This window comes from Roseitalea sp. MMSF_3546 (assembly GCF_030732865.1).
Lineage (GTDB): Bacteria > Pseudomonadota > Alphaproteobacteria > Rhizobiales > Rhizobiaceae > Roseitalea.
Genome location: NZ_JASHKB010000008.1, coordinates 54,936 through 109,474, shown reverse-complemented (window position 1 = coordinate 109,474; position 54,539 = coordinate 54,936). Strand labels below are relative to the sequence as shown.

Annotated in this window: 58 protein-coding genes, 1 other RNA gene and 1 pseudogene (2 of these 60 cut by a window edge); 16 read left to right on the top strand and 44 right to left on the bottom strand. The window is 66.2% G+C overall.

Annotated features, from left to right (window positions below; translation table 11 throughout):
- Both RBB34_RS08780 and RBB34_RS08775 read right to left on the bottom strand, forming a co-directional pair.
- On the bottom strand, positions 1-460 hold the 5' portion of the coding sequence (locus tag RBB34_RS08780; RefSeq protein ID WP_306118828.1) for an outer membrane beta-barrel protein. 95 nt of this gene lie to the left of the window's left edge; only the first 460 of its 555 coding nucleotides appear in the window; its start codon is at positions 458-460; its stop codon lies off the left edge, out of view.
- Positions 461-636: 176 nt separating this feature from the next.
- On the bottom strand, positions 637-3,024 hold the full coding sequence (locus RBB34_RS08775; protein WP_306118827.1) for an EAL domain-containing protein: 2,388 nt from the start codon (positions 3,022-3,024) through the stop codon (positions 637-639).
- A 208-nt stretch (positions 3,025-3,232) separates the two neighbouring features.
- Between RBB34_RS08775 and RBB34_RS08770 the strand changes: the two genes are divergently transcribed.
- Both RBB34_RS08770 and RBB34_RS08765 read left to right on the top strand, forming a co-directional pair.
- Positions 3,233-4,624 carry an aminotransferase class I/II-fold pyridoxal phosphate-dependent enzyme gene (locus tag RBB34_RS08770; protein ID WP_306118826.1) on the top strand — a complete coding sequence of 464 codons (1,392 nt, stop codon included), beginning with the start codon at positions 3,233-3,235 and terminating at the stop codon, positions 4,622-4,624.
- A 2-nt stretch (positions 4,625-4,626) separates the two neighbouring features.
- Entirely contained in the window at positions 4,627-5,022 is a 396-nt protein-coding gene (locus tag RBB34_RS08765) for a response regulator (RefSeq protein ID WP_306118825.1), read from the top strand.
- Positions 5,023-5,197: 175 nt separating this feature from the next.
- Here RBB34_RS08765 and RBB34_RS08760 read toward each other — a convergent pair whose 3' ends face one another.
- Positions 5,198-5,566, bottom strand: coding sequence for a response regulator (locus tag RBB34_RS08760; protein WP_306118824.1), 369 nt, complete (start codon positions 5,564-5,566; stop codon positions 5,198-5,200).
- Between the two features lie 22 nt (positions 5,567-5,588).
- On the bottom strand, positions 5,589-7,481 hold the full coding sequence (locus RBB34_RS08755; protein WP_306118823.1) for an ATP-binding protein: 1,893 nt from the start codon (positions 7,479-7,481) through the stop codon (positions 5,589-5,591).
- 150 nt (positions 7,482-7,631) lie between these two features.
- Between RBB34_RS08755 and RBB34_RS08750 the strand changes: the two genes are divergently transcribed.
- Positions 7,632-8,366, top strand: coding sequence for a hypothetical protein (locus RBB34_RS08750; protein WP_306118822.1), 735 nt, complete (start codon positions 7,632-7,634; stop codon positions 8,364-8,366).
- A 223-nt stretch (positions 8,367-8,589) separates the two neighbouring features.
- Here RBB34_RS08750 and RBB34_RS08745 read toward each other — a convergent pair.
- Positions 8,590-8,706 (bottom strand): annotated as a pseudogene (locus RBB34_RS08745) (fimbrial protein); the annotation flags it as partial.
- Positions 8,707-8,775: 69 nt separating this feature from the next.
- Here RBB34_RS08745 and RBB34_RS08740 point away from each other — a divergent pair.
- On the top strand, positions 8,776-9,816 hold the full coding sequence (locus RBB34_RS08740; RefSeq protein WP_306118821.1) for an RluA family pseudouridine synthase: 1,041 nt from the start codon (positions 8,776-8,778) through the stop codon (positions 9,814-9,816).
- Between the two features lie 147 nt (positions 9,817-9,963).
- A complete protein-coding gene (gene rpoH / locus RBB34_RS08735) occupies positions 9,964-10,875 on the top strand; it encodes an RNA polymerase sigma factor RpoH (RefSeq protein ID WP_306118820.1) in 912 nt (303 codons plus the stop codon).
- Positions 10,876-10,986: 111 nt separating this feature from the next.
- Here the strand turns inward: rpoH and RBB34_RS08730 are convergent, their stop codons facing one another.
- Positions 10,987-12,372: a hypothetical protein gene (locus RBB34_RS08730; RefSeq protein ID WP_306118819.1), complete on the bottom strand. Its 1,386-nt coding sequence runs from the start codon at positions 12,370-12,372 to the stop codon at positions 10,987-10,989.
- A gap of 39 nt (positions 12,373-12,411) precedes the next feature.
- Positions 12,412-13,710: an adenylosuccinate synthase gene (locus tag RBB34_RS08725; protein ID WP_306118818.1), complete on the bottom strand. Its 1,299-nt coding sequence runs from the start codon at positions 13,708-13,710 to the stop codon at positions 12,412-12,414.
- 171 nt (positions 13,711-13,881) lie between these two features.
- Here RBB34_RS08725 and RBB34_RS08720 point away from each other — a divergent pair, with 171 nt between their 5' ends.
- The gene (locus RBB34_RS08720) at positions 13,882-14,811 is read left to right on the top strand and encodes a DMT family transporter (RefSeq protein ID WP_306118817.1); all 930 of its coding nucleotides are present in this window, start codon (positions 13,882-13,884) and stop codon (positions 14,809-14,811) included.
- Between the two features lie 30 nt (positions 14,812-14,841).
- Here the strand turns inward: RBB34_RS08720 and RBB34_RS08715 are convergent, their stop codons facing one another.
- From RBB34_RS08715 to RBB34_RS08680, 8 genes are all read right to left on the bottom strand, one after another.
- Positions 14,842-15,126, bottom strand: coding sequence for an addiction module antidote protein (locus RBB34_RS08715; RefSeq protein ID WP_306118816.1), 285 nt, complete (start codon positions 15,124-15,126; stop codon positions 14,842-14,844).
- Positions 15,127-15,417: a type II toxin-antitoxin system RelE/ParE family toxin gene (locus RBB34_RS08710; RefSeq protein ID WP_306118815.1), complete on the bottom strand. Its 291-nt coding sequence runs from the start codon at positions 15,415-15,417 to the stop codon at positions 15,127-15,129.
- 79 nt (positions 15,418-15,496) lie between these two features.
- Positions 15,497-17,092, bottom strand: coding sequence for a phosphoglycerate dehydrogenase (serA, locus tag RBB34_RS08705; RefSeq protein ID WP_306118814.1), 1,596 nt, complete (start codon positions 17,090-17,092; stop codon positions 15,497-15,499).
- Positions 17,093-17,288: 196 nt separating this feature from the next.
- Positions 17,289-18,467: a phosphoserine transaminase gene (locus tag RBB34_RS08700; protein WP_306118813.1), complete on the bottom strand. Its 1,179-nt coding sequence runs from the start codon at positions 18,465-18,467 to the stop codon at positions 17,289-17,291.
- A gap of 151 nt (positions 18,468-18,618) precedes the next feature.
- Positions 18,619-19,491 carry an outer membrane protein gene (locus RBB34_RS08695; protein WP_306118812.1) on the bottom strand — a complete coding sequence of 291 codons (873 nt, stop codon included), beginning with the start codon at positions 19,489-19,491 and terminating at the stop codon, positions 18,619-18,621.
- Between the two features lie 143 nt (positions 19,492-19,634).
- Entirely contained in the window at positions 19,635-20,987 is a 1,353-nt protein-coding gene (glmM, locus tag RBB34_RS08690; RefSeq protein ID WP_306118811.1) for a phosphoglucosamine mutase, read from the bottom strand.
- Positions 20,988-21,117: 130 nt separating this feature from the next.
- Positions 21,118-21,633: a DUF1465 family protein gene (locus RBB34_RS08685; RefSeq protein ID WP_306118810.1), complete on the bottom strand. Its 516-nt coding sequence runs from the start codon at positions 21,631-21,633 to the stop codon at positions 21,118-21,120.
- Positions 21,634-21,974: 341 nt separating this feature from the next.
- Complete coding sequence (locus tag RBB34_RS08680) at positions 21,975-22,163, bottom strand: DUF1192 domain-containing protein (RefSeq protein WP_306118809.1); 189 nt, start codon at positions 22,161-22,163, stop codon at positions 21,975-21,977.
- 87 nt (positions 22,164-22,250) lie between these two features.
- Between RBB34_RS08680 and RBB34_RS08675 the strand changes: the two genes are divergently transcribed.
- Positions 22,251-23,240, top strand: a complete 990-nt coding sequence (locus RBB34_RS08675) for an NAD(P)H-quinone oxidoreductase (RefSeq protein WP_306118808.1) — start codon at positions 22,251-22,253, stop codon at positions 23,238-23,240.
- Positions 23,241-23,316: 76 nt separating this feature from the next.
- Here the strand turns inward: RBB34_RS08675 and RBB34_RS08670 are convergent, their stop codons facing one another.
- Entirely contained in the window at positions 23,317-25,509 is a 2,193-nt protein-coding gene (locus tag RBB34_RS08670) for an esterase-like activity of phytase family protein (RefSeq protein ID WP_306118807.1), read from the bottom strand.
- Positions 25,510-25,739: 230 nt separating this feature from the next.
- Here RBB34_RS08670 and RBB34_RS08665 point away from each other — a divergent pair, with 230 nt between their 5' ends.
- The gene (locus RBB34_RS08665; protein WP_306118806.1) at positions 25,740-26,459 is read left to right on the top strand and encodes a DUF1013 domain-containing protein; all 720 of its coding nucleotides are present in this window, start codon (positions 25,740-25,742) and stop codon (positions 26,457-26,459) included.
- A gap of 263 nt (positions 26,460-26,722) precedes the next feature.
- On the opposite strand, the gene RBB34_RS08660 is transcribed toward RBB34_RS08665, so the two are convergent.
- The 15 genes from RBB34_RS08660 to RBB34_RS08590 all read right to left on the bottom strand — a co-directional run bounded on the left by RBB34_RS08660 (position 26,723) and on the right by RBB34_RS08590 (position 41,356).
- On the bottom strand, positions 26,723-27,442 hold the full coding sequence (locus RBB34_RS08660) for a YafY family protein (protein ID WP_306118805.1): 720 nt from the start codon (positions 27,440-27,442) through the stop codon (positions 26,723-26,725).
- 4 nt (positions 27,443-27,446) lie between these two features.
- Positions 27,447-27,599, bottom strand: coding sequence for a hypothetical protein (locus RBB34_RS08655; protein WP_306118804.1), 153 nt, complete (start codon positions 27,597-27,599; stop codon positions 27,447-27,449).
- Entirely contained in the window at positions 27,592-27,969 is a 378-nt protein-coding gene (locus tag RBB34_RS08650; RefSeq protein ID WP_306118803.1) for a VOC family protein, read from the bottom strand. The genes RBB34_RS08655 and RBB34_RS08650 overlap by 8 nt, the downstream gene beginning before the upstream one ends.
- Before the next feature lie 93 nt (positions 27,970-28,062).
- Positions 28,063-28,854, bottom strand: a complete 792-nt coding sequence (locus RBB34_RS08645) for an SDR family oxidoreductase (protein ID WP_306118802.1) — start codon at positions 28,852-28,854, stop codon at positions 28,063-28,065.
- Positions 28,855-28,970: 116 nt separating this feature from the next.
- A complete protein-coding gene (locus RBB34_RS08640; protein WP_306118801.1) occupies positions 28,971-30,905 on the bottom strand; it encodes a propionyl-CoA synthetase in 1,935 nt (644 codons plus the stop codon).
- A gap of 124 nt (positions 30,906-31,029) precedes the next feature.
- Positions 31,030-31,818 (bottom strand): SGNH/GDSL hydrolase family protein, encoded by a 789-nt coding sequence (locus RBB34_RS08635; protein WP_306118800.1) that lies wholly within the window; start codon positions 31,816-31,818, stop codon positions 31,030-31,032.
- A gap of 156 nt (positions 31,819-31,974) precedes the next feature.
- Complete coding sequence (gene ftsH, locus RBB34_RS08630; RefSeq protein ID WP_306118799.1) at positions 31,975-33,918, bottom strand: ATP-dependent zinc metalloprotease FtsH; 1,944 nt, start codon at positions 33,916-33,918, stop codon at positions 31,975-31,977.
- A gap of 64 nt (positions 33,919-33,982) precedes the next feature.
- Positions 33,983-35,170 carry a tRNA lysidine(34) synthetase TilS gene (gene tilS / locus RBB34_RS08625; RefSeq protein ID WP_306118798.1) on the bottom strand — a complete coding sequence of 396 codons (1,188 nt, stop codon included), beginning with the start codon at positions 35,168-35,170 and terminating at the stop codon, positions 33,983-33,985.
- Entirely contained in the window at positions 35,145-36,083 is a 939-nt protein-coding gene (ybgF, locus tag RBB34_RS08620) for a tol-pal system protein YbgF (protein ID WP_306118797.1), read from the bottom strand. The genes tilS and ybgF overlap by 26 nt, the downstream gene beginning before the upstream one ends.
- A 142-nt stretch (positions 36,084-36,225) precedes the next feature.
- A complete protein-coding gene (gene pal, locus RBB34_RS08615; RefSeq protein WP_306118881.1) occupies positions 36,226-36,735 on the bottom strand; it encodes a peptidoglycan-associated lipoprotein Pal in 510 nt (169 codons plus the stop codon).
- Positions 36,736-36,919: 184 nt separating this feature from the next.
- Positions 36,920-38,239, bottom strand: coding sequence for a Tol-Pal system beta propeller repeat protein TolB (gene tolB, locus RBB34_RS08610; RefSeq protein WP_306118796.1), 1,320 nt, complete (start codon positions 38,237-38,239; stop codon positions 36,920-36,922).
- Positions 38,240-38,328: 89 nt separating this feature from the next.
- Positions 38,329-39,369, bottom strand: a complete 1,041-nt coding sequence (locus tag RBB34_RS08605; RefSeq protein WP_306118795.1) for a TonB C-terminal domain-containing protein — start codon at positions 39,367-39,369, stop codon at positions 38,329-38,331.
- 5 nt (positions 39,370-39,374) lie between these two features.
- Positions 39,375-39,830 (bottom strand): protein TolR, encoded by a 456-nt coding sequence (tolR, locus tag RBB34_RS08600; RefSeq protein ID WP_306118794.1) that lies wholly within the window; start codon positions 39,828-39,830, stop codon positions 39,375-39,377.
- A gap of 23 nt (positions 39,831-39,853) precedes the next feature.
- On the bottom strand, positions 39,854-40,588 hold the full coding sequence (gene tolQ, locus RBB34_RS08595; protein WP_306118793.1) for a protein TolQ: 735 nt from the start codon (positions 40,586-40,588) through the stop codon (positions 39,854-39,856).
- Between the two features lie 252 nt (positions 40,589-40,840).
- Positions 40,841-41,356: a YbgC/FadM family acyl-CoA thioesterase gene (locus RBB34_RS08590; RefSeq protein WP_306118792.1), complete on the bottom strand. Its 516-nt coding sequence runs from the start codon at positions 41,354-41,356 to the stop codon at positions 40,841-40,843.
- Positions 41,357-41,443: 87 nt separating this feature from the next.
- Here RBB34_RS08590 and RBB34_RS08585 point away from each other — a divergent pair, with 87 nt between their 5' ends.
- Together RBB34_RS08585 and RBB34_RS08580 are read left to right on the top strand one after the other, a co-directional pair.
- Positions 41,444-42,691 (top strand): cellulase family glycosylhydrolase, encoded by a 1,248-nt coding sequence (locus RBB34_RS08585; protein WP_306118791.1) that lies wholly within the window; start codon positions 41,444-41,446, stop codon positions 42,689-42,691.
- Positions 42,692-42,840: 149 nt separating this feature from the next.
- The gene (locus RBB34_RS08580; protein ID WP_306118790.1) at positions 42,841-43,533 is read left to right on the top strand and encodes an NAD(P)H-binding protein; all 693 of its coding nucleotides are present in this window, start codon (positions 42,841-42,843) and stop codon (positions 43,531-43,533) included.
- A 127-nt stretch (positions 43,534-43,660) separates the two neighbouring features.
- On the opposite strand, the gene ruvB is transcribed toward RBB34_RS08580, so the two are convergent.
- The 7 genes from ruvB to ruvC form a co-directional block, all read right to left on the bottom strand.
- Complete coding sequence (ruvB, locus tag RBB34_RS08575; RefSeq protein WP_306118789.1) at positions 43,661-44,701, bottom strand: Holliday junction branch migration DNA helicase RuvB; 1,041 nt, start codon at positions 44,699-44,701, stop codon at positions 43,661-43,663.
- Positions 44,698-45,102 (bottom strand): type II toxin-antitoxin system VapC family toxin, encoded by a 405-nt coding sequence (locus RBB34_RS08570; RefSeq protein ID WP_306118788.1) that lies wholly within the window; start codon positions 45,100-45,102, stop codon positions 44,698-44,700. Before RBB34_RS08570 ends, ruvB begins: the two co-directional genes overlap by 4 nt.
- Positions 45,099-45,383 (bottom strand): AbrB/MazE/SpoVT family DNA-binding domain-containing protein, encoded by a 285-nt coding sequence (locus RBB34_RS08565; RefSeq protein WP_306118787.1) that lies wholly within the window; start codon positions 45,381-45,383, stop codon positions 45,099-45,101. Before RBB34_RS08565 ends, RBB34_RS08570 begins: the two co-directional genes overlap by 4 nt.
- Before the next feature lie 61 nt (positions 45,384-45,444).
- Complete coding sequence (ruvA, locus tag RBB34_RS08560) at positions 45,445-46,059, bottom strand: Holliday junction branch migration protein RuvA (protein WP_306118786.1); 615 nt, start codon at positions 46,057-46,059, stop codon at positions 45,445-45,447.
- Positions 46,056-46,466, bottom strand: a complete 411-nt coding sequence (locus RBB34_RS08555; protein WP_306118785.1) for a type II toxin-antitoxin system VapC family toxin — start codon at positions 46,464-46,466, stop codon at positions 46,056-46,058. Before RBB34_RS08555 ends, ruvA begins: the two co-directional genes overlap by 4 nt.
- Positions 46,466-46,720: an AbrB/MazE/SpoVT family DNA-binding domain-containing protein gene (locus RBB34_RS08550; RefSeq protein WP_306118784.1), complete on the bottom strand. Its 255-nt coding sequence runs from the start codon at positions 46,718-46,720 to the stop codon at positions 46,466-46,468. Before RBB34_RS08550 ends, RBB34_RS08555 begins: the two co-directional genes overlap by 1 nt.
- Before the next feature lie 92 nt (positions 46,721-46,812).
- Entirely contained in the window at positions 46,813-47,325 is a 513-nt protein-coding gene (gene ruvC, locus RBB34_RS08545; RefSeq protein ID WP_306118783.1) for a crossover junction endodeoxyribonuclease RuvC, read from the bottom strand.
- 181 nt (positions 47,326-47,506) lie between these two features.
- On the opposite strand from ruvC, the gene RBB34_RS08540 reads away from it, so the two are divergent.
- Positions 47,507-48,265: a sulfite exporter TauE/SafE family protein gene (locus tag RBB34_RS08540; RefSeq protein WP_306118782.1), complete on the top strand. Its 759-nt coding sequence runs from the start codon at positions 47,507-47,509 to the stop codon at positions 48,263-48,265.
- A gap of 142 nt (positions 48,266-48,407) precedes the next feature.
- On the opposite strand, the gene RBB34_RS08535 is transcribed toward RBB34_RS08540, so the two are convergent.
- Entirely contained in the window at positions 48,408-49,160 is a 753-nt protein-coding gene (locus RBB34_RS08535; protein ID WP_306118781.1) for a YebC/PmpR family DNA-binding transcriptional regulator, read from the bottom strand.
- On the opposite strand from RBB34_RS08535, the gene RBB34_RS08530 reads away from it, so the two are divergent.
- From RBB34_RS08530 to RBB34_RS08515, 4 genes are all read left to right on the top strand, one after another.
- Positions 49,125-49,535 (top strand): hypothetical protein, encoded by a 411-nt coding sequence (locus tag RBB34_RS08530; protein ID WP_306118882.1) that lies wholly within the window; start codon positions 49,125-49,127, stop codon positions 49,533-49,535. The two genes, RBB34_RS08535 and RBB34_RS08530, sit on opposite strands and share 36 nt — an antisense overlap.
- Before the next feature lies 1 nt (position 49,536).
- Entirely contained in the window at positions 49,537-49,989 is a 453-nt protein-coding gene (locus tag RBB34_RS08525) for a GFA family protein (protein ID WP_306118780.1), read from the top strand.
- Positions 49,990-50,071: 82 nt separating this feature from the next.
- A complete protein-coding gene (locus RBB34_RS08520; RefSeq protein WP_306118779.1) occupies positions 50,072-50,920 on the top strand; it encodes an MBL fold metallo-hydrolase in 849 nt (282 codons plus the stop codon).
- A 92-nt stretch (positions 50,921-51,012) separates the two neighbouring features.
- Complete coding sequence (locus tag RBB34_RS08515; RefSeq protein ID WP_306118778.1) at positions 51,013-51,348, top strand: hypothetical protein; 336 nt, start codon at positions 51,013-51,015, stop codon at positions 51,346-51,348.
- A gap of 11 nt (positions 51,349-51,359) precedes the next feature.
- On the opposite strand, the gene RBB34_RS08510 is transcribed toward RBB34_RS08515, so the two are convergent.
- The 5 genes from RBB34_RS08510 to RBB34_RS08490 all read right to left on the bottom strand — a co-directional run bounded on the left by RBB34_RS08510 (position 51,360) and on the right by RBB34_RS08490 (position 53,759).
- Positions 51,360-52,181 (bottom strand): TIGR00282 family metallophosphoesterase, encoded by an 822-nt coding sequence (locus RBB34_RS08510; protein ID WP_306118777.1) that lies wholly within the window; start codon positions 52,179-52,181, stop codon positions 51,360-51,362.
- Positions 52,178-52,807 carry a 5-formyltetrahydrofolate cyclo-ligase gene (locus tag RBB34_RS08505; protein ID WP_346432533.1) on the bottom strand — a complete coding sequence of 210 codons (630 nt, stop codon included), beginning with the start codon at positions 52,805-52,807 and terminating at the stop codon, positions 52,178-52,180. The genes RBB34_RS08510 and RBB34_RS08505 overlap by 4 nt, the downstream gene beginning before the upstream one ends.
- Before the next feature lie 64 nt (positions 52,808-52,871).
- Positions 52,872-53,027: non-coding RNA, 6S RNA (gene ssrS / locus RBB34_RS08500), on the bottom strand.
- A 78-nt stretch (positions 53,028-53,105) separates the two neighbouring features.
- Positions 53,106-53,459 (bottom strand): cell division protein ZapA, encoded by a 354-nt coding sequence (locus tag RBB34_RS08495; protein ID WP_306118775.1) that lies wholly within the window; start codon positions 53,457-53,459, stop codon positions 53,106-53,108.
- Between the two features lie 27 nt (positions 53,460-53,486).
- Positions 53,487-53,759, bottom strand: coding sequence for a DUF4164 domain-containing protein (locus RBB34_RS08490; protein ID WP_306118774.1), 273 nt, complete (start codon positions 53,757-53,759; stop codon positions 53,487-53,489).
- Positions 53,760-54,066: 307 nt separating this feature from the next.
- Here RBB34_RS08490 and tkt point away from each other — a divergent pair, with 307 nt between their 5' ends.
- Positions 54,067-54,539: the 5' portion of a transketolase gene (tkt, locus tag RBB34_RS08485; RefSeq protein ID WP_306118773.1), read on the top strand. 1,531 nt of this gene lie beyond the right edge of the window; the window shows 473 of its 2,004 coding nt (coding positions 1-473); it begins with the start codon at positions 54,067-54,069; its stop codon lies off the right edge, out of view.

Below are 54,539 nucleotides of genomic sequence, written 5' to 3'. Positions count from 1 at the left end.
CGCCCGCCACGATGCTCCGCGTCAGCAGGACATCGAGGCCGAAGCCGAACACCGCGCCCCAGTCATCGCCCGCCAGATTGGTGGTGCCGTGGGTCAGCCCGGCCGTACCGTAGATGTGGACCCGATCCCGGGCGACGCCGGCGCGCAGCTTGGCGGCGAAGACGTTCTCGACGACCACGCCCGAGCCGTCGGTGAACATGTTGTCGTGCCTGGCATAGGAGACCTCGACGCCGCCCACGAGCGCGCCGAACTGCTTGTTGGCCGCCGCATACACGCCCATCACATCGCCATCGCCCTCGGCATGCAGGCGCAGCGTGTTGTTGTAGTCCTGCATCCAGCTATAGCCGTAAAGAACGCCGAGCTGGACGCCTGTCCAGTCCGCATCCTGCTTGTCCTCGCTGGCAAGCGCCGGACCGGCCGCGACACACAGCGCAAGCACGCTGACCGCCAATAAACGCATCTGTTGGTCTCCGCCTCAAGGGCTTCCGGCCAACCGCGGAACCCGCGCCCGATCCGAAGCCGTGACACATGCAATCGTCGGTGCGCGGCTCGCTGTCGAACGAACCGCATTTGCGCCCGATGGTTAACGGCGATGGTAAGCCGATGTGGTTGCCATAGCGTAAACGCGCGCGGAAGTTATCCGGCGGCGACCCGCTCGGCCTCACCCGCCGGCGGGGGAGCGACGATCGACGCGCCGGCCAGGCGCCTGAGGATGAAGGAGTTGACCTGCTCGCCATGCAATGGCCGCGAGAAGTAAAACCCCTGCACCTGGTCACACGCGATGGCTGTGACGAAATCGAGCTGATCGGTCGTCTCGACGCCTTCGACGGTGATGTTGATGCCCAGATTGTCGCCGAGCGCCGCGATGGCGCGCAGGATCTCCCTGGCGCCCTCGTTGTCGCTGAGATCGCGCACGAAGGACCGGTCGATCTTGAGCCGGTCGAAGGGAAACTTCATCAGGTATGACAGGCTCGAATAGCCGGTTCCGAAATCGTCCATGACCACGGCGCAGCCGAATTCCTTCAGCGCCATGAGCTTGGAGAAGACATCGTCCGTTTCCTCGATCAGGAGGCTTTCGGTGATTTCGATCGACAGCCGGCCCGGATCGAAGCCGGTCTCGCCGACGATCGTCTTGACGTCCGCCACGATGTCCGAACGCATGAAGTGGGTCGCGGCGATATTCACCGAAACGCTGACCTCGTCGGGCCAGCTCATTGCCGCGCGGCACGACTCGCGCAGGGTCCATTTTCCGATCTCGACGATCAGGTTGGATTGCTCGGCGATATGGATGAACTCGTCCGGCGGGATCTCGCCGCGGATCGGATGCTCCCAGCGGATCAGCGCCTCGACCGACGACACCCGCCCGGTCTGCGTGTCGATCATCGGCTGGTAGCGCAGCCGGAATTCGCTTTCGTCCAGCGCCTGGTGCATCTCCTGTTCGAGGATGCGCCGTTCGCGCTGCTCGAAATCCATCTGCGCCTCGAAATAGCGGAACACGCCGCGGCCGTCTTCCTTGGCGCGATAAAGGGCCAGGTCGGCATTGCGCAGGATCTGCTCGGGCTGGGTACCGTGCATCGGTGTCAGCGCGATGCCGATGCTGACGCCGATCCACAGCGTGTGCCCGTCAATGCGGTAGGGTTCGAGCACGCTGGCGATCAGCCGCGAGGCGAGCTTCGCGGCGAGAACCGCATCGTTCTGGTTGTGCAGGATGATGGCGAATTCGTCGCCGCCCAGCCGTGCAACGCAGTCCTGCTCGCGCACCTGGCCGCGAATCCGGTTCGCGACCTCGATGAGCAGCTTGTCACCGACCGGGTGACCATAGGTGTCGTTGACCAGCTTGAACTTGTCCAGATCGAGAAACAGCAGCGTGAATGCGGTGCCGTAGCGCTCCAGAGTGCGCACCGACGCATCGAGCCGTTGGGTGAAGCTGCCGCGGTTGAAGAGGCCGGTGAGCGTGTCGGTGTGGGCCAGTTCGTTGATCTGCCGCTCGGCCCGTTTTTCGGCGGTGATGTCCGAACACGTGCCGATGAAGCCGGTCGCCTCTTCGTCGACATGACGGGGCTTGCCCGAAAGGCGCCACCAGCGCTGCCGGCCATCGAGATTGACGACGATCTCGACGCCGCGAAAGGCGCGGTTCGCCGCCATGGCCTGCGAGAGCCTGGCAAGCCCGGTATCCTGGTCGTCGGCCTTGCCGCCGATCACGGTAACGAATTGACTGCCGACGATCGCCTCGCGGCTCGTCCCCAGCGCATCGCACAAACGCGGCGAGATGCGGCTGGTTGCACCGGCGGCATCGCTCTCCCAGTACCATTCCGACGCCGTCTCCTGGTAGTCGTCCAGAAGATGATTGATGATTCGCGCCTGCTGCTGGTTGCGCGCATGCGTGGCCAGCCGCGAGGCGAAGGCGGCCGCGAACTGCCGGCTCATCCAGGGCAGGAACACGACGTACAGGCCAACCAGCGCCAGGAACATCGGTCGCGCCTCCGGCGAGGCTGCCTGCAACAGGCCCGCCCCGGCAAGCAGGCCGCTGGTCGTCACGAAGACCACCATGGCCGGGGTCAGCGTGGACAGGTGGAACGTCGTCACCAGCACCCCGCCGGTCAGCACCACGCCGAAGGCAAATGTGGTCTCCGCATCGCGCATCGGAAAGATGGCTATCGTCAGCAGGCCCCAGAAGCAGCCGAGCAGCGCGGCCAGCAAGACCAGGCTTCGTATCACGCGGTCATCGTCCGGTGCGGCGCGACCATCCTGCCGACGATTGAGCCACCAGATGAATGTGGAGGCATGCGCGATCGAAAATCCGGCAATCAGCGCGCAGACCCTTGCAAAGCCCGGCTCGCCCGCCGTCTGGTAAAGCAACAGCCCGGCGGCGAAAAACGACAGCGCGACCATGGCCGGCGTGCGCCGGCCGATCTCCTCGATCTGTGCGGCGACCAGCTTGTCGTGCTCAAGTCCGGTTGCACAATGGCCATCGCCCAGCACGCGCTTGAGCCGGTCGATCGGTCCGATTTTCGATACGTTCATGAATTCCGCCCCCAATGCCCCTAGGGTAGCGGCGAGCGGTTAAGCATTGGTTGCCCGATTGCATCGGCACCCGAAGACAACCGTGCACTAGCGTGATTGGTGGCCATTCCACGCAATTGCGTAACCTTCGCTTTACCCTTGATCTTAAACGGCTTTTCATCCGCCGCGTGCTATTGGCCTTTCGTTACAACCAAACGGGGCGACAACAATGCATGACTTCACCGACCACCCTGGCGAAGCGATTCCGCTCGATGCGCTGACCGGCAGCCTGCGCGATTACCGCGCCATGCGCGGCACCGACATGCTCGGGCGCACCGACGGGTTCTACCACTGGCAGGACGTTCGCCGCCGCGCCGATCTCTGGCCCTACGCCAAGTCGACCGCGACCGCGCCGCGCACGCACTGCTCTGCCAAGTCCGATGCGGGCCATCCGATCAAGGGCGTCAACTTCGCGTCGCAGGACTATCTGAGCCTGTCGTCCCATCCCGACGTCAAGCATGCCGCGATGGAGGCGATCCAGGAATATGGCGTGCACAGCGCCGGCTCGGCGGCGCTTCTGGGCAATACGCGCCACTCGCTGCGGCTCGAACAGCGCATCAGCGAATTCCTCAACGGTCGCCCGACCGTGCTTTATCCGACGGGCTGGTCCGCCGGCTTTGCCGCCATTCAGGGCTTCGTTCGGCCCGACGACCATGTCGTCATGGACGTGCTGGCCCATTCGTGCCTGCAGGAAGGCGCGCGGGCGGCGACCCGCAACATCCACTTCCACGGCCACCTCAATGTCCGCGCCATGGAACGTCGATTGCAGAAGATCCGGGCAAACGACACCGACAACGGCATCCTGCTGGTCACCGAGAGCCTGTTCTCGATGCATTCCGATACGCCGGACATAGCGGCCATGCGCGCCCTGTGCGACGAGTACGACGCGGTGCTGCTGGTCGACTGCGCCCATGACTTCGGCGCCATGGCCGATGACGGCCGCGGTCACATGAGCCTGCAGAACGTGCTCGACGATGTCGACATCATCATCGGCAGCTTTTCCAAGACATTTGCCTCCAATGGCGGCTTCATCTCGGTCAAGGACCGCGCCTCGGCCGAATACCTCAAATACTATTCGGCCACGCAGACCTTCTCCAACGCCCTGTCGCCCGTTCAGGCGGCGGCCGTGCTCGCGGCGTTCGAGATCGTCGACTCCGAGGAGGGCTGTCGCCGCCGGCGCAAGCTGATGGACAACATCCTGTACATGCGCGCGGAAATGACCAAGGTCGGCCTTGAAACGCTTGGCGACCCGTCCGCGATCGTGCCGGTGCGCGTGGGCGCCGAGGGCCTGGCCCGCATCGCCTCGCGCGAATTGTCCAACCTGGGCGCCATCGCCAATCTCGTCGAATATCCGGCCGTGCCGCAGGGCGGCGCACGCTTCCGCGTGCAGGTAATGTCCGATCACAGCTTCGACGATGTCGACCGGCTCGTCGAATTGATGCTGAAGGCCATGCGCAGCGCGGAAAAGCAGTATCTGACGCTTTGCGACGCCCATCCCTCGCTGATGAAGAACCAGCGCAGTGCGGCCATGGCAGCCGACCTGGTTCGGGATGCGGCCTGATGATGGCGGATCGGCCCCGCCGGCTGCTGGCCATCGACGATGACGTGTCGTCGGCGGAACTGATCGTGCGCATCGCCGAGCGCTGTCGCTACGAGGCGTTCGCGACATCGGACTCGCGCGGGGTCATGAATCTGGCCTCCGCGCTCAAGCCCGACATCCTGGCGATCGACATCTGCATGCCGAACCTCGATGCCTGCGACCTGTTCGAGCTTCTGTCGTCGGCCGGCTATTGCGGCCGGATCCTGATCGTCAGCGGGCAGCGGCCCGAAGTGCTCGAGCAGACGCGCCGGCGCGCGCTGAGCCTGGGGCTGGACGCCCCGCACGCCATCCGCAAGCCGATCGACATTCCTGTGCTGCGCAATCTGCTTCTGACCACCGAGATCAGGACCGCCGCCTGACAGGCGGCGGCGCGTCACCGGCCTTGCCGAATTGTCCCGTTGTGCCCCGCTGCGGCATCGCGGGCCCATGCATGCGTGACGATGCCGGCCATCGCCGATCCGGGCGCACCGGCGCGCCGGCTCGACCATGGCGCATGAATACCGACGCGATGGGCGGTGGCGCGTTGAACGGATTTCAGCTGTGCAGCGCCTGGTTCATCTTGCCCAGAAGGCGCGGCAGGTCGACCGGCTTGGTGTCGAAGTCGGCGCACCCGGCGGCAAGCGCGTTCTGGCGATCGGTCTCGAACGCGCTGGCGGTCAGCGCGATCACCGGAATGCCGGCCATGTCCGGGATCGCCTTGATCTGACGCGTGGCTTCGCAGCCGTCGATGCCCTCGCCGAGCCCGATATCCATCAAGATGATGTCGGGCTTGACCTCCCTGGCACATTCCACGGCGGTTTCCCCGTCGACGGCGAAGCGGATCGTGAAGCCGCGCTTGCCGAGCCGGCGACCGATAATGTCGCGATTGACCGGATGGTCTTCGACGATGAGCACCGTCGTCATGGGTTCTTGCCTCCAGTCCTTGCTATGCCGCGACGTCGCTGAGATGGGCCCGCAGGATCCTGCGCAGCTTGGCCGTATCGACCGGCTTGCTGATGAAGCCGTCCACGCTTTGCGGTGCATCGGCCTTCGGATCGTCCATGATGCTGACCATGACGACCGGCACATGGGCGGTCGAGGGATCCGATTTCAGCGAGCGGACCACCTCCCAACCGTCAACATCGGGCATCAGCACGTCGATCAGCATGAGCATCGGCTTGATCGTGCGCGCGAGCTGCAGCGCCGATCCCGGATCGGTGGTCAACACCGGCACGAAATCCTCCTTGCGCAGCAACCGGTCCATCAGCTCCAGATATTCCGGATCGTCATCGACGACGAGCACGGTGCCCTTGCTGGTCACCGGTATCGGCGCGCTGGCCGCAAGCCCGCTCTCGGCGTCCCGCAGCCGGCGCAGATCGGAGGCGGCCTCGCGAAGTGTCTCGTCCACCTGCTCGTGATCCATTTCGGCCGACGCCTGGGTCACCATGACAGGCACGGTGATGGTGAAGGTCGATCCCTCGCCCAGCGTGCTTTCGGCCTGGATGTCGCCGCCCATCAGGCGGCAGAGGTTCTTCGACAGCGACAAGCCCAGTCCCGTGCCTCCGAACTTGGCATTGATGGAAGCATGCGCCTGGGTGAAGCTCTGGAACAGGCTGCCCAGCGCCTCCTCGGAGATGCCCACGCCGGTATCGTGCACGGCGATCGACAGCATCTGCCGGCCGCCCTGATCTTCGAACCGGGCGACCTCCACGGTGATCTTGCCGTTCTGGCAGAACTTGGCGGCATTGCTCAGAAGATTGAAGATCGCCTGGCGCAGCTTGGTCAGGTCGAGATGCGCCTCGCCGATCCGCTCGGGCTTGATGACCTCGAACACATTGGTGTTCTTGGCCGCCAGCGGCCGCGCCGTGATCTCGATCTCGCTGATCAGATCGTCGATGTTGACGTCCTCGAGATAGAGTTCGGTCTTTCCCGCCTCGATCTTGGAGATGTCCAGAATGTCGTTGACCATGGACAGCAGGTGCTTGCCCGCCGCGCTGATCTTTTCGAGGTCGGCGATCTGCTCGCCATTGCCGTCCAGTTCGGCGTCCTCCAGAAGGATCTCGCTGTAGCCGAGCACCGCGTTGAGCGGCGTCCGGAGTTCGTGGCTCATCTTGGCCAGGAACTCGGACTTGGCCCCGTTTGCGCGTTCGGCCTCGTCACGGGCGCGGTCGGCCTCGTCCTTGGCCTGCTTGAGATCGTCCAGCGTCGACTGATGTCGTTCGATCTCCTTGAGAAGCTCGGATTGGGAGTCGACCACCGAAGTGTAGTAGCTCGCCATGAAGAAGATGTACAAGGTCGCGCAAAGCATCGAGATCATGGTCACATCGACCATGTCCTCCAGCGGAATGTGCTGCGGAAACGACTTGTTGGCCAGATAGAACGCATAGAAGACGGCCAGGCCGATGATGATCTGGGCGAAGATCGCAAGCGAGGTGCGCAGGCCCGACCCCAGATAGAAGAAGGCGAGCAGTGGCACCACCAGGAACCACATCAGAAGCGGCGACGATACGCCGCCGAAATGATACGAGGTCAGCAGGATCGCGAAATTCAGGTTCAATACCGACGTGATCGCCAGCAGTTCGTAGCGTCTCGGGAAGAACTGAAGTGCCAGCGGAAAGAACCAGAACAGCGTGACCGAAAGGCCCAGAATATGCACGTGCGGCCAGGGCGCCGGATCGTTCAGGAACAGGTAGATGGTGATCGGATGGCCGAGGAAGGGGCCGAACAGGTGACTGATGATGAACATCCGCACCCGCTTGTAGACCTTCATGTCCGCGCGCAGATGGTCCGGCGTCAGCGCCTCGGTCCACCTGTTGATCATGTTCACAAAGAAATTCATCTGACCGCCCCGCCAGCCTCAAGCGTTCACATCTCGTTCACTTTGGCCCTTCGGCTCAAGTCTTCCATCAAATTGTAAACATTCGCTTAGGCGGCCTTTTCGCTTTCCGCGCTATCATCGCGCCGGTTTCGACAAAGGGACATGGGGCCGATGACTGCGTTGAATACGATCATTCCTGTCGCCGTGCCGACGGCGCCGGTCGGCGTGCCGGCCGCTTCGCCCGCATGGGGCGAAACGGTGCGCTTCGCACCGGCAAGACGCGCCGAAGCTGACAAAGTCAGTTGCCTGACCAATCAGATCTTCCAGCTTGTTTCGCGGTCCCTCGATGGTCCGAAGGGGATCGATCCTGCAAGTTTCATCGCCGCCTTCGGTGCGCTTGCCGGTTACAGCGCCCGCTGGATCGTGCATCGGCAGATCGCCGCCGGACACCTTGCCGACGATTTCGCCACGCCGCGCGGAATCCGGCGTCCGGGGGTTGTCGTCTCGGCCCATGTGGACCGTCATGTCCACGACATGACCGGGCCGAGTTTCGCCTCGACCTTCGTGCCGTGCATGTTGGCCTCCGGCGCCGACTGGCTGCCGCAGGTCAATGCGATGATCCAGCACAATTTCATGGCCATCGATTCGCCGCGCTATCCCGACTACACCGTGGCCGACAGGTTCATCCCGCAGATCCCGCCGCAGACATTGCTGATGATGCTCTGGCAGAGCACGGTGACCTGCCTGCAGGCGACCGAGGGGGCGGAGACCCTCGCCCAGGCCGCACTCGCCGAAGCCGCCGTCAAGGCCGCCAAGATGTATGCCGGCAAGGTGCCGCTGGCGGTCTCCGGCCAGTTGGCGCTGGAGACGGCGATCGCCATGTCGAAGCTCGACTACGGGTTCTGAACGGGCCCGGCCGGACTTGCGGTCAGTCCGCGTCCTCGCCCGCGCCGATGGCGAAGGCGCCCACGGCGGTTCCGTCATCGGCATCGAAGAGCAGCACCCGCATGCGGCCGTCCGGATCGGTGCCGCGCAGCGCGATCGTGTCCGTGCCGATCGCCGTCTCGACCACCGAGAAGCCGGCGGGCACTGTCAGCGTGCCGGTGGCGATGCCGGGCGTGGCGGCCTCGCTCATCTGCCAGACGATGGTCCCGAGCACGGCGAAGATGCCGATGAACATGATCCCGATCGACACGGCCAGCAGACGCACCATCTTGCGGCGCACCCGCTCGGCCGCCGGATCGAGCGGCGCTTCCTCGGTCAGCTCGGGTGGCAATTGGTTCATCGGCTTCCTATTGTGCGTTCGGCCTGAAACATGCCGGTCATTGCAGACGTGCCGAGCCCTACAGACGATCGCGCCAAAAGAAAAGACGTCATCGCCACGCCCGCCGATGCGGGCGAGCGCCTGGACCGATGGCTTGCCGCCGGTCTCGGCGGCGCCGTATCGCGCAGCCGCATCAAGAGCCTGATCGAAGCGGGCGCGGTCACGCTGAACGACCAGGTCGTCCGCCAGACCAGGCGCCGCATCGCCGCCGGCGACCGGGCGAGCCTTTGCCTGCCCGAACCGGCCGACGCGGCGCCCGAAGGCCAGGCCATCGCTCTGGATGTGCTGTACGAAGACGCCGCCATCATCGTCATCGACAAGCCCGCCGGCATGGTCGTCCATCCCGCTGCCGGCAATCGCGACGGCACGCTGGTCAATGCGCTGATCCACCATTGCGGTGACAGTCTTTCGGGGATCGGGGGCGTGCGCCGGCCCGGCATCGTGCACCGCCTCGACAAGGACACGACCGGCGTCATGGTCGCCGCCAAGACCGATTCCGCCCACCAAAGCCTGGCCGCCCAGTTCGCCGACCATGGCCGGACCGGCCCCATGCAGCGCGTCTACCGGGCGCTCGTCTGGGGTGCGCCGGACCGCATGCGGGGCACCATCGCCACCCATCTGGGCCGTTCGCGCACCGACCGCAAGAAGCAGGCCGTGGTGTCCGAAGGCCAGCCCGATGCCCGCCGCGCGGCGACGCATTACGCCGTTGTCGAGCGTTTCGGCCCGGCCGAAGCGCCGGTCGCCTGCCTGGTCGAGTGTCGCCTGGAGACCGGCCGCACGCACCAGATCCGCGTGCACATGGCCCATATCGGCCATCCCGTCCTCGGCGACGGCCTTTACGGCGCCTCCCATGCAAGCAAGGCGCGCGCCCTGCCCGGTCCGGCCGCGGCCAGCGTCGCCGAGCTCGGCCGGCAGGCCCTGCACGCCGGGCTTCTGACGCTCGCCCACCCCGAAACCGGCGAGATCATGACGTTCCGCGCCCCATTGCCCCGGGACATGGCGCAAGTCGTCGCGCAATTGCGCCGAATCTGAGCGCACTTGAAACCACTGGCGCCGATAACCATTTATTCACCAAATCCGAACGAAACCGGATGAGGCGCGTACGTGCATGATATGGCGTGCGCGCCTTCTGCTCGCCGCAATGTCGTGGGAGCAAACAAGGGAGAAGGGGTGCATATCATGGCCCAGGAAAACACTTTGCCGAGCCTTGCCGGAGGCAGTGGCGGCCTCGCCCGCTACATGGAAGAGATCCGGCGCTTTCCCATGCTTCAGCCTGACCAGGAATACATGCTGGCCAAGCGCTATCAGGAGCATGGCGACACCGATGCGGCGCATCAGCTCGTCACCTCGCATCTGCGCCTGGTGGCCAAGATCGCCATGGGCTATCGCGGTTACGGCCTGCCCATGGGCGAGGTCATCTCCGAAGGCAATGTCGGCCTGATGCAGGCCGTCAAGAAGTTCGATCCCGAGCGCGGATTTCGCCTTGCCACCTATGCGATGTGGTGGATCAAGGCCTCGATCCAGGAATACGTCCTGCGCTCGTGGAGCCTCGTCAAGATGGGCACGACCGCCAATCAGAAGCGGCTGTTCTTCAATCTGCGCAAGGCCAAGAGCCGCATTCAGGCGCTCGGCGACAGCGATCTCAATGACGACCAGGTCCAGAAGATCGCCACCGACCTGCAGGTGTCCGAGGACGATGTCCGTTCGATGAACCAGCGTCTTTCGGGCGATGCCTCGCTGAACGCGCCGGTGCGCGCGGCCGAGGGCGAAAGCGGCCAGTGGCAGGATTGGCTTGTCGATGAAGGCGAAAGCGCCGAGGACATGCTGATCGAGGAAGACGAACTCGATCACCGGCGCGCCATGCTGCGCCAGGCCATGGACGTGCTCAATGACCGCGAAAAGCGCATCTTCCAGGCACGCCGTCTGGCCGAAGAACCGTTGACGCTCGAGGAGCTGTCGGGCGAGTTCGACATCTCGCGCGAGCGCGTTCGCCAGATCGAGGTTCGTGCTTTCGAAAAGGTCCAGGCGGCCATGGTCGCCGCCGCGGCCGAACTCGAAGCCGGCCCGCGACAGCTCGAGCACGCCGGCTGACCGGCGGCCTGCGCCGGCCGTCACTTTCGGCACATGCCGATTCCATCAGGCACGGCCCCGGCGTCATGACGTCGGGGCTCTTGCCTGGCCGCATTCGGGTCCGAAGCGCCGCTATCCGTCCGGCAGCGGGTTTTCCTGCCAGGCGTTGAACACCTCGGTGAAGACGCGTTCGCCGGCAATGCCCTTTTCCAGCGTTATCAGCGCCCGCCGGCCGGTGACGTACTGCATCGGGATGTCGATCCAGCCCTGGCTGCGCATCAGCGCGACATTGGTGTCGACGGCGGTCTGCGCGTCGGTGAGCGCGATCAGGAAGATGTTGGTGTCGAGCGGCGCCGGCACGGCGATCAGCGCGCTGCCGGGATCCTGCTCGGTGTCCTTGAAGGTGATCCGCTGAACGTCGGCAATGCCGCGCCCGTCAAACGTCTCCGGCACGGTGAAGAACAACTCGATGATGTGGCTTGCCGGGAAGGTTCCGTCGCCGTTGCGCCGAATGGTCAGCTCCAGATTGAGGCCAAGGTCCGGGATCGTCGATTCCGCCTTGATCGCCGGCTCGAGCGGCAGATCGCCGCCGGGCGACTCCTGGCTCACCGACCAGATCGTCGCGCCCTGCATGGCCGTACCGGCCTCGGTGCTGGTGCGCTCCTCATAGAAGATCGTGCGCTGGCCCACCGGAATGTCTGCCTCTCCGGTCTGACCCTGAGACTGGGCGTCGTTGTCCAGCAGCGCCGTCTGCCCGGCCACCGAACTTCCCTCGCCGACGCTGGTCGAGCCTTCCGCCGGACCTTCGTCGATCTCCCGGCCGTCCTCGGTGAGCCGCTGGGTGAACTTCTCGACCGTCTCGCCATTGCGGCCGGCGTCCACCGTCTCGGTCACCGGTTCGGTCGGCTCGACCGGTTCGACCGTGCGCGCGGGCCCGGCACCGTCGGCCGCCGTTTCGGTTGCCGGCTGCGAGCCGGTCGCGGTCTCGATGCCGTCCCCGCCCTGGACCACGAAGATGAAATAGCCCACCGCGATGGCCGCGATCAGCGCCAGCGCGCCAAGCGTCGGCAGCAGCCATCCCAGCCCGCCGCCGCTCTTTTCCGTTTCGTCGGCGTCATTGGCGGCAACGGGCATCTCGCCGGCCACATCGACGCGCGGCGGATCGGGAACGCCGGCCGCGCCGATCGCGGGTTCGGCGTAAAGACCGGGCGCGCCCGGCTCGTTGCGCCCGTGGCCGAACAGCGCGTCGGCGGCCTCGTCGGCATCGCTGCTATCGTCCGCACCGGCGCCCTGTGTCGCCGGCTCGGCCTCGGCATAGCGGGCCTCGGTCTCGGCGATGGCGTCCTCGAGCTTGGCGAACTGACGGTCGATCGCCGCCTGGGGCGGCCGTTCGGCCATGGCGTCGATCTGGCGTCGCACGGTCTGCCGCGCCTTCTCGTAGACCTTGGCGCGCGTTTCCGGCGTCGTCTCGCCCATCTTGTCGAGGGCCTTTTCCAGAATCGCAGCAAAATCTGCCATGAATTCAATCCGCTATGCGAGCCGTTGCAGTCAACGAACCTAGACTTGAAACGGGTCGGTCACAAGTATGGTGTCGTCGCGCTCCGGCGATGTCGACAACAGCGCCACCGGTGCGCCGATCAGTTCTTCGATATGGCGGACATATTTGACCGCCTGGGCGGGAAGATCGTTCCACGAGCGCGCGCCGGCGGTGGTGCCCTGCCAGCCCTCGAGCGTCTCGTAGACCGGCTCGAGGCGCGCCTGCGCGCCCTGGCTGCCGGGCAGGTAATCGATCCGCTCGCCATCGAGTTCATAGCCCACGCAGACCCGGATCTGCTCCATGCCGTCGAGCACGTCGAGCTTGGTCAGCGCGATGCCGGTGATGCCGTTGACCGCCACCGCCTGGCGCACCATCACCGCGTCGAACCACCCGCAGCGGCGCTTGCGGCCCGTGACGACGCCGAACTCGTGCCCGCGCTCGCCCAGATGCCGACCGACCGCATTGTCCTGCTCGGTCGGGAACGGCCCCTCGCCGACGCGCGTCGTATAGGCCTTGGTGATGCCCAGCACATAGCCGATCGCGCCGGGTCCGAGCCCCGCCCCGGTCGCCGCCTGCCCGGCGACGGTGTTCGACGAGGTCACGAACGGATAGGTGCCGTGATCGATGTCCAGAAACGTGCCCTGGGCACCCTCGAACAGGATGCGGGCCCCGGCGCGGCGCTTCTCGTCGAGCACCTTCCAGACCTTGTCGACATAGGGCAGGATCGCCTCGGCCACGCTCGACAGTTCCTCCATTATGTCGCCATGGCCGATCTCGGGCTGGCCCAGCCCGCGCCGGAGCGCGTTGTGGTGTGTCAGCAGGCGGTCCACCTTGGCGCCGAGGCTGTCGAGGTTCTTGAGGTCCATCACGCGGATGGCGCGGCGGCCGACCTTGTCCTCATAGGCCGGCCCGATGCCGCGCCGCGTCGTGCCGATCCTTGTGCCCGAATTGGAGGCGGCGTCCTCGCGCAGCCCGTCCAGTTCGCGATGCACCGAAAGGATCAGCGCGGTGTTCTCGGCAATGCGCAGATTGTCCGGCGTGATCGCCACGCCCTGACCGCGCAGCCGGTCCAGTTCGTCGACGAAGGCGTGCGGGTCGAACACCACGCCATTGCCGATCACGCTCATCTTGCCGCCCCGGACAACGCCCGAAGGCAGCAGCGAGAGCTTGTAGGTCTTGCCATCGACCACCAGCGTATGGCCGGCATTGTGCCCGCCCTGGAACCGCACCACGACATCGGCGCGCTCCGACAGCCAGTCGACGATCTTGCCCTTGCCCTCGTCGCCCCATTGCGAGCCGACGACCACGACGTTGGCCATGCACGATACTCCCCAGCCTTCAGCCCTTTTTCGCGGCGTCTATAGCCCTGCTGCGGCGAAAGTGCGATAGCCGCAAGCGGCAACCATGTCAGCGGCCGGTTTTTTCCCTGGAAATACCGGGGGGCCACGGGTCATGGCGTGGGCGCCAGCCGCCGATCAGCCGGAGACGCCATGTCAGCCGCCCGCAAGCCCGCGCCCGCCGGGTCCCAGTTCGCCTATGTCCTGCTCTTCTTCACCTCCCTGTTCTGGGGAGGCAATGCGGTGGCCGGCAAGCTGGCCGTGGGCGAGGTCTCGCCGATGACGCTGACGGCTCTGCGCTGGGTGATCGCCTTTTCGATCATGCTGGCCATTGGCGGCCGCCAGTTCTGGCGCGAACGCCATGCCGCCCTGCCGCGCCTGCCGCCGCTGTTCGCCTACGGCGCGACCGGATTTGCGACGTTCAACGTGCTGTTCTACGTCGCCGCCAACCATACATCGGCGATCAACATCGCCATCGAGCAGGCGGCCATCCCGATGTTCATCTTCATCCTGAACTTCCTGATCTTCAGGATGCGGGTGACGCCCGGCCAGATGGTCGGCTTCGTCATGTCGCTCGTCGGCGTGGCCATGGTTGCCTCCAATGGCAGCCTGGCGCGCCTGCTCGCCCTCGAGATCAACCGGGGCGACGCGTTCATGCTGCTCGCCTGCCTGGTCTATGCGGGCTATTCGGTCGGCCTGCGCTACAAGCCCGAACTGCACTGGAAGACGATGATGGTCGTCATGGCCTTTTCGGCGATGGTCGTCTCCTTCCCCTTCGCCTTCATCGAGTTGCGCTCGCCGCAGGGCATCGCGCCCACCGCGCAGGGCTGGCTGGTCATCCTTTATGCGGCGATCTTTCCCGCGATCATCGCCCAGGTCTTCTACATTGGCGGCGTCGACATGATCGGCTCGAACCGGGCCGGGCTGTTCGTCAACCTGGTGCCCGTGCTCGGCACGCTGCTGGCGATCGCCATCCTGGGCGAGGTGTTCGGGCTGCACCATGCCCTTGCCATGGTTCTGGTGATCGGCGGCATCTGGCTGGCCGAGCGCAGGGCCTCCGCCGCCCGGCCACCGGGCAAGTAGCGATCGCCCGGCCCCGGACGGGCCGGCTATTCAGGCGGCCTCAGCGACGATTCGCAGACCGAGCGCCTTCATCACGCCGATGAACGTGCTCAATCTGGGGTCGCCATCGTCGGTCAGCGCCGCGGCAAGCTCCTCGCGGGACACCCCGGCCTTGCGGGCGATCTCGGCGAGCCCCTCGGAGCGAGCCACGTTGTCGAGCGCCAGCGCAATATGTGCCGGATCGCCCTCTTCGAACACCACTTCGAGATAGGCCGCAACATATTCAGGCGACCGGAGATTTTCTGCCGTATCCCACCGGGTGGTTTCCAGGACCATTCAGAGCTCCTTTGCTAGCCGCTTCGCCATCTCGATGTCACTGCGCTGGGATCCCTTGTCACCGCCACACAAGAGCACGACGGCCTTGCCGTGTCGGCGCGTGAAGTAGAGCCGATAGCCGGGTCCGAACGTGAGCCGCAACTCCATCACCCCCGATCCCACCGACTTGGCATCTCCGAAGTTGCCAAGGCCGATGCGATCGATCCGGGCATCGATCCGGACCCTCGCTTGAACATCGCGCAAGCCGGCGTACCATTTTTCGAAGACCGCCGTCTTGCGCACTTCGATCATGGCGCCATCATACAGCGCGCGCAATGCCCCGGCAATCGATCAGTCCCTGTGAAGGCAAGGTTCGCCGGTCGAACACGGATCACACATCGAAGACCAGCGGCTTGGCCGACAGGATTTCCGGATACTGGCGCACCTGGTCGAGCACGTGCTGCCGAACCGGTTCGTCGACATACAACAGCGCGATCGCGTCGCCGCCGGGCCGATTGCGGCCGAGCTGGAAGTTGGCGATGTTCACGCCGTTCTCGCCGAAGGTCGTGCCCAGAATGCCGATGATGCCCGGCACGTCGTTGTTTGTCGTATAGACCATGTTGCGGCCGATCTCCGCGTCTAGATGGATGCCCTTGATCTGGATGAAGCGCGGCTTGCCGTCGGCGAAGATGGTGCCCGCCACCGAGCGGGTCTGGTTGGCCGTGCGCACGCGCATTTCGATGAACCCGTCATAGACGCGCGACTTGTCGCGCTTGATCTCCGAGACGATCACGCCGCGCTCCTTCACCATGATCGGCGCCGAGACCATGTTCACGTCATTGACCTGCGGCCGGATGAGGCCGGCCAGCGCCGCGCTCGTCAGCGCCTTGGTGTTCAGATCGGCCACCATGCCGTCATAGACGATCTCGACCTCGAGGATCGCCGATTCGGTGACCTGTCCGACAAAGCTGCCCAGCACCTCGGCGAGCTTGACGAATGGCTTGAGCACCGGTGCCTCTTCGGCGGTGATCGAGGGCATGTTGATCGCGTTGGTCACCGCGCCGTTGATCAGATAGTCGCTCATCTGCTCGGCGACGTGCAGCGCCACATTTTCCTGCGCCTCGGTGGTCGAGGCGCCCAGATGCGGCGTGCACACGACATTGGGCAGGTCGAACAGCGCGTTCTCGGTCGCCGGCTCGACCTCGAAGACGTCGATGCCGGCGCCGGCCACCTTGCCCGATCTGAGCGCCTCGGCCAGGTCGGCCTCGACCACGAGCCCGCCGCGCGCGCAGTTGATGATGCGCACGCCGTCCTTCATTTTCGCGATCGCTTCGGCATTGACGATGTTGCGGGTCTTGTCGGTCAGCGGCGTGTGCAGCGTGATGAAGTCGGCGCGCGAGAACAGCTCGTCCAGTTCGACCTTTTCCACACCCAGCTCGTTCGCCCGGTCCTGCGACAGGAACGGGTCGAAGGCCACGACACGCATCTTCAGGCCGACCGCGCGGTTCGCGACGACCGAGCCGATGTTTCCGCAGCCGATCACGCCCAGCGTCTTGCCGGTGATTTCCACGCCCATGAACTTGGACTTCTCCCACTTGCCCGAACGCGTGGAGATGTCGGCGGCCGGTATCTGCCGCGCCAGCGCCAGCATCAGCGAGATGGCGTGCTCGGCCGTGGTGATCGAATTGCCGAACGGCGTGTTCATGACGATGATGCCGCGGCGCGAAGCGGCGGGGATGTCGACATTGTCGACGCCGATGCCGGCGCGGCCGACGACCTTCAGCCGGTCGGCCGCATCGATGATCTTTTCGGTGACCTTGGTGGCCGAGCGGATGGCAAGGCCGTCATAATCGCCGATCACCTGCAGCAGCCGGTCCTTGTCCTTGCCCAGGTCCGGCTGGAAGTCGACGTCGATGCCGCGATCCTTGAAGATCGTCACGGCGGTGGGAGACAGCTTGTCGGAGACGAGTACACGGGGTTTGGTCACGGGTGTTGTCCTCAATCTGGAAACGGGTTCAGCATCCGCCCCTCACCCTCTCCCCGCACGCGGGGAGAGGGGTCGCGAACCGCACCGCCCGCTCGTCCGCCTTCGCGGTTTTCGTGGCGCCTTTGGTGCGATGCCGAGGTCTCCCTCTCCCCGCGTGCGGGGAGAGGGTGAGGGTAAGGGGCAGAGAAGTCAGAGATTAGGCCGCCTTTTTCAGCGACGACTTCTGCGCCGCGAACGCCCAGGCGAGCCAGGGCATCAGCGCTTCGAGGTCGGATTTTTCGACGGTGCCGCCGGCCCAGATGCGCAGGCCCGGAGGCGCGTCGCGATAGGCACCGATGTCCAGCGCCGCCCCTTCCGCCTCGAGCAGCGAGACCATGCCCTTGGCGAAGGCCGCCTGACCTTCGCCGTCGAGTGCGGTCACGTCCGGATCGACGATCTTCAGGCACACCGAAGTGTTCGACCGGGTTGCCGGATCGGCGGCGAGGTTCTCGAGCCAGTCATTGCCTTCGACGAAGTCCTCGATGACCGCCAGGTTGGCGTCCGCCCGTGCGATCAGCACCTCGAGCCCGCCGATCGACCGCGCCCAGCCAAGCGCGTCCAGATAGTCTTCCACGCACAGCATGGAGGGCGTGTTGATCGTCGCACCCTCGAAGATGCCCTCGATCAGCTTGCCGCCCTTGGTCAGCCGGAAGATCTTCGGCAACGGACGCGGCGGGGTGTAGCTTTCGAGCCGTTCGACCGCGCGCGGCGACAGGATGAGGACGCCATGGCCGCCCTCGCCGCCCAGCACCTTCTGCCAGGAGAACGTCGTCACATCGAGCTTGGAGAAATCAAGCCGCTGGGCGAACGCCGCCGACGTGGCATCGCAGATCGTCAGGCCCTGGCGGTCGGCGGGGATGAAACCGGCGTCCGGCACGCGTACGCCCGAAGTGGTGCCGTTCCAGGTGAAGACCACGTCGCGATCGAAGTCGACCTGCGCAAGGTCGGGAAGTTCGCCATAGGGCGCCTGGAACACCCGGGCGTCGTCGAGCTTGAGCTGCTTGAGCGCATCGGTCACCCATCCCGCGCCGAAGCTCTCCCAGGCGAGCAGGTCGACCCCGCGCGCGCCGAGCATGGACCACATGGCCATCTCGACCGCGCCGGTATCGGAGGCCGGCACGATGCCGATTCGGTAATCTTCGGGCACGCCAAGGACTTGCCGCGTCAGGTCGATGGCCTGCTTGAGCTTGCCCTTGCCGATCTTGGACCGGTGCGAGCGTCCCAGTGCACCGGTGTCGAGGGCGCCGGCCGACCAGCCGGGGCGCTTCGCGCAAGGACCTGAGGAAAAACGGATATTGGCCGGACGCACGTCCGGCTTGGCGGGGTCAGCTGTCATGTTTCTACCCTTTCAGATAGCTGCCTCTCGTTGGGGAGAGGTGTCCCGCCGACGCAACTAGTCCCGTGCGAAGTGGCGGTCAAGCCATAGTTCCATGACAGCGCCAAAAGGCCCGGCGCATCGCACCGGGCCTTTTGTCGAACCTTGCCGCCTATTTGTAGATCTTCGGCGGGTGATAGGGGGGCTTGTAGGGCGGCTCGTAGGGCGGTTCGTAATGGTCGCCGCCACCGAGCTTGTAGCGCAGGCCGGCACGGACCTCGTGGCTGCGAATGCCGTTGTCCCAGCCCGGACCGGCATGATCGGCATATTTGAACATTTCGCCCTGGTGGATATGGCGATAGCGATAGCCCAGATCGATCGCCAGCTTCTTGGTCGCCTCGATCGACACGCCCGCCATCAGCGCATAGGCAAAACGCCAGCTCGCGCTTCCCTCATGGGTGACGGTTCCGGACTGATCGTAGCCGGGCCCGATCGTGTTCTCCAGATCGTGCCAGCGCACATAGGCGCCGCCGATGCCCGCGCCCACATACGGGGTCACGCCCGAATAGGTGCCCAGATCGACATAGGCATTGGCGAGCACCGTCCAGGCATCGAACGCGCTCTCGTCGGTCGACATGCACTCTTCGGGCGCCCCGCCGCCGAGCGGCGTACACGTGCCGATCGTATAGCCGTCGAAATCGGTCTTGAACGTGTAGTCCAGCGTCACGTCGGTGCGGAAATTGTGGTTGATCTGGTAGCCGATGCCGCCGCCGATGCTGAACGAACCCTTCAGATCGCCGAACAGGTGGTTCGAGCCGCCCGCATGCCCGTAGGTGACATAGTCGGCCCCGCGGAAATCGTTCCACGCATAGCCGATATCGCCGCGAATGTACCACCCCGATACCTTTTCAGGCACGACTTCGGGAACGTGGTAGACCGGCTTTTCGTAGATGACGGGCTCGGCCACGTCCGCCGCCTGCGCCGTAACGCCCATGGCCGCGATGATGGCAGCGGGCGCCGCAAGTTTCACTGCTGCATTCTTCATGCTCTCTTCCCCAAACGGCCCGCACGCGTTCAACTGCGGGTTTCAGCTCGCTTGGTTGGAGCATTAACCACAAAGGTTAAAGTGGGCTTAACCGTGCCGGTTTACCACGAATTGCAACCGTCGGGCAGCCTGCGCGGCGCGTCTCAGGCCGCCGGTCGCAGTTCGCCGATGATCCCGATGATGTCGTCGACCACGCTTTCGACGACGATCGGATCGTCGCCCTCGGCCATCACGCGGATCAGGGGCTCGGTCCCCGAGGGACGAATCAGCACGCGCCCAGCATTGCCCAGCCGTTCGCGCGCCGCATCGACCGCCTTCTTGACCCGTTCGTCCTCCAGCGGCTTGCCGCCCGCAAAGCGCACATTCTTGAGCACTTGCGGAACCGGTTCGAACTTGGCGCACGCTTCGCTCGCCGTCATGCCGCTCTGCACGATGCAGGCCATGACCTGCAGCGCGCTGATCAGCCCGTCGCCGGTGGTCGCATAGTCGCTCAGGATGATGTGGCCGGACTGCTCGCCGCCGACATTGTAGCCGTGCGCGCGCATGTGTTCGACGACATAGCGGTCGCCGACCTTGGTGCGGGCCAGCGCCAGACCCTGCGCGGCCAGGAAGCGCTCGAGCCCCAGATTGGACATCACCGTCGCGACGATCCCCTCGCCGCGCAGCAATTCGGCGCGCTGCCAGTCCTCGGCGATCATCGCCATGAGCTGGTCGCCGTCGATGATCGTGCCCTTCTCGTCGACCACCAGCACCCTGTCGGCATCGCCGTCCAGCGCAATGCCCAGATCGGCGCGCACCTCGTTGACCTTGGCGCGCAGCGTGTTGGGATTGGTCGACCCGCAATCGAGATTGATGTTCAGCCCGTTCGGCTTGTCGTTGATCGCAACGACATCGGCGCCAAGTTCCCACAACGCGGCGGGGGCGGCCTTGTAGGCAGCCCCGTTGGCACAATCGACGACCACGCGCAGCCCGGAAAGGCTCATCTGGCGCGGGAATGTGCGCTTGGCGAATTCGATGTAGCGGTAAAGATCGCCGTCCACGCGCTTGGCCCGACCGATGTCGCCCGGCCGCGCCATCTTCGCGGTCAGATCCTCGCCCATATGCCGCTCGATCCGCGATTCGATGGCATCGGACAGCTTGAAGCCGTCGGGTCCGAACAGCTTGATTCCATTGTCCTGGAACGGGTTGTGCGAGGCCGAGATCATCACGCCGATATCGGCACGCAGCGACCGCGTGAGCATGGCGACCCCGGGCGTGGGAACCGGCCCGAGCAGGAAAACGTCCATCCCGGCGGCGGTGAACCCGGCGACAAGCGCGTTTTCGATCATGTAGCCCGAAAGCCGCGTATCCTTGCCGATCACGACCCTGTGGCGATGCTTGCCGCGCTGGAAGGCCACGCCCGCCGCCATGCCGACCTTCATGGCGATTTCCGGTGTCATGGGCAGCGTGTTGGCGGTGCCGCGAATGCCATCCGTGCCGAAATAGCGTCGTGTCATGAAACCCTCACCTGCCGCATCTGCCCCCGGACCGCAAAGCGGTGCCCGCCTCAAGCTATGCCATCACGGCTGGAGGATTGCACGAGTTTCTTGCCCGGCGGTTGTCGCCGCGCAGGCGGCCGGCAGGCGGTCAGCGGTCGCCGAAGGCGGTCTTGAGCAGGTTGATCTGCGCGTTGACCGGGTTGTCCCCCCCGTCCACGGCGTCGGCCTCCAGCGGGTTCGACGACAGATCGGCATCCATCCGCTGCACCCGCGTCTGAAGGCGCAGCGACCGCTGCACCAGGTCCTTGAAGTGCTCGGGCAGATCCTGCCAGATCGTCAGATCCGCATGTGCGGTGGTGGCATCGAGGCGAATCTTGCTCTTCTCGGAGGCGACCTGCTCGCGCGTCATCTCGCCATTGACGAAGGCGCGCTGCAACAGCAGCCAGGACGCGATCTGCATCAACCGCGTGGTCAGGCGCATGGATTCGGCCGCGTACAGCGTGGCCGCGGCCCGGCTCAGGCCCTTGGCCTGCTTGCGCCCCTCGCCGTCAAGATAGGCGGCCGTCTCCTCGACCAGTGCCATGCCCTGCGCATACAGTTCGGCGAAGGCCGGCGAGGCGACCTTGCGATCGCTGAAACGTATGGTGTTGGACCCGCTTTGCATGCACGCTTGCTTCCCTGCTTGGACTGCGCGAGCTATGTCGCACGCGCCGGCCGTCTCACCAGCCAATTGTCCCTGTTTTCACAACCAGAGGCAAGCGCATCCTTAATGGACGGTTAATGCGCCCGGCCCCTTGGACCGGTCCGGGACCAACGCATGAAAGCAGGAAAAGGCCAAAAAAAAGAGCCGTGCGAAACGGCTCTCAGGAGTTAAACAGGGAGGCGTCAAACAAAGCAACGAAGTCACTCTGGTTGAGTTCGAATAAAATTCGAACGGTTCGAGTTAACACCCGTAAAGCTTAACATCGCCTTAACCGCGAGCCCGCGAGAACGAAAAAACCGCTCTCAGCGCCGGAAAATCGCATCCGCTGCCTGCCGGCTGTCCGATTTGGCCGCCTTTTCGGCCTCCAGCCGGGCAATCTCGGCCCGAAGCGCCGCGATCAGCCGGTCGAGTTCCTCCACCGACAGCAGCGACAGATCCTGCCCGATCGCAAAGGCCGGCGGCCCGGCCCTGTCCTCGCCCCCATCGCTCATCAGCGTGTCTCCCTTCGCTTTGCCATTGCGCGGCGCCGCCAATTCATGGTCACTGCCACCGTTTCGACGAACGACGGATGATCGACGATGACCCTGATGAACGCAATCACCATCCGCGAGCCCGGCGGCCCCGACGTTCTGGAGCCGGCGCGGCGGCCCGTCCCGGATCCCGGCCCCGGCGAGGTGCTTGTCGAGGTGCGCGCCGCCGGCGTCAACCGGCCCGACGTGCTTCAGCGCCAGGGCGCCTACCCGCCGCCGGAAGGCGCAAGCGACCTGCCCGGCCTGGAAATCGCTGGCACCGTCGCCGCGCTTGGCGAGGGCGCGACGCGCTGGGCGGTCGGCGACCGGGTCTGCGCCCTGGTTCCTGGCGGTGGCTATGCCGGCTTTTGCACCGCTCATGAAGACAATTGCCTGCCCGTGCCCGAGGGCTACTCCTTCATCGAGGCGGCGGCGATCCCCGAGACGTTCTTCACCGTCTGGCACAACGTTTTCCAGCGCGGGGGCCTCGAGGCCAGCCAGACGCTGCTGGTCCATGGCGGCGCCTCGGGCATCGGCACCACCGCCATCCAGCTCGCCCGCGCCTTTGGCGCCCGCGTCATCGTCACCGCCGGCACGGACGACAAATGCCAGGCCTGCCTCGATCTGGGCGCCGCGCCGGCGATCAACTACCGCACCGACGACTTCGTCGCCATCGTCAAGCAGACGACCGGCGGCCATGGCGTCGACGTGATCCTCGACATGGTCGGCGGCGACTATGTCGACCGCAACTACGATGCCGCCGCCACCGACGGGCGCATCGTGCAGATCGCTTTCCTGCATGGCCGAAAGGCCGAGGTCGATTTCTCGAAGCTGATGTTGAAACGGCTGACCCATACCGGCTCGACGCTGCGCGCCCGCCCGGTGTCGTTCAAGGCCCAGCTTGCCGCCGAACTGCACGAAAAGGTCTGGCCGCTTCTCACCGCGCGCACGGTGGCACCGGTGATCGACCGGGTGTTCCCGCTCGCCCAGGCCAGCGCCGCCCATGCCCGCATGGAGGACGGCGCCCATATCGGCAAGATCGTGCTGGAGGTGGGATAGCGTTCCATTGTGCCAGCCGGCATGAAAAAGGCCGGGCGCGGGGCCCGGCCTCAACGCGGTCCAGGTAAGCAGGTGCTTACAGTTCGCCCAGCCGCAGGAACTGCGTTTCGCCATTGGAGTCGTCGACGCCATCATTGTCGGTCACGGCGAAGAAGTTGCCTGCCGCATCGACCGCCAGGCCCTCGACCTTGTCGACCACATAGCCGCCAAAGGCGGCCATGTCGGGGATCAGGTCGCGCACCTCTTCCTTGGTCACGACCGGCAGGTCGCCCCCGAGCGGCGCCGGCTGCATCTCGCTCAGCGGCACGCGGAAGATCTTCTTGAGTTTCGCGGCGGCGCCAATCTGGTTGTCGCGTTCGACGATGTAGACATGATCGCCATGGGCGACGATCTCCGACAGGCCGACCCAGCCTTCGCCCTTGGGCTCGAGGGGGTAGCGCACCGCGCCCCATTCCCCGGTCTCGGTGTTGTAGGCGACAAGCTTGACCTGGCCTTCCGGATCGTCGTCCCATTCGCGCTGGATCGCCACCCAGAGCGTGTCGCCGACCATGGTCACGCCCTCCGATGCGTGGCGCCGCTCGACCGCCAGCAATTGGGGCGGGAAGGCCACCTGGTCCTCGATCTCGCCATCGGCGTTCACATGGTAAAGGCCGTGCGGGATCATCCGGCCCGTGCGCCCTTCCGAGGCAAGCCAGAACCCGCCCTCGCCGTCGGCGACGATGCCTTCGAGATCGAGTAGCTGCGCGTTCGCCCCGTTCCGGGTCACGCGCGTCGCCGCCGTGATCCGCGCCGGCGTCTGATTGGCGTCGATCGTGAAGATGGTCGGCTGCATGCCGTAAAACGAGTCATTGACCGCATAGAGAATGCCGGCCTCGTCGGGATCGGCCGCGAGCCCGGACAGCGCGCCGAAGCCGATCGGCCGGCCGTCCTCGTCCATCTGCGAGACGATCATCGGATATTCGGCGGGCCCTTCGCCGAGCTGGTAGAGGGTGACATGGCTGCGCACGCCGCCGTCCTCGATCAGATCGACCTCGTTGGCAACCGCCAGCAGGTTGCGCTCGGGGATCGCCACAGCGCCTTCCGGACCCAGCGCCGAAGGCAGGATCTGCTTGAGTTCGGGCTCGCCTTCGGGATCGTCGGCATAAACGCCGATCACCGAACCGCGCTCGGACAGGAGGAAGATGTGGGTGGCACCGCCATAGACACCCACTTCCATGCCTTCGGGTTCGACGCCCTTGTTGCCCGAACGCTCCTCGGGATAGTGGCCGGTCATCGCCACTTCGTATTCGAAGGCCGTGCCGCTCTCGAACAGCACCGTGCCGTCCTTGCCGAAGATGGTGAAGCCGCGCGAGCCGCCTTCATAGTCGCCCTCATTCGCGGTGACGATACGGTCATTGTCGAGCCATTTCACGGCATCGGGCTCGCGCACCACGCTTCGGGCCGCGCTGTCGAAGGTCAGCGCGCCTTCTTCCCGGGTGTCGATGTTGTTAAGATCGACCGAGCCGGCCGAGAAATGCGAGACGATCTCGCCGGTGCGCCCCTCGAAGATGACGATGTGGTTGTTCTCCTGCAGCGAGACGACCACCTCGTTGGCGCTGTTGATGTCGACGAATTCGGGCTCGGGGTCCGAGCCCGCCACCTCGGCCAGTCCGGTCAGATCGGCCTGAACGCGGCTGTCGCAGTCGATCGCACCGCTGGCGAGCCGATAGGTCAGGGCAAAGCCCGCCGGCATTTGCGGGATCACGCCGTCATCGAGGTCTTCGTCGCGCTCGTTCTCGATGGCGATCGCGACCATGGTTCCGTCGGGCGAGATGGCAAGTGAATCGGGCTGGCCGCCCAGATCGCAGCTCTGTTCGATCTCGCCGCTGGCAAGATTGACCGAGACGACCTGGCCCGACGGTTCGGTATAGCTCTCCGAGGTATTCAGCCCGACAATGGCGCGACCGCCCTGAACAACGACGGCGGTCGGCTCGCCGTCGAGCGCCACAAACCCGCCGGGCTGCGGATTGGCGGGGTCGGAAATGTCGACCATGCCGATGCCGCCCAGCGGGCTGTCCGAATAGACGAGCATCATGCCGTCATCGGTCGCGTCGATGATTTCCGACGAGCTTTCCGCCCCCTGCCCCATCTGTTCGGGAATGTTGAGGTTCACCGGAAACGAGGCGATGCGATTGAAGACCATGCCGCCATGATTGTCGGCATGGGCAGCGGTGGACAGGCCGGCGACGAGCGCCACGGCCGCCACCGAGCAGCGAAACGGATTGTGCATGAGATGTCCCTCCGAGGAAAGCACGGGACCTTTGTCTTTCCTCGCCGCATGACACTTGCGTGACGGAACCATGAAACAAATATGACCCTCCACAGTGCCAAGCGGGCCATTGCACTGTCACGGCCCAGCGGCTATATCCGAACCGACTTCCGGACATTTGTGGCTCAGACCACGCCCGCGACACCGGCGCGGACGGGGCGCAAACGCGTTTTCAGGAAAGGCAATTGCTCATGGCGACCCAGCTTCTCATGCCCAAGGCCACCGCGGTCTGGCTGGTGGACAACACCGCGCTGACCTTCGACCAGATCGCGAAATTCTGTGCGCTGCATCCGCTCGAGGTCAAGGCGATCGCCGATGGCGAAGCGGCGCAGGGCATCAAGGGGCTCGATCCCATCACCACCGGCCAGCTCACGCGTGAGGAGATCGCGCGGGCCGAAGCCGACCCCGGCCACCAGCTCAAGATGTCCGAGCCCAAGGTGCGCGTGCCGCAGGCCAAGCGCAAGGGGCCGCGCTACACGCCTGTCTCGAAGCGCCAGGACCGGCCCAACGCCATATTGTGGCTGGTGCGCCACCATCCCGAACTCAAGGACGCGCAGATCTCGCGCCTGGTCGGCACCACCAAGAACACGATCGAGCAGGTGCGCAACCGCACGCACTGGAACTCGGCCAATCTGCAGCCGGTCGACCCGGTCGCGCTGGGGCTGTGTTCGCAGATCGATCTGGACTTCGAGGTGCAGAAGGCGGCCAAGAACAGGCCGGCAGAGCCCGAAGCCGAAACCGGCGACACGCTGCTGCCCGCCTCGCAGACCGAGAACATGCCGGTCTTCGAGGGTGGCGACACGCACAAGCCCGCGCCCAGGGCCGAGGATGAGGAGATCGACGCCGACGCGGTCTTCGCAAGGCTGAGCGCGCTGAAGAAGGACGATGAAGACGACGACAAGGGTCAGTAGGCGTCGCCGTCGCCCCCAGCCTCCGAAGCCTTTCCCATCGCAGTCGCCGCGCTTCCGACCCCCCCACCCTTCATCCCTCCCCCATAAATGTGGGAGGGAGGACACCGACGGCGGGGTCCCGTCTCAATTTGAGGCGCCAGGCTCGACCGGCAGAGGTTTGTGCCCGTGCCAAGGTCTTCCCTCCCACGCTTGCGGGGGAGGGATGAAGGGTGGGGGTGCGGACGCCGGGCGAGGCGACGCGCAGTTGGCAAGGCCACGAACCGTCAGACCGGCCCCAGGAAGTCGACGTCCCCGGGCACCTCGCCGCATTCGATCATCTGCGCATAGAAATCGCGCAGGGTCCGCCCCCTTTCGGGCCGGAAGGTTTCGCCGGTCGGCATCAACGTGCCGATCCGGTCGATCCGGAACATGCGGAAATCGCCGCGCTTGAGGCACCAGCCGACCACAGTCCAGGTGCCGCCCCAGAACCACAGTCCGAGCGGCCGGATCGCGCGCTCGGTCGCCGCGCCGGCCGCGTCGGTGTAGGCGATGGCGATCTCCAGCCGCTCCTCGCAGGCCCGTTCGAGCGTGTCGATCTTGACGCGCTCCTCGGCGCTCATCCGGTGCGCGGGCGCGCGGATCTCGACGGATTTGAGCCGCGCTCGCGCGTCCTCGGGCAGCACGGCCTCGATCTTGACGAGCGCCTCGGCGGCCGCCCGGGCCATGGCGACGCCGCCCCAGGCGCTGACCATGCGCGCGCCGGCCACCAGCGCCACGATCTCCTCGCGCGTGAACATCAGCGGCGGCAGGTCGAACCCGGCGCGCATGATGTAGCCGACGCCCGCCTCGCCCTCGATCGGCACGCCGGTCGATTGCAGGTCGGCGATGTCGCGATAGATGGTGCGCTCGGACACTTCCAGCCGTTCGGCCAGCCGCGCCGCCGTGGTCAGCCGGCCGCCGCGCAAATGCTGGACGATCTGGAACAGGCGGTCGGCGCGGCGCATCGCATCATCCCCGGCCGGCCGCGTCGTGTTCGGCGGCAATCGTGGCGCGCATCCGCGCGATCCGTTCGCCGCGCCCGGGCACCATCGCCTCGATCCGCACGAGGCCCATGCGCTCGTGCCCGCTCACCGTTCCGTCTGCCTTGCCTTGTTCAGCCATTGTATCTGAACAGGCCGATCGAGTTGCCGTCCGGGTCGAGCGCGTAAAAGAAGCTGCCCGCCGGAATGTCGATCGCCGGCGAGACGACCTCGCCGCCGGCCATCTTCACGCGCTCCATCACTTGCTCGAGCGGCTCGTCGACGGCCAGATGGATGGTGTTGCCCGTGCCCTTCGGTGCCGGCTTTCCGGGATAGAGATGGCCGGCAACGCCCTTTTTCGGATCCTTGGTCGGAAAGTCGGCCATCGGGTTCGGCCCGTCATTGTTCTCGACCAGTTCGATCCCCAGCACCGCATTGTAGAACGCCATGGCGCGCTGCATGTCGGTGACCGGGATTTCTGTCCACACGACCGCGTGTTCCTGAATGCTCATCGTCGATACCTCTTGCTCCGATTTGGCGCGCCCGATCGGGCACGGGACAGGTGTCGCACAACCGTCCTGACAGCATTCTGTCAGGAGCCGGAATCATTCCTGCTCGGGCACGTCGACGACATAGTTGAGCGCCAGCCGGCCGCCATCGGCATGGATGATCTCGCCGGTCATGTAGCTTGCTTCGCTCGAAGCCAGGAACGCGACCGCCGCCGCCACCTCGGCCGTCTCGCCGATGCGCAGGAGCGGCGTGCGCGACAGGATGCGGTTGCGCGCCGCCGGATCGGCGTTCACCGAAGCCAGCATCTCGGTCATGATCGAGCCGGGTCCGACCGCGTTGACGCGGATGCCATGCGGAGCGAGCGACAGCGCCATCACCCTGGTGAGCTGGTTGATGCCGCCCTTGGAGACGCAATAGGGCACCTGGTTGGGAATGGCGACCGTGCCGTTGATCGAACTCATGTTGACGATCGCCCCGGCCGGCCCGCCATCGCTGACCTTGTCGACCATATAGCGTCCCACCGCCTGCCCGCACAGGAACGCGCCCTTCAGGTTGACGCGCATCACCCTGTCGAAATCGGCCTCGGTGACCTCGAGGAAATCGGCGCCGTGCACGATGCCGGCATTGTTGACCAGAACGTCGATGTCGCCCCACTCCTCGATGACGCCGGCGACGAGATTGTGCACGTCGAGCCGGTTGCCGACATCGGTGGGAATGAACAGCACCTCGCCCAGATCCTCGAGGGCCTCGACGGCGGCATCGCCCTTCTTCTTGTCGATATCGGCCAGCGCCACGCGCGCGCCGTCCTGCAGGAAGCGCTTGGCGATCGCAAAGCCGATGCCCTGCGCCGCGCCGGTGACGATGGCGATCTTGCCGTCAAGGGCCATGGCAAACTCCGTGTGTCGGTCGAGGGCGAAAGGCTAACCGCTTTTGCGATGACAGGGAACTGCCGCGCCAAGGCCGGCCTTGCCGAACCGCATTGCCGGCGCGGCCGACCATGGCCCTATGCCGTCTGCCTTGCAAACGCGCCGATGCCCCGCGCCCTCAATGCCTCGCCGATCTCCTCGAGGATCGCCGGATCGTCGATTGTGGCGGGCATCTTCCAGGGCGCGCCGTCGGCGATCTTCTGCATGACCCCGCGCAGGATCTTGCCCGAGCGCGTCTTGGGCAGGCGATTGACGGTCACCGCGATCTTGAAGGCGGCGACCGGGCCGATCTCCTCGCGCACCAGCCTGACGACTTCGCTTTCGATCTCGGCCGCATCCCGGTCCACGCCCGAATTGACAATGACGAAGCCGGCCGGCACCTGCCCCTTGAGCGGGTCGGCAATGCCGATCACCGCGCATTCGGCGACGTCCGGATGCCGGCCGATCACCTCCTCCATGCCGCCGGTCGAAAGCCGGTGGCCGGCAACGGAGATGATGTCGTCGGTGCGCGCCATGATGAAGACATAGCCGTCCTCGTCGACATAGCCGGCATCGGCCGTCTTGTAGTAGCCGGCAAACTCGTCGAGATAGGCCGCACGGAAGCGCTCGTCGGCGTTCCAGAGCGTCGGCAGGCAGGACGGGGGCAGCGGCAGCTTGATCACGATATTGCCCAGCGTGCCGGCGGGCACCCGATGGCCCTCGTCGTCGAGCACCTGCAGGTCGTAGCCCGGCATCGGCACGGTGGGCGAGCCGATCTTGACCGGCAACCGCCCGAGCCCGACCGGGTTGCCGGCGATCGCCCAGCCCGTCTCGGTCTGCCACCAATGGTCGATGACCGGCACATCGAGCGTCCTTTGTGCCCATTCGATCGTATCGGGGTCCGCCCGCTCGCCGGCCAGGAACAGCGTGCGCAGGCTCGACAGATCGTAATCGCCCACCAGCGCGCCCTTCGGATCCTCCTTCTTGATCGCGCGGAAGGCGGTCGGCGCGGTGAACAGCGCGGCGACCCGATGCTCCTCGATCACGCGCCAGAACACGCCCGCATCGGGCGTGCCGACCGGCTTGCCCTCGAACATCAGCGTGGTCGCGCCATGCAGCAGCGGCGCATAGACGATATAGGAATGGCCGACCACCCAGCCGACATCGGAGGCCGTCCAGAACACCTCGCCCGGCCTGATGTCGTAGATCGCGTCCATCGACCATGCGAGCGCGACCATGTGCCCGCCATTGTCGCGGACCACGCCCTTGGGCTGGCCGGTCGTGCCGGACGTATAAAGGATATACAGCGGATCGGTCGCCGCCACCGGCACGCAATCGACCACGGTGCCGGCATTCTTGTGCGCGTCGACCGCCTCGCGGTAGTCGATGTCGCGGCCCTCCACCGGCGCGCACACATGCTCGGGCCGTTGCAGCACGATGCAGTGTTCGGGCGCAAATTGCGCCTCTTCCAGCCCGTGCGCGATCAGCGGCATGTATTCGACGACGCGGCTCGGCTCGATGCCGCAGGACGCGGTGACGATCACCTTGGGGTGGCAGTCGTCGATGCGCGTGGCCAGTTCGATGCCGGCGAACCCGCCAAAGACAACCGAATGGATCGCGCCCAGCCGCGCCGTCGCGAGCATGGCGATGACGGCCTCGGGCACCATCGGCATGTAGATCATCACGCGGTCGCCCTTCGCCACGCCAAGATCGCGCAGCACGGCGGCCAGTGCCTGCACCTCCTCGTGCAGTTCGCGATAGCTCACCGTGCGCTTGCTGCCGGTGACAGGACTGTCATGGATGATGGCCGGCTGGTCGCCGCGCCCGGCCGCCACGTGCCGGTCGAGGGCGTTGTGGCAGGTGTTGCAGGTCGCGCCAACGAACCAGCGGCCATAGACGCCCTGGGCGGGGTCGAACACCCGATCCCAGGGCGCGAACCAGTCGATCGCGCCGGCCCGCTCGGCCCAGAACCCTTCGGGGTCGCGCCGCCACGCCGCGTATGTCTCATGATAGCCCGATGATCGATGGTCCATCGCCCCGCTCCTCCCTGTCGCGCTGCAACGGGCCGATGCGTGCTGGCGCAAGCCGGCCCCTTGGGTACGATCCGACATTACTAGGCACGGTTGCCGCGCGCGTCCATCCGACGATGGTTCGGGCTCAGGCGCTGCGGCGCAGCGGCGTCACCTCGGGCATGGCGGCATCTGGCAGCGGGTCGCTCTCGCCTTCGGGCGGGGCGATCCAGCGCGCGAAGTGCCGCCCCCAGATGCGATAGCCTTCGCCATTGGGGTGGAAACCGTCGCGGGCAAAGGCATTGTGCTGTTGCGGGGGCACGCGATCGGTCACGATGGCGCCGCGCTCATGGCACATGCGCGTGCCCATGGCGTTGATCAGTTCGGCGCGCGCCGCCAGCACGCGGCCCAGTTGCCTTGGCAGGGCCGGGCACTGGCGCATGTCGGGGATCGGACACCAGATCACCCGCGCCTGCGGGAATCGGGTGCGCAGCGCATAGATGAGCGAGCCGAAATCGCGCTTGAAGCGGCGCACGACGTGGAAGTTCTTCATGTCGTTGATGCCCACCGACAGCGCCACATGGGTCCAGTCGCGTTCCTCGATATGCGGCAGGATGTAGTCGCGAATGTCCGACGCGGTCGCCGAATTGCCACCGGCCGCGCGCCAGCGCACCGGCCAGCCCGTACACTCGTTCACCGCCTTGGCGATATTGTAGGCGAGCGTGTCCTCGATCCGCTCCATGCCGACGCTGGCGACGGTCGAATCCCCCATCACCAGAAGACGCACCGGCTCGCTGTTGCCGGACATCTCGCCGGCCGCCGGTACCGGCGCCGGCAACATCCGCTCGATGCGCATGCGAACGCGCACGCCCTGGAACGCATAGACGGGGAACATCGCCCAGGAAAAGAGCGCCGTCGACGTCAGGGTGTTGAGCATGGCGGTGGCGTCCTGAAGCGATGATGCCGCTGCGAATATGCATTTTAGGTGGTTTTGCGCCGCCTGGAAAGAACGCGACGGCCGCCATCGGTGGGCCGAACGCAACGCGCCCCCGGCATCGGTCCGGGGGCGCGGCGCGGTTCGAATGCCGTCGTGCTATTGCGGCTGCGGTTCCATGCCGCCCGCGTCGGGTTCGCCGCCCTTCTTGCCGCGCGAGGGGCGCTTGGCGGCGCCCGTCTTGGGCACGGCCGAGCCGCGCGGCGGCGGCGTGTCGTCGCCCATATCGCGCGAGGGCTTCTTGCCGGCGAGCAGTTCCTTGATCTCGTCGCCCGACAGCGTCTCGTATTCGAGCAGACCCTCGGCCAGCGTGATCCAGTCCTCCTTCTTGTCGGTCAGGATCTTCATGGCCGTCTTGTAGGCATCATCGATCAGCTTGCGCACCTCGGCGTCGATCGTCTCGGCGGTCGCCTCGGACATGTTCTGCTGCTGGGCGACCGAATGGCCCAGGAACACCTCCTGCTGGTTCTCGCCATAGGAGACCGTGCCCAGTTCTTCCGAAAAGCCCCATTGCGTGACCATGGCGCGCGCCAGCTTCGTCGCCTGTTCGATATCGGAGGCGGCGCCGGACGTGATGTTCTCCTTGCCGAACTTGATCTCCTCGGCTGCACGGCCACCCATCATGATCGCCAGGCGCGAGACCATGTATTTGTAGCTCATCGAGTACTTGTCGCCCTCGGGCAGCTGCATGACCATGCCGAGCGCGCGCCCGCGCGGGATGATCGTCGCCTTGTGCACCGGGTCGGCCGAGGGCACGTTCAGCGCCAGGATCGCATGGCCGGCCTCGTGATAGGCGGTCAGCGTCTTTTCCTCCTCGGTCATGGCGCTGGAACGGCGCTCGGCGCCCATCATCACCTTGTCCTTGGCGTCCTCGAATTCGAGCATGGTGACCAGGCGCTTGTTGCGCCGTGCGGCCATCAGCGCGGCCTCGTTGACCAGGTTCGACAGATCGGCGCCGGAAAAGCCGGGCGTGCCGCGCGCGATCGTCTTCAGATCGACGTTCGGGGCCAGCGGCACATTGCGCGTATGCACCTTCAGGATGCGCTCGCGGCCGACGATATCGGGATTGGGCACCACCACCTGCCGGTCGAAGCGGCCCGGGCGCAAAAGCGCCGGGTCGAGCACGTCGGGCCGGTTGGTCGCCGCGATCAGGATGATGGATTCGTTGGCTTCGAACCCGTCCATCTCGACCAGAAGCTGGTTGAGGGTCTGCTCGCGCTCGTCATTGCCGCCGCCAAGGCCGGCGCCGCGATGCCGGCCGACCGCGTCGATCTCGTCGATGAAGATGATGCAGGGGCTGTTCTTCTTGGCCTGCTCGAACATGTCGCGCACGCGCGATGCGCCCACGCCCACGAACATCTCGACGAAGTCCGAACCCGAAATGGTGAAGAAGGGCACGTTGGCCTCGCCGGCCACCGAGCGCGCCAGCAGCGTCTTGCCGGTGCCGGGCGGGCCGACCAGCAGCACCCCGCGCGGGATCTTGCCGCCCAGGCGCTGGAACTTCTGCGGATCGCGCAGGAATTCGACGATCTCCTCGAGATCCTGCTTGGCCTCGTCGACGCCGGCGACGTCGTTGAACGTCACGCGCCCGTGCGCCTCGGTCAGAAGCTTGGCCTTGGACTTGCCGAAGCCCATCGCCCGGCTGCCGCCGCCCTGCATCTGGCGCATGAAGAAGATCCACACGCCCAGGATGATGATCATGGGCAGCCATGACAGCAGCACCGCCATGAACGAGTTCGACCCGTCGGCCTCGGGGCGGGCACGGATCTCCACGCCGCGATCCTCGAGGCGCGCCACCAGATCCGGGTCGCCCGGCGAATAGGTCTGGAACGTCACGCCGGTGTCGCCATAGGTGCCGATGATCTGCTCGCCCTGGATCGTCACCGATTCCACGCGGCCGTTCGACACGTCCTGCAGGAACTGCGTGTAGGAGATGTCGCGCGTCGCGCCCGCATCGTTGGGCGACTGGAACATGTTGAACAGCGCGACCAGCATCAGCGCGATGATCGCCCACAGGGCGAAATTTCGGTAATTCGGGTTCATCTGGCTTCCAAACCGCGCCGCATCCGGCGCACTGCAATGTGTCTGGGACGAAGATAGGTTCCGCTCAGCACTTTGCCAAGCCAATCCGAGCATTGTGCGACGAAAGGGCGTGATTGTGGTCAACGCGCCATGGCGGCGGCCGGTAGCCGGCCGCCCCGTGCAGTCGGGCAAGGGCCTGGGCGAGCGGGCGATCGGTTTCCGCGACAAGCCGGTTGAAGCCGACATCGTCGAGACCGCGCGCATGGCGCGGGTCCGCTGCCAGGCGCACCCGCCCGTCCCGCCGGGCCAGCGTGCAGCCAGCGATCGTGAAGGCGGCGCCATTGGCCCCCTGGCGGCAAAAGGCGAGCGCCGCGCCCGTCTGCCGCGCGCCGGGCTGGCGGGCCAGCCGGCCCGTCCAGGTAAGCGCGCCGGCCATGGCGGCGGCGAGCGCGTCGGCGGTGCATGCGGCTTCGCCGGCCGCCGGATCGAACCACAGATGCGCCCCGTCGAACCGCCAGACCTCGGCGCGATCGAGGCAGCGCGCGCCGGCAAGCGCGCGCGCCGCGCGCCGTGCCCTTTGCGCGCTGGCCTGGGCGACAAGCGCGGCGCGCCACGCCGGTTCGCGCGTCAGCGCCCGGCGGACGCGCACGCGCTCGAAGCGGCTGTCCTCATTGGACGGATCGTCGATGAAGCCGATTCCCCGCGCGGCGAGCCAGGCGCGCAGGTCCGCCCGGCCGCAGTCGAGCAGCGGACGCACGAACCACACGGCCCGGCGGTAGAGCGCTGCCCTGTCGATGCCGGCCAGGCCGATGCCGGCGACGCCCTGCCGCGCCTTGCGCATGGCCAGCGTTTCGGCATTGTCGTCGGCCGTGTGCCCGGTAAGCACGATGCCCGCGCCGATCGATCGCGCCAGATCGGCCAGCAGGGCATGGCGGGCCTCGCGCGCCTGCACCTGTAGCCCGGTCGAGCGCGCCGGCCCGTCCCAGGTCACAATGCGATGGGCCGTTCCCAGCCGCTCGCACATGCGTGCCACGGCCATCGCTTCGCCCGTGCTTTCGGGCCGCAGACGGTGGTCGACGGTTGCTGCGATGATCGGCGGCGCCGATGGCAGGCGGGCGAGATGGTGCCTGAACAGATGAACCAGTGCGGTGGAATCGCCGCCGCCGGAAACGGCGACAAGGACCGGCGCGTCGCCGGCAAGGTCGAGTTCGGCAAAGGCCCGTTCGGCGGCGGCCGCCGGGTCGGCGTCAGCAGCGTGCCTTGGCGCGCTCATCGGCGATCCGCTGGCGCAGCGCCGGGGCCATGTCGGAATGGGTGGCGAGCGCATCGTCGAAGGTCACGCAGGCCAGGTCGCGATTGCCCAGCGCGGCCATGATCGTGCCGATCTTGAGCATGGTTTCGGGCGCCTTCTGCGCGTCGGGATGTCGGGCGCGCGTATCGATGAAGATCTGCGCGGCATCCTCGTAGCGCCCCTGCGCCAGCACGCTTTCGCCCAGCCAGAACCGCGCATCGGGCGTGAGGATGTCGTCGGGATAAAGCTCGACGAAGGATCGGAAAAGCTCCTCGGCCATGGTGTAGTCGCCATCGAGCACGTGGCCATAACCGGTGCGATAGAGTTCCTCGGGATCCATCGCACCGGTTATGCTCGCCACCTGGCGCCCGTCTATGGCCGCGCCTACCGCGTCCTTGGAGAAGTCGACATCGGCGCCCCGAACGCTGCCGTCGGCGCCAAGGGTCAGCGTGCCCAGATTGCGCGGCGGCGCACCGCGCCCGTCATCGTTGCCCGCGGCCGCGCTGGCGGCCTGTTCGGGCGCGACGCGGCCGGCCGTCGTCGCCCCCGCCTGCGCCGGCGGTGCGCTGCCCGCCACCGCGCGCTCGGGCGGGCCGGCCTCGATCGCTCCCTGCTCGTTGGCGGGCGGGCGCGAGGCGTCCTGCGGATCGCCGCCCTCGAGCTGCTGGAAGCGGTATTCGTAATCCTCCTGCTGGCGGCGCATCTGCTCCTGCATCTGCAGGATCTGGAAGTTGAGCTCCTCGATCTGACCGGTGAGCTGCCGCAACTGCTCCTCGAGTTGCATCACCCGCGGATCGGTGACCTGCGCGCCGGCCGTGCCCGGCATCGACATCAGGCCCGCGCCGGTCACCGCCAACGCCAGCAGCGCCGGGAGCATGGTTCTGAAATGTGTCACGTCCTTTTCTACCTTGCGCCTGTGGATCGGACTGGCCGCACTGATGCATGTCAGTGGGACGAAAATTTGGTGTCGCCCTTGCCCTGTCAACAAAAAAGCGGCCGAAGCCGCTTGATTGCGTCAGGGTCGCCTGTCGGCGCGGTCAGCTTCCCGCGCCGCCCAGCACCGTCACCGCCCGGCGGTTCTGGCTCCAGCACGAAATGTCGTCGCACGTCGCCACCGGCCGTTCCTTGCCGTAGGAAATGGTCTTGATCCGTGCGCCATTGACGCCGCGCGAGACCAGGAAGGCCTTGGTCGCCGCCGCGCGCCGCGCGCCCAGCGCCAGATTGTACTCGCGCGTGCCGCGCTCGTCGGCATGGCCCTCGATGGTGACCTGGAAGTTCGGGTACTGGTTCAGCCATTGCGCCTGGCGCGCCAGGATCACCTGCGCATCCGAGCGCACGACCGATGAGTCGGTGTCGAAGAAGATGCGGTCGCCGACATTGACGGTGAAGTCCTGCTGCGAGCCGGGCGTCGCGCCGGCCCCCGCGCCCAGGCCCAGATCGGCGGGATTGTTCGGCAGGTTGCGGTTGTTGGCGCAGCCGGTAATGGCCAGCGCGGTCAGCACGACAGCCATCAGCACGCCTGCCGGACGGATCTGGTTGAGGCCCATAGCCTTCATTCCTCTCAAATTCGAGACGTTCCTGAAGTCGTTTGCTAACCCTGTTTGGGTTAACCGCCGCTTCAGGAACACGGTTAACGAAGCCTTGCCGACTCATGACATCCGGCCGGTGACGCTGGCTTTCGCGGTGACGCCCAATTGCGGCGACAAGGCGGCAGCCGGCGCGCCGCACCGATCACTCCAGCAGCGGCGACCAGGCCGGATCGGACGCGAACCCCTCCACCGGCACGCGCCGCTCGTTGCGGCCGGTCAGGTCGATCGTGTACAGTTGCGGGCCGCCCGCACCGGCATCCTGGCGGAAGAACATCAGGTAGCGACCGTTGGGCGCCCAGGTCGGTCCCTCGTTGTGAAAGCCGGTGGTCAGGATGCGCTCGCCCGAGCCGTCCGGGCGCATCACGCCGATCGAGAACTGCCCGCCCGACATCTTGGTGAACGCGATCAGGTCGCCGCGCGGCGACCAGACCGGCGTCGAATACGAGCCGTTGCCGAACGAGATGCGCGTCGCATCCCCGCCATTGGCGCTCATCACATAAAGCTGCTGGCGCCCGCCGCGATCCGATTCGAAGACGATGCGCTGCCCGTCGGGCGAATAGGACGGCGAGGTGTCGATCGATGGCGAATTGGTCAGCCGCGTCGTGTTGCGGCTGCGCAGGTCCATCGCATAGATGTTGGCGTTGCCGTCGGGCTGCTGCAGGCTCATCACCACCTTCTGCCCGTCGGGCGAAAAGCGCGGGCTGAACGTCATGCCGGGAAAATCGCCCACATGCTCGCGCTGTCCGGTCTCGAGCTGCAGCAGATAGACCTTCGGCTCGCCCCCGGCGAAGTCCATATAGGTGATCTCCTGGCGCGAGGGCGAAAAGCGCGGCGTCAGCACGATATCGCCGCCGCGGGTCAGATAGCGCACATTCGCCCCGTCCTGATCCATGATCGCCAGCCGCTTGACGCGGTTGTCGCGCGGTCCGCTCTCGGCGACGAAGACGATGCGGGTGTCGAAATAGCCCTTCTCGCCGGTCAGCCGCTCGAAGATCGCGTCCGAGATGATGTGCGCGACGCGCCGCCAGTTCTCCTTGTTGGTGAAGAACTGCTCGCCGGTCATCTGCTCGCCTGCGAAGGTGTCCCACAGGCGGAACTCGGCGCGCAGCCGGCCGCCGCCCTCCTCGGTCACGCGCCCGGTGACCAGCGCCTGGGCGTTGATCACCCGCCAGTCCTGAAAGCGCGGCACCGCATCGGGATTGGAGACCTGCTCGATGAAGGCGGTCCGCTCGATCGGCGCGAACAGGCCCGAGCGACGCAGATTTTCGGTGATCACCTGGCTGATCTGCGCGCCCAGGCCGTCCGCCGAGATGAAATCGGTCACCGCGATCGGCAGCGGTTCGATCGTGCCGCGATTGATGTCGATCTCGACCAGGGCCCGCGCCGGCGCGATGCTCACCAGCAAGACCACGGCGACCGCAAGGAGCGAACTGGTCAGCGATCCGGCCCATATTCTGATCATGTCGTTCATCCTTCTTGTCGACGCGTGTCGATGTTCGCGCGCCTTTGGCAGGCGATCTGTGGCCGTTTTGCGGCGCCGGCGGATCCCGGTCAGAACATCTCGCTGGGGTCGAAATTGACGACCACTTCCTGCCATGATTCGTACTTTTCCGAGGGCAGGTCGAAACCGTCGAAACGGTTGTTGCAGATCATGATGGCACGCATGGCGCTGTCATCGGCCGCCTGGTTGCCCGAGCTCGTGATCACGGCCGGACGCCCTTCGACGCGGCCGTTGCGGTCCAGGTTGAAGCGGATCGAAACGCGCAGCTGGTCGGCGTCGGTGACGCCCGCCGGCACGTTCCAGCACGACTGGATCTGGTTGCGCAGCGCGTCCATCTCGCTTTGCGTGAGCGTGGTTCCGCCAGTCGTGCGCGTGGCGCCGACCGAGGCGGTCTGCTCGGACGATGCGGCGCCGCCGCCCGAACCGCGCTCGCGGTTCAACAGGCTGGCGACCTCGTCGACGGGCTCTTGCTCCTCGACGCGCTCGGTCTGCTGGTTGGGCGCCGGCTGCGCCCGCCGCAGCGGCCGTTCGACCGGGATCGGCAGTTGATCGGGAATGGTCACGCGTTCGGGCTCGGCCGTCTCCGGTGCGGGGTCGGGCGCAGGCTCGGGTTCGGCTTCGGGCTCGGGGATCGGGATCGGTCGCGGCTCGGGTTCCGGCTCGGGTTCCGGTTCGGGTTCGGGCTCGGGTACCGGTTCCGGTTCGGGTTCGGCGGCGATGATCTCCTCGACCGGGTCGACCGGCACGATCTCGCGCGTCTGCTCCGAGGGGGTCGGCAGGCGCACCTCCTCGACCTCGACCGGCTGCTGCGTCTCGGTTTCCGGTGTCGACTGGTCGCGCTCGTTGTCGCCCCGATTGACCGCGTCGGGCGGCGGTTGCAGCCTTTCCACAGGTTCGGGCCGCGGCGGACCGTCCTGCGGTGCATCCTCGGCGCCTTCCTGGCTCTGGCTGATTTCGCCGAATTCGACCAGCTCGACGGGCAGCGCCTCGACATCCTCGACATCGAAGGTGTCCGGCGATGACAGGGTGAACACGCCCCAGCCGATCAGGACCACGTGCAATGTCGCCGATATCGCAAGCCCGGCGCGCATGATGCCTACCTGTCCTGTTCCTGCAGGGTCACCAGACCCAGATTGCGATAGCCGGCCTGGTTGATCCGGCCCATCACGACCATGATCGTGCCGTAATCGGCATTGCGGTCGCCACGAATGAAGATTCGTTCGTCATACCCGGTCTGGGCGATCGCCTCCAGCCTGGGCACCACCTCGTCGACCTCGATCTGCGTCTCCTGAAGGAACACTTCCCCGCGCGAGTTGATCGAGATGGTGATCGGCTGGGTGTCGGCGTTGAGCGCGTTGGCCCGGCTTTCGGGCAGGTCGATCGGCACGCCGACCGTCAGCAGCGGCGCGGCCACCATGAACACGATCAGCAGCACCAGCATGACGTCGACGAACGGCGTGACGTTGATCTCGGAGACCAGCACGCCGTTGCGGCTGCGCCGGCCGCGCGAACGGCCCGATGCCCTTCCGCCAGTGGGTAAGCCTCTCGCCATCGTCCCGCCCCTGTGGTTACTGCCTATTCGGCGGCAGCGCGCTGCGGCTGCCTGGCCGCGTTGGCATATTCATCGACCTGGCGCGACAGGATCGAGGAGAACTCGTCGGCGAACGCTTCCATCCGCCCGGTCAGTTTGGCCGCCTCGCTCATCAGCCTGTTATAGGCGACAAGTGCCGGAATTGCGGCGAGCAGTCCGATCGCGGTCGCCAGCAGCGCCTCGGCGATGCCAGGGGCCACAACGGCGAGGTTGGTCGATTCCGATCCGGCGATCGCCTGAAACGAGGTCATGATGCCGATCACCGTGCCGAAAAGGCCGACATAGACCGCCACCGAGCCGAGCGATGCCAGGTAACCCAGCCGCGATTCCATGCGCTCGGCCTCGCGCGACAGGGCGACGTCCATCGCCCGATCGATCCGCGACTGCAGGCTCATCGGCGAGCGCGCCCCGCGCTCGAAGGATTTGTGCCATTCGCGCATGGCCGCCACGAACACCGAGGCGATGCCGCTCACCTTGCGGTTGGTGATGTCGCGATAAAGCTCCTCGAGCGACTGGCCGGACCAGAAGTCATCCTCGAACAGACGAACCTGGCGCCGCATGCGCGAGAACGCCATGGACTTGTCGATGATGATGGCCCAGCTCCAGATGGACGCCAGCAACAGGCCGATCATGACGGCCTTGACGATCCACCCGGCCTGCATGAACAGCCCGATGATCGACAGATCGTGCGGATTGGCAGCCAGAGTAAGCGATTCCATCGGTGAGTGTCCCTAGCTCGAAAGTATCGCCCCGTTGCCCAGGGGCGCGCCTTGTCACGGTCATGGAGCCGAATTGGCCGGGCCCGTGCGGTTTCGGCCAGAAATTCGGTTAAACAATGGCAAGCGCTGGCGCACCTGCCCGACACGTCTGTTTCATAAACCGTTATCCTTAAGGCTTTGTTGAAGCGCTTTTGCGGTGAGCCGAACCGTTTGACAAGACCTGTCTGCGGCGGCGGTGACGACAAATTTCCGTTACGGAACGCCTGATCGTGGCCGGGCCGGGTCGATCGCCGCCTCTTCCACCTGCCTGAACGCGGCCCGCCAGCGCGCCGGAAGGCGCTGGGGCCGGCCGCTTGCATCGACCAGCGCGGCGGTGACGACGGCCCGCACCAGCGGCCGGCCCTGCCGCGCGATGGTCTGCGCCATGACCACCCGCGCACCGGCAACCTGCCGCGGCTGCGTGGCGACATCGACGACATCGTCGATGCGCGCCGCGCCCAGATAGTCGATCTCCATGCGACGCACGACCCAGTAGATCGGCGGCGTGCGGGCGAGCAGTTCGGTGTGCGATATGCCAAGGCAGCGCAGGAAATCGGAACGGCCCCGCTCGAACAGCTCCAGATAGCGCCCGTGATAGACCGCGCCCGACATGTCGGTATCGGCATAGTAGATGCGCGCGGCGAACCGGTGCTCGCCGGCCTCGATGGTGCCGTCGAGCCTCGCCCGGTCTTCGCCGGCCGGTTTACCAAGCATGGCGTTTTCGCTCATCGGGCCCGTTGCTCCGTGCTAGATGCGGGCGAACCTGATTGGAAAATCGCCGTCATGATTGCAAGAGTCCATTCCGCGATCCTCACGATGGCAGGACGGGCCGCCCTTGCGGCAGCGATGTTCCTCGCCCTGATGGCGGCCCCGGCGCTGCCTGCGACCTTCACGCCCGAGCGCGGCATCTCGATGAACCTTTGGGTCACCTGGCCCGATTCGGCGCGCTGGAACGACCCGGCCGTGGTCGAGACCTTCCCCGAGTGGCGCGCCCATGTCAGCCAGGGCGATCTCGACCGGCTGCGGCAGGCAGGCTTCGATACGCTGCGGCTGCCGGTCGAACCGGGCTTTTTGATGCACGATGAAAGCCCGCTGCGGCTGGCCACGATCCTCGGCGGCCTCGACCGGGCGATCGGCATGGCCGTGGGCGCCGGGCTCGGCGTCATCGTCGACATGCATCCGATCCCGCGCGGCGACGAAAGCGGCATCGCCGGCACCGGCCAGCTTCTGCGCGAGGACGCGCTCTTCGACCGCTATGCGTCGCTGCTCGCGCGTTTGGCCGCGCGGCTTGAACGCTGGCCGGCCGATACCGTCGCGCTCGAAGTCATGAACGAGCCGACGCTCGACTGCTACGACCGCCGCGAGCAGGCGCGCTGGGCCGACAGGCTCGAACGCCTGCACCGCGCCGCGCGCGCGGCCAATGACGCGATCACGCTCATCGTTTCGGGCGCGTGCTGGGGCTCGGCGGACGGCCTGGCGGCGATGGATCCGGACCGCCTCGCCGATGACAACACGCTGTGGTCGTTCCACTCCTATGAGCCGTTCATCGTCACCCATCAGGGCGCGACATGGGGCGGCGACATCGTCGCCCATCTGCGCGACATTCCCTGGCCGCCAACCGAACTCGGCCCGGCCGATGTCGCCGCCCTCTTGGCCGCCAACGAGGCGCGGATCACGGACGCGCTCGACGGCCGCCGCGCCCGCCGCGCCATCGGTTTCCTGCGCGACAATGCCCGCCGGCTGAACGAGCTCGACGACCCCGCCGAGGCGATCCTGCAGCCCTTCCAGACGGCTGCCGCCTGGGCCGATCGCCACGACATCGCGCGCGAACGCATCTTCCTGGGCGAGTTCGGCATGATCGGCCGCGAATGGGGCACCGATCTCGACGTGCCGGCGCAATACCGGCTGAACTACATGCGCGCGATGATCGGCCAGGCCGAGGCGCACGGGTTCGGCTGGTCGGTCTGGTCGTATGGCGGCGCGTTCGGGCTGGTACAGGGCTATGACGGCCGGCCGCTGGCCGAACCGCTTTACGACCGGCTGATCTGGACGCTGACGGATTAGGGGTCGGCGGACCGCCGGCGAGAACCGTTTTCTTGCGTCCGTCAGCCTTTCGAAGGCGGCAACGGGTCGGCCGGGCCAGGCTGGCTTTCGTTGGCCCGAAACTCGGCTATAGTGCCGCATGGCACGCTGCCCTGGCGAAAGGCCTTGGAATGCGACGGATCTGCATCATCGGAATATCGGGGAAGCTCGGCCAGTACATGGTCGAACACGCCCTTGCCCGCGGCTATGAGGTCGTCGGCGTCTGTCGCCCCGAGAGCGTGGCAAAGCTCGATCGGTTCGGCGACCGGATCGCCGTCTTTCCGGGTCGGACCGACGATCGTGAGGTCGTGGCGCAGGCGATGAAGGGGTGCGACGGCGTGCTCGTGGTCCTGGTTCCGTGGGGCGTTGACGATTATGCGAGCGGAACGGCACAGGCGGTGCTCGACAGTGCCGAACCCGGTGCGCGTCTGGTCTTCTCGTGCGGTTGGCACATCAGCATGGACGGCAAGGATGTCTATCCGTGGCGCGACCGCGCCTTCGTGGCGTTTTTCGGGTTCTTCGCGCGGCTGTTTCGCTTTGCCGACATTGACGACCAGGTCGAGGCCTGCCGTCGCATTTTCGCTTCGGACACCTTGTGGACGGTGGTGCGCGGCTCGGACCTCGAGGAAGGGGAAAGCGACGGGCTGCCCGTCTGGTCGCGTCACGTCGGAGACCCGGTGCTTGCCAGCAATCTGACCAAACGCACGGACTTCGCGCTGTTCATGGTCGATGCGTTGACCAACGACGACCTGATCCACCAAGCGCCGGCGATCGTCGGATGCAAGACGGCCTCGGCCCGGGCGCACGGTCTGGCGGCGGCGTGACGACGGCCGGCGCGTTCACGTCCGGATCGACAGCCGGCGCGCGCCGGGCGGCCCGTTCCGCGCGCTGATCGCGTCGAGCAAACCTGGCAGGGGCGTTATTGCCGTCCGGCGCGTCTCGCCCCTGTTCTCATTCCCCCTCGTCGAACAGCCCCGCCTGCACGGCCGCCAGGTCCGCCGGGGCGGCAAGGCCGAGATGGCCCCAGGCGTTGGCGGTCAGGATGCGGCCGCGCGGGGTGCGCTGGATGAAGCCCTGCTGGATCAGATAGGGCTCGATGATGTCCTCGATGGCATCGCGCGGTTCGGACAGCGCCGCTGCGATCGTCTCGATGCCGACCGGCCCGCCGCCGAAATTGCGGGCGATCTGGTTCAGGTAGCGCCGGTCGAGCTCGTCGAGCCCGATCGTGTCGACCTCGAGCCGCGACAGCGCCTCGTCGGCGACGGTGCGGTCCACACGCTCGGCACCGGCCACATCGGCGAAATCGCGCACCCGGCGCAGCAGGCGGCCGGCGATGCGCGGCGTGCCGCGCGCCCGGGCGGCGATCTCGCGGGCGCCATCGTCGCCCATGGCGAGGCCCATGATGCGGGCGCCGCGGGTTACGATCGTCTCCAGTTCCTCGACCGTGTAGAAATTGAGCCGCACGGGAATGCCGAACCGGTCGCGCAGCGGCGTGGTCAGAAGGCCAAGCCGCGTGGTGGCGGCGACGAGCGTGAATTTCGCCAGGTCGATCTTGACCGAGCGCGCCGCCGGCCCCTCGCCGATGATCAGGTCGAGCTGGAAATCCTCCATCGCCGGATAGAGGATCTCCTCGACCGCCGGGTTGAGCCGGTGGATTTCGTCGATGAACAGGACGTCGCGTTCCTCGAGATTGGTCAGCAGCGCGGCGAGATCGCCGGCCTTGGCGATCACCGGTCCGGAGGTGGCGCGGAAACTGACGCCGAGTTCCTGCGCCATGATCTGGGCCAGCGTTGTCTTGCCGAGACCGGGCGGGCCGACGAACAGCACATGGTCGAGCGCCTCGCCGCGCTTTTTCGCAGCCTCGATGAACACTTTCAGATTGGCGCGCGCGGCCGCCTGGCCGGTGAAATCGTCGAGCGTGCGCGGGCGCAGCGAGGTGTCGAGGTCCTCCTCGCGCCTGTCGGCGGAGATGAGGCGGGCCGGCTCGGTCATGCCAGAAGCTCCATGCCCGGGACGGCGCGGGCGGCACGGCGGTCGAGGGTGACGGTGGCGTCGCAATCCAGTTCCGTGGAAAGTCCGGCGATCAACGCGTCGGCGAAATCAGCGTTTCGATCACGAACCAGACCGATCGCCCGCACCACCACATCATGGTTGTCGATCGCCACGCCCCGCAGGCTCACGATCTGCCGGATTGCGTCCATCGACTGGAACTTGGTGTAACCGTATTGGGAGCGCAGCGCCCAGTCGATTTCGAGCAGGCTGACGATCGTCACCAGGCCGGTCACCTCGACATTCAGCCGCTGTCCGAAACGCATCACGCGTTCGCGCTGCGCCGGGTCGTCGTCGACCAGAAGCCGAAGCAGGACGTTCGTGTCGATGCCGACCCGCCTCATGCAGCGTCGTCTTCGGCGGCGTCATCGCCTGACGATGCGTGCCGGCCGGCGTGGCGGGTGATCGTTTCATCGATCTCGGCAAGCGTCGCCGGGCCGTTCGGAGGTCGGCCGAGATAACCGGCCAGATCGGTGAAATCGACACATTTCGGTGTGAGCACGACGCCATCGTCCGTCAGTGTATAGACGATCGTATCGCCGAGCCTCAGTCCCAGCTTGTCACGGATTGCCTTGGGCACGGTCACCTGGCCCTTCGATGTCAATGTCGCTTCTTCACGGATCATCGTCGATCTCCTTACGATATCAGTATAGTAAGAAAATCTGCGCCGAGCAAGGACCGGCTCGTCACCGCGCCAGTTCCTTCAGCCCCTGGCGGATCAGTGCGGCGCTGTCGGCGCCTTCGCCGGCGGTCTTGACCGCCGCGGCCACCGCGTTCGCCGCCTGATCGCGCGAATAGCCCAGATTGGCGAGCGCCGAGACCGCGTCGGCGACCGGGGCGGGCGCTGCGCCCTCTCCCAGTTCCTGCTTGAGGCCGATGGCGGGCGCCACATCGCCGGCGAAGGCGGGCGCCTTGTTCTTCAGTTCGCCGACGATGCGCTGGGCCACCTTCGGGCCGATGCCGGGGGCGCGGGCGACCATCGCCTTGTCCTGAAGCGCGATCGCGTTGGCGAGATCGGCGGCCGACAGGGTCGACAGGATGGCGAGCGCAACGCGCGCGCCCACGCCCTGCACGCTCTGCAGCAGGCGGAACCATTCGCGGTCGAGCGCCGAGGCGAAGCCGAACAGTCTGAGCTGATCCTCGCGCACATAGGTCTCGATGAACAGCGTTGCCGCCTCGCCCTCGTTCAGCGCCGAAAGGGTGCGGGCCGGGCAGAAGGCGACATAGCCGACCCCGTGCACGTCGATGATGACGTGATCGGCGCCGATCTCGTCGACGGTTCCCTTGAGCTTGCCGATCATGGATGGGTGTCCGGTGCGACGATGGAAAGGGCGGGGAAATACTCGCGAAAGCCGGAGGGATCGCGCGTCAGAACCGAATAGCCGCGCACGGCGGCATGGGCTCCGATGAAGAAGTCCGGCAGCGTGCCCTGGCGCGCACCGCCGCGTCGACGATAGAGCCGGAATGCGCGTCCGGCCAGATATGCGCTCTCCCAGGGCAGGTGCTCGCGATTGAGACCGTCCAGATCGAGTGCTGCTTCGGCGCTGTCGGCACTGTCGAAACGATAGCTGAATTCGGCGAAGATGACGGGATTGATCACGAGTCCTTCGACCACCCGCTGCGCCATCGCCATCTTCGACCATTCCATCCAATGCGGATCGCGATAGGCGACGTCGATCAGCACGTTCGTGTCGACAAGCGTCGCCATCAGGTGCGGTCGCGTGTTTCGCGCATGACATCCTCGGCACCAAGGTCGGGATCGCCGGTGCCCTCCAGCTTGTCCAGCTCCTTGAGAAACCGCTCCATGCGTTCGCGCATGTTGCGGCCTTCAGCACCGTCAACCGGTTCGATGATCACGCGACCGCCCTCCAGGCGAATCATGACATCGCTGTTCGGCCGTATCCCCGCCTGCTCGCGCACATGCTTGGGAATGGTGACCTGGCCTTTTTCCGAAACGCGCATTGTGGGTGATCCCGCTGGTCGACATTCTTTACTTATTCCAACGTGCAGAACAAGTCAAGAACACGGATCGTCCGACCCGCCCGGGCATGGTATCACGCGCCCGCCACCCGCCGGGCCAGCGCCACCGCGCCCCGGTGATGGCTGTGGCAGATGGCGATGGCCAGCGCATCGGCGGCGTCCTCGGTGTCAAACGCCGCCCTTGGAAGCAGCGTGCGCACCATCATGGCGATCTGGCCCTTGTCGCCATGGCCGACGCCGATCACCGCCTTCTTGACCGCGTTGGGCGCGTATTCGGCGACCGGCAGCCCGGCGCGGGCCGGCACCAGCATGGCGATGCCGCGCGCCTGGCCGAGCTTGAGCGTGGCGGCCGCGTCCTTGTTGACGAAGGTTGCCTCGACGGCGGCCTCGTCGGGCGCATGGCGGTCGAGCACCGTGCCCAGTTCGTCATGGATCTGGCAAAGGCGCGCCGCAAGATCGGCAGCGCCGTCCGAGCGCACCGTGCCGGCGGCAACGAAGCCGAGCCGGTTGCCGGCGGCCTCGACGATGCCCCAGCCGGTGCGCCTCAGTCCCGGATCGATGCCGATGATGCGAATCGCCGCGCCCATGTCGCCTCCTCGTGCGAGCATAGCGATATCGCCGCCGGTGTGAACGAAAAGAAAACGCCGACACGGGCTCCATCGACGACGCCGCCTTGCCGTTCCAGCGCCGCCGCGCCGGCGCCCCGATGCCCTTGTCCGGACCGTGATGCCATGCCAGTGCTGGCCCGCAACCCACCGGACTGCGCCCATGTCCATCCCCGCAATCGAATTCGGTCCGTCCTTCTGGACGGTCCTGGCCGCCATCGCCGTGGCCGGCATGGTGCGCGGCTTTTCCGGCTTCGGCACGGGCATGATCGTCGGCCCGGTCGCCGCCGCGGCCTATTCGCCGCAACTGGCCGTCGCCATCATATTGATCCTCGACACGCTGCCCATGCTGCCGCTGGTCGTCGCCGCATCGAAGAAGGTCCGGTTCGGCGAGATCGCGCCGGTGGTCGTCGGCTACGGCCTCGCCCTGCCGCCGGGCCTGTGGTTCCTGACCACGGGCGACCCGGTCACGCTGCGCTGGTTCATCTGCGCGGTGATCCTGCTCGCCGCGACGGTTCTTTGGAGCGGCTGGTGCTATCGCGGCCCGCGCACGGTGCCGGTGCGCCTGGCGGTGGGCGGCGCCTCGGGCTTTCTGGGCGGCGCCACGTCGGTTTCCGGCCCGCCGGTGATCCTCTACTGGATGGCGCTGCGCACCGGCGCCGGCTTCGTGCGGGCCAATCTGACGGTCTATTTCTTCGCCGCCCAGGTCTTCACCTATATCGGCCTTTATGTCAGCGGCGTGCTGACGGTGCGCGCGGTCGTGCTCGGGCTGGTCTTCTGTCCGGTCTATTTCGCCGGCCTTGTCCTCGGGGCCCGCCTGTTCGGCCATGCCAGCGAGGCGATTTATCGCAACATCGCGCTGTCGATCGTCAGCCTTGCCGCCGTCATCGCCCTGCCCGCATTCGACGGGCTGCGGAGCTAGGACCTGATGAGCGTCGGTACGCCAGGCCGCGCCGGTGTCCGAAATCGCCGGCCAGCAGCACAGGGGCGCGGGCAAGTGTTGGCCCGCATGCGGGCACGCCGGCGGGAAGTGCGCGTCGTCGCCGCCGACGCGGATTGCGCGCTCACGCCGACAGCCGTTCCATCACCTCGTCGGAAATGTCTTCGTTCGAATACACGTTCTGCACGTCGTCATCGTCATCGAGCGCATCGAACAGCTTGAACAGGGTCTGCGCCTTGTCCTCTTCGACCGGCGTCAGCGTCTGCGGTTTCCAGATCACCTTGACCGATTCCGCCTCGCCCAGCGTCGCCTCGAGCGCGCTCGACACCGCGCCCAGATCCTCGAACGCGCACGTGATGGTGTGCCCGTTCTCGTCGGACTCCACATCCTCCGCGCCCGCCTCGATCGCCGCCTCCATCACCGCGTCCGCATCGCCTGCCCCGGGCGCATAGACGATCTCGCCGACGCGGTCGAACATGAACGAGACCGAGCCGGTCTCGCCCAGCGAGCCGCCATTCTTCGAAAAGCACGCCCTGATGTTGGAGGCCGACCGATTGAGATTGTCGGTCAGCGCCTCGACGATCACGGCCACGCCGCCGGGCCCGTAGCCCTCATAGCGCATTTCCTGATAGTCCTCGCCGCCAGCGCCGGTACCCTTGTTGATCGCGCGCTGGATGTTGTCCTTGGGCATGGACTGGCCCTTGGCGTTCTGCACGGCCAGGCGCAGGCGCGGGTTCATGTCCGGATCGGCCACGCCGCCGCCCATCTTCACGGCCACCGTGATTTCCTTGGATAGCCGGGAGAACAGCTTCGAGCGGGCCGCATCCTGGCGCCCCTTGCGATGCATGATGTTCTTGAATTTCGAATGACCTGCCATCAAAGACCCGTTGATCTTGACCTTTTGGGAAATCCGCAGCGCTTTTATGGGAGAACGACGAGCGCGTCCAGCATTCGCGGACACGGAGCAGCCATGGAATATGTGATCGCCATCGCCGTCATTGCAGGCCTGGTCTGGTTGTTCCAGAAGGAAAACGCGCGGCGCGGCGTCAAGACCGTACGCGCCTATCTGTTCATGCGGGCGCTCGAGGAGGGCAAGACGATAGAACAGGCAAACCAGGCGGCGGCCGAGCCCGACGCAGAAAACCTTCCCGGGCGGGCCATCCACAACACGATGGCCCATTTGCAGGCGCATTATCGGGGCCGGCAGCGACTATTGCTCAAGGACGCCGAAAAACGGGGCTGGAGGGGCTGAGATGACAGGATTTTCCCAGGAAGGCGGGTGCCAGTGCGGTGCCATCCGCTACGTGCTCACCGAACGGCCGCAGGTGGTCTATTGCTGCCACTGCACCGAGTGCCAGAAGCAGTCGTCATCGGCGTTCGGCATTTCGGTGCGTGTCAGCCGCGCCGCGCTTTCGGTCACCGGCGAAACGGCGACATTCACCAAGTCCTCCGGCGACAAGCTGACCGTATGCGAATTCTGCCCCGCATGCGGCAGCCGTTTGTTTCACAACCGGCCCGCCTATGAGGACAAGCTCAACGTCAAGGGCGGAACCTTCGACGACACGGGCTGGCTGAAACCGGCCGGCCATATCTGGCTGCGGTCAAAACAGGCCTGGGTCTTCATCCCCGAAGACACCTTGCGCTATGACGGTCAGCCGGAGAACTATGAAGCCCTGATCGCCGCCTATGGCGCGCAGTGGGGATGATGGCCAGCGGGAACTGGCCCGGCGCCGGCGGTGATCTATCTGAGGAGAGGACCGACCACAGGCCAGCCCCCGGAGATCGCCGATGCGCCAACGCTTCCCTGTCCCGCTCCTCGTCGCGCTGTTCGCGGCGGCCCTTGCCCTTGTGCCGCCGGCGTTCGCCCAGGCCCCCGACGACGAAGCGCCCGTCAGCCAGTGCCTGGCCGTCGCACAGGGCCTGCCCAACGTCATCTATGCCTCGACCGATTCCGGCCCCCTTTCGGTCGATGGCGACGTCACCATAACCTTTGCCGGCCATTCGACCTATCGCATCGAAACGCCCGCCGGGGTGACCATCGCCACCGATTATTCGGGCGTTTACGGGCACACGCCGACGCCGCGCGTGATCACCATGAACCGGGCCCATTCGACCCACTACACGCTCAATCCCGATCCTGCGATCGAATATGTGTTTGCCGGCTGGGACGAAACGAGCCCCGACGGCGCCGACCACGACGCGGTCATCGACGATGTCTATATCCGCAACGTGACCACCGACATCCGCCGCTGGGGCTCGGGCGGCCTGAGCGCCAATCAGAACTCGATCTTCATCTTCGAGGTGGCGGGCCTTTGCATCGGCCATCTGGGGCATTTGCACCACGCCCTGACCGAGGATCACTACGCGATGATCGGCCGGCTCGACATCCTCATGGTGCCTGTCGATGGCGGGCTGACCCTGTCACATGAGGGCATGGCCGAGATCACCACGCGGCTGCGCTCGTCGATCGTGCTGCCCATGCATCTGCGCGGAAGGGTGATCGACCGATTCATCGATCTGATGGGGGCGGACTGGTCCGTCGATTTCCTCGATGGCGACGAGATCGTCGTCAATGTGCGCTCGCTGCCGCGCCGGCCCACCATCATGGTGCCGCACAGCCTCGCGTCGCGCGGCTGATCGCAGCGGCCGGCCGCAACACCCGCGCGCGACGGAACCAGCACGGCCGGCACGCATTTCTGAGGGCATACAGCCCCGCAATGGAGGTGGCCATGAGCCCGCGCCTGCCGATCGTCCTTGCGCTTGCGGTCGCAGCGAGCACCGTTCCCGGTGCCGACGCCCGGGACATCACGAGAGCCAGGAGCGACCGCATGGCCTGCGCCGACGTGCAGGCGCTCGTCGCGCGCGATGGGGCGGCAGTGTTGCGCTATCCGTCCGCGCGCATCGACGACTACCTGCTCTATGACCGCTATGTCGCCGACAGCGGCTTCTGCTTCGGCGCCAAGGTCGCCAAAGAGACGACCGTGCCCGCCGCCGATACGCCCCACTGTCCGGTCTATCGTTGCGTGGACTTCGAGCCGCCGTATCTGTTCGACCTGTTTCGTTGACCGGGCGGCCGCTACCACCAGTCCGGCATCGTCCTTTCGAGCCGACCGCCAAGGCGCAGCGGCGCCACCTTCTCGGCCAGCCCGGTCCTGTCGGAGACCTCGACGGCCAGCCCGCACAGCGTCGCCGGACCGCCGGCGGCCTCGAACCGGCCCTTGGGGATCTTGGTCAGGAAGCGGTTGATCGCCTCTTCCTTCTCCATGCCCAGCGAAGCACTGTAGTCCCCGCACATGCCCGCATCGGATAAATAGGCCGTACCGCCATCGAAGATCATGTGATCGGCGGTCGGCACATGGGTGTGCGTGCCGACCACGAGGCTCGCGCGACCGTCGACGAAATGGGCAAAGGACACCTTCTCCGACGTCGCTTCGGCGTGGAAGTCGAAGACGAGGCAGTCGACATCGCGGCCCAGTTGCACCTGTTCGAGCTGGCGCTCGGCACAGCCGAACGGATCGTCCAGATCGGGTGCCATGAACACCCGGCCCAGAATGTTGGAGACCATCACGCGCGCCCCGTTGCGCGCTTCGTAGACGCCCATTCCGCGCCCCGGCGTGCCCTGGGGGTAATTGGCCGGCCGCAGGAACCGTTCCTGCCGGCCGGCGAAGACGAGCGCCTCGCGCTGGTCCCAGACATGGTTGCCCGTGGTCACCACATCGGCGCCCGCGTCCAGGGTCTCCTCGAGGATCGGCTCGGTGATTCCGAAGCCGCCGGCCGCGTTCTCGCCATTGACGATGACGAAATCGATCCCGTGATCGGCGATCAGCCCTGGCAGCTTGTCGAAGACGACCTTCCGTCCGGTCCGGCCGACCATGTCCCCCAGAAAGAGCAGCCTCATCGAGCACTTCCGATCGTGTCTGCGGGTTCGTTTCGCTGCGGCGGCGTCGCCAGCGCCTGCAGCCCCTGTTCGGTGACGACCGCGTGCAGCGGCACGTCGTGCGCCTCGGCCGGTATCGCCGTCTCGCGCTGGCACGAAAAGGCAAGCCCGACAAGGCGCGGATCACGACCGGCCTGGCGCAGCCGGGCGATGGCCCGGTCGTAATGGCCCGCGCCATAGCCAAGCCGGTTGCCCGCCGCATCGAAGGCGGCCAGCGGCATCAGCAGCATGTCGGGATCGACGGTTTCGGCACCCGGCCCCGGCGCCATGGTGCCGAAACTGCCGCGCTCGAGACGATCGCCCGGCCGGTAGCGTCTGAAGGCGATGGTCTGCCGATCGATGACCGCGGGCAGCGCCAGTTCGGCGCCCATCGCGGTCAGCCGCTCCATCAAGGGGCGCGGATCGATCTCCGAGCGGATCGGCCAGAACGCGGCGACGATGCCGGCGCCATCGCCGACGATCGCCTTGGCCGATCGGGCGAGATCGGCGCTCACCCGGGCGCGCCATTGCGGATCGAGCGCATCGCGCCGGGCCAGGGCGCGGGTGCGGATCTCCGCCTTGACGGCGCCGATATCATCGCTGGTCATTGTCATCGGAATCGGCCGCGCTCATCGGCATGTGTGGGTCCGGACCGCCGTGGCCGCAAGGCAATCGCCAACCGCGACAATCGGTGGAGAGCGGCATCCCGGGAACCTACATGAGTAGGTGGGTGCCGGTTATCCGAGCCCACGGGCCCGGTCAGCGCCAGCTCCCTTGGGATGCGTAAGGCCCCGGGGAATTGTCTCCTGCCGCAAAGCGCAGTCGGCTCATTCGATATAGCTCCGGTGGGCATGCTTTGCCAGAGCGGGTCGACCGAATCTTTGCCGCAGATCGGCACCGCAGCGCTCAGGCGATCTTGCCGGTGATCGTCTCGATCTTCTCGGCGACCAGCCCGAGCCGTTCGGCCAGCACGTCGCCGGCCCGGTCGGCCTTGGCCAGCGCCGCCTCGCGCGCCGTGACCGCCTCGTCGCGCTCGGCTTCGAGCTCGCCGGCGCGCTTTTGCGCCTGGTCGAGTTCGTCGAGGATCATGATACCGGCCATCACCGTCACCCGCAGGTCGCCGATCTCGCCGAACGACGACTTGAGATGGGCGACATACCGGTCGAGCCGGGCGGCCAGTTCGCTCAGATGGTCTTCCTGGCCGGGGTCGCAAGCCATGCGATAGCTCTTGCCGTCAATGATTACGGAGACCTGGGGCATCGTTTCTCTCCTTTCGGCGGCCGCCGATCAGTGATCGAGCACCGCCCTGATGGTCTCCATCGCGGTGACCAGCCGGCGCGAGACCTCCTTGTTGACCTCTTCGAGCCGCTCGGCACGCGCCTCGGCCTTGTCGAGTTCCTCGGCCAGCCGCGCCCGATCCGAATTGAGTCTCTGCGCCTCCTCTTCGGCGTCGGCATATTCGCGTCGCAACTCGGCGGTGCGCTCGACCGCATCGTCGAGCGCCGCCAGCGCCTGATCGAGGCGGTCGAACAGTTCGGTAAGGGTTGGCGATCCGCTCATGACCGGTAAAGTCGCACTCTCGAAACTGTTTGTCAGCAACATTAAGGCGTTAGCGAGGCTGTATCACATCAAACTTAAACCTGCCTGCGCCAAGTGCAACAGCCAATCGCCGTTCATCGAAAATGCACGGTCCCGGCCGCGCCGGAAACCGGGCAGCGGCCGGCGTGCCCCGCAATCGCGCCGGGGCTGGGGCTTTGTTGACTCCGGATGCGCACCTGTTATGTGTCGCCGCAATTCCGGGCGGCCGGCCAGCCCGCGCGCCGCGCCACCACAGCCGCCTTCGGACCTCCATCAGCGGAACCACATCATGATCCCACGCGAGAAACACGACCGGATGGCCAACGCGATCCGTGCCCTGGCAATGGATGCGGTCCAGGCCGCCGGTTCGGGCCATCCGGGCCTGCCCATGGGCGCGGCCGACATCGCCACGGTGCTCTTCACGCGGTTCATGAAGTTCGATCCCAAGCATCCGCACTGGCCCGACCGCGACCGCTTCGTCCTGTCGGCGGGACATGGCTCGATGCTGCTCTACGGCCTTTTGTACCTTCTGGGTTACGAAGACGTCACGCTGGACGAGATCCGCAATTTCCGTCAGCTCGGCTCGCGGACCGCCGGCCATCCCGAATACGGCCACGCCGCCGGCATCGAGACCACCACCGGACCTCTCGGGCAGGGCCTGGCCAACGGCGTCGGCATGGCGATCGCCGAGCGCAAGCTGCGCGACGAGTTCGGTGCCGATCTCGTCAATCACAAGATCTATGTGCTGGCCGGGGACGGCTG

Coding starts and splice junctions, on each gene's coding strand:
- RBB34_RS08640 (WP_306118801.1), bottom strand. CDS start 30,905: ATGGACCATCGATCATCGGGCTATCATGAGACATACGCGGCGTGGCGG.
- RBB34_RS08755 (WP_306118823.1), bottom strand. CDS start 7,481: ATGAATTTCTTTGTGAACATGATCAACAGGTGGACCGAGGCGCTGACG.
- RBB34_RS08725 (WP_306118818.1), bottom strand. CDS start 13,710: ATGGCCAACGTCGTGGTCGTCGGCTCGCAATGGGGCGACGAGGGCAAG.
- ruvC (WP_306118783.1), bottom strand. CDS start 47,325: ATGGGCGCGGCGATTCGCATCATCGGCATCGATCCGGGACTGAGGCGC.
- RBB34_RS08580 (WP_306118790.1), top strand. CDS start 42,841: ATGCGACGGATCTGCATCATCGGAATATCGGGGAAGCTCGGCCAGTAC.
- RBB34_RS08660 (WP_306118805.1), bottom strand. CDS start 27,442: ATGCGCCGCGCCGACCGCCTGTTCCAGATCGTCCAGCATTTGCGCGGC.
- RBB34_RS08680 (WP_306118809.1), bottom strand. CDS start 22,163: ATGAGCGATGGGGGCGAGGACAGGGCCGGGCCGCCGGCCTTTGCGATC.
- ruvB (WP_306118789.1), bottom strand. CDS start 44,701: ATGACCGAGCCGGCCCGCCTCATCTCCGCCGACAGGCGCGAGGAGGAC.
- tolQ (WP_306118793.1), bottom strand. CDS start 40,588: ATGGAATCGCTTACTCTGGCTGCCAATCCGCACGATCTGTCGATCATC.
- RBB34_RS08555 (WP_306118785.1), bottom strand. CDS start 46,466: ATGGCGACGCTTGTCGACACGAACGTGCTGATCGACGTCGCCTATCGC.
- RBB34_RS08675 (WP_306118808.1), top strand. CDS start 22,251: ATGACCCTGATGAACGCAATCACCATCCGCGAGCCCGGCGGCCCCGAC.
- RBB34_RS08710 (WP_306118815.1), bottom strand. CDS start 15,417: ATGATCGAAGTGCGCAAGACGGCGGTCTTCGAAAAATGGTACGCCGGC.
- RBB34_RS08525 (WP_306118780.1), top strand. CDS start 49,537: ATGACAGGATTTTCCCAGGAAGGCGGGTGCCAGTGCGGTGCCATCCGC.
- glmM (WP_306118811.1), bottom strand. CDS start 20,987: ATGACACGACGCTATTTCGGCACGGATGGCATTCGCGGCACCGCCAAC.
- rpoH (WP_306118820.1), top strand. CDS start 9,964: ATGGCCCAGGAAAACACTTTGCCGAGCCTTGCCGGAGGCAGTGGCGGC.
- RBB34_RS08700 (WP_306118813.1), bottom strand. CDS start 18,467: ATGACAGCTGACCCCGCCAAGCCGGACGTGCGTCCGGCCAATATCCGT.
- RBB34_RS08775 (WP_306118827.1), bottom strand. CDS start 3,024: ATGAACGTATCGAAAATCGGACCGATCGACCGGCTCAAGCGCGTGCTG.
- pal (WP_306118881.1), bottom strand. CDS start 36,735: ATGGGCCTCAACCAGATCCGTCCGGCAGGCGTGCTGATGGCTGTCGTG.
- RBB34_RS08535 (WP_306118781.1), bottom strand. CDS start 49,160: ATGGCAGGTCATTCGAAATTCAAGAACATCATGCATCGCAAGGGGCGC.
- RBB34_RS08770 (WP_306118826.1), top strand. CDS start 3,233: ATGCATGACTTCACCGACCACCCTGGCGAAGCGATTCCGCTCGATGCG.
- tolB (WP_306118796.1), bottom strand. CDS start 38,239: ATGATCAGAATATGGGCCGGATCGCTGACCAGTTCGCTCCTTGCGGTC.
- RBB34_RS08740 (WP_306118821.1), top strand. CDS start 8,776: ATGCCGGTCATTGCAGACGTGCCGAGCCCTACAGACGATCGCGCCAAA.
- RBB34_RS08585 (WP_306118791.1), top strand. CDS start 41,444: ATGGCAGGACGGGCCGCCCTTGCGGCAGCGATGTTCCTCGCCCTGATG.
- RBB34_RS08550 (WP_306118784.1), bottom strand. CDS start 46,720: ATGCGCGTTTCGGAAAAAGGCCAGGTCACCATTCCCAAGCATGTGCGC.
- RBB34_RS08645 (WP_306118802.1), bottom strand. CDS start 28,854: ATGGCCCTTGACGGCAAGATCGCCATCGTCACCGGCGCGGCGCAGGGC.
- RBB34_RS08650 (WP_306118803.1), bottom strand. CDS start 27,969: ATGAGCATTCAGGAACACGCGGTCGTGTGGACAGAAATCCCGGTCACC.
- RBB34_RS08750 (WP_306118822.1), top strand. CDS start 7,632: ATGACTGCGTTGAATACGATCATTCCTGTCGCCGTGCCGACGGCGCCG.
- tolR (WP_306118794.1), bottom strand. CDS start 39,830: ATGGCGAGAGGCTTACCCACTGGCGGAAGGGCATCGGGCCGTTCGCGC.
- RBB34_RS08530 (WP_306118882.1), top strand. CDS start 49,125: ATGCATGATGTTCTTGAATTTCGAATGACCTGCCATCAAAGACCCGTT.
- RBB34_RS08760 (WP_306118824.1), bottom strand. CDS start 5,566: ATGACGACGGTGCTCATCGTCGAAGACCATCCGGTCAATCGCGACATT.
- RBB34_RS08515 (WP_306118778.1), top strand. CDS start 51,013: ATGAGCCCGCGCCTGCCGATCGTCCTTGCGCTTGCGGTCGCAGCGAGC.
- RBB34_RS08715 (WP_306118816.1), bottom strand. CDS start 15,126: ATGGTCCTGGAAACCACCCGGTGGGATACGGCAGAAAATCTCCGGTCG.
- RBB34_RS08565 (WP_306118787.1), bottom strand. CDS start 45,383: ATGATCCGTGAAGAAGCGACATTGACATCGAAGGGCCAGGTGACCGTG.
- RBB34_RS08665 (WP_306118806.1), top strand. CDS start 25,740: ATGGCGACCCAGCTTCTCATGCCCAAGGCCACCGCGGTCTGGCTGGTG.
- RBB34_RS08570 (WP_306118788.1), bottom strand. CDS start 45,102: ATGAGGCGGGTCGGCATCGACACGAACGTCCTGCTTCGGCTTCTGGTC.
- RBB34_RS08670 (WP_306118807.1), bottom strand. CDS start 25,509: ATGCACAATCCGTTTCGCTGCTCGGTGGCGGCCGTGGCGCTCGTCGCC.
- RBB34_RS08635 (WP_306118800.1), bottom strand. CDS start 31,818: ATGCTCAACACCCTGACGTCGACGGCGCTCTTTTCCTGGGCGATGTTC.
- RBB34_RS08505 (WP_346432533.1), bottom strand. CDS start 52,807: ATGACCAGCGATGATATCGGCGCCGTCAAGGCGGAGATCCGCACCCGC.
- tilS (WP_306118798.1), bottom strand. CDS start 35,170: ATGAGCGCGCCAAGGCACGCTGCTGACGCCGACCCGGCGGCCGCCGCC.
- RBB34_RS08510 (WP_306118777.1), bottom strand. CDS start 52,181: ATGAGGCTGCTCTTTCTGGGGGACATGGTCGGCCGGACCGGACGGAAG.
- RBB34_RS08695 (WP_306118812.1), bottom strand. CDS start 19,491: ATGAAGAATGCAGCAGTGAAACTTGCGGCGCCCGCTGCCATCATCGCG.
- RBB34_RS08590 (WP_306118792.1), bottom strand. CDS start 41,356: ATGAGCGAAAACGCCATGCTTGGTAAACCGGCCGGCGAAGACCGGGCG.
- ruvA (WP_306118786.1), bottom strand. CDS start 46,059: ATGATCGGCAAGCTCAAGGGAACCGTCGACGAGATCGGCGCCGATCAC.
- RBB34_RS08685 (WP_306118810.1), bottom strand. CDS start 21,633: ATGCAAAGCGGGTCCAACACCATACGTTTCAGCGATCGCAAGGTCGCC.
- RBB34_RS08520 (WP_306118779.1), top strand. CDS start 50,072: ATGCGCCAACGCTTCCCTGTCCCGCTCCTCGTCGCGCTGTTCGCGGCG.
- RBB34_RS08605 (WP_306118795.1), bottom strand. CDS start 39,369: ATGCGCGCCGGGCTTGCGATATCGGCGACATTGCACGTGGTCCTGATC.
- RBB34_RS08765 (WP_306118825.1), top strand. CDS start 4,627: ATGGCGGATCGGCCCCGCCGGCTGCTGGCCATCGACGATGACGTGTCG.
- RBB34_RS08655 (WP_306118804.1), bottom strand. CDS start 27,599: ATGGCTGAACAAGGCAAGGCAGACGGAACGGTGAGCGGGCACGAGCGC.
- RBB34_RS08540 (WP_306118782.1), top strand. CDS start 47,507: ATGTCCATCCCCGCAATCGAATTCGGTCCGTCCTTCTGGACGGTCCTG.
- RBB34_RS08730 (WP_306118819.1), bottom strand. CDS start 12,372: ATGGCAGATTTTGCTGCGATTCTGGAAAAGGCCCTCGACAAGATGGGC.
- RBB34_RS08495 (WP_306118775.1), bottom strand. CDS start 53,459: ATGCCCCAGGTCTCCGTAATCATTGACGGCAAGAGCTATCGCATGGCT.
- RBB34_RS08720 (WP_306118817.1), top strand. CDS start 13,882: ATGTCAGCCGCCCGCAAGCCCGCGCCCGCCGGGTCCCAGTTCGCCTAT.
- ftsH (WP_306118799.1), bottom strand. CDS start 33,918: ATGAACCCGAATTACCGAAATTTCGCCCTGTGGGCGATCATCGCGCTG.
- RBB34_RS08490 (WP_306118774.1), bottom strand. CDS start 53,759: ATGAGCGGATCGCCAACCCTTACCGAACTGTTCGACCGCCTCGATCAG.